Below are 57671 nucleotides of genomic sequence, written 5' to 3'. Positions count from 1 at the left end.
AAGGTGCCGGTGGCCTGGATGCTGCCGTTGACGAAGGTGTACGGCGCCGAGGCCAGGGCCTTGGGCAAGGCGAGGTCGGTGCCTGTCCATCCGCCTACCAGTTGCAATAGCTCGCTGAAGTAGCCGGACCAGCCGACCGATACCGTCGAGGCCGCGAACAGGTACTCCAGGACCAGGTTCCAGCCGATGAACCAGGCCACGAACTCGCCCAGGGTGGCGTAGGAATAAGAGTAGGCGCTGCCCGAGACCGGCAGCATCGCCGCGAACTCGGCGTAGCACAGGCCGGCCAGGGCGCAGGCGAAGCCGGCGAGGATGAAGCTGATCACCACCGCCGGGCCGGCGTGTTGCGCCGCGGCCTGGCCGGTGAGGACGAAGATACCGGCACCGATCACACCGCCGATGCCCAGCATCACCAAGTGCTTGGAAGTCAGTGCGCGTTTCAGCGAGGCTTCGCCCTGAAGACTGCCGTGGGTTTCCCCGGCGTCTACGTGCGGCGCGGCTTGCACCGGCTTGGTGATGAATAGGCCCTTAGACATCAGTATCCCCAGATGGTGAGAGGTCGGCCGCCCGTACAAACGGCACGACCGGCGTATGGCGCAACGGCGGGCCACCATAACCCAGCGGGGAAAGGAGCGGCAAGCGGGACAAAGTCATGGTCTTTCCCGGCATAATCCGCCTCCGAATCAAGCCGCAGTGCAGCATTTGGGATGCTTGTGAGACATTCAGACCCCGACGCCGAGCTGCGTTCCAATCTCGTCGACTATGCGCGGCTCTGGCCCGACGAGGCCGAACGCGTCCAGCCCTTCCTCGACCTGCTCGACGACGCCCAGGACCCGTTCCGGCGCGAACGCCTGGACGGCCACTTCACCGGCGGTTGCTGGCTGGTCGACCGCGCCGGCGAGCGCGTGCTGTTGACCCATCACCGCAAGCTCGAACGCTGGCTGCAGTTGGGCGGCCACGCAGACGGCGACCGCGACCTGGCGCGGGTGACCCTGCGCGAGGCCGAAGAGGAATCCGGCCTGACCGACTTGAGCGTGGAGCCGCAGCCGTTCGACCTGGACCGGCACTGGATCCCCGAGCGCCGCGACGTGCCGGGGCATTGGCACTACGACGTGCGCTACGTGGTCCGCGCCAACGGCAGCGAGGACTATGTGGTCAGCGAGGAGTCGCTGGACCTGGCTTGGCGGCGTATCGACGAGCTCCTGAACGACCCGCACAGCGACGAGTCGATGCGGCGCATGGCGAGGAAGTGGTTGGCTCGGAAGGGGTAAGACGCGGCATGCGCGAACTGCGGTTCGCGTGCCGGTCTCGATGCAGATCGGCTCTGCTTTCTGCTTTTTGCCTTCTGTGGGAGCGGCGTAAGCCGCGATTTCGAATTCCGTTTGCTGCGTTGGTTTCGTTCTTAAGCAACAGCTTCCGCCCGCTGCGCATGCAGGTCACTTTCTCTTGCCGCTCGCCTTGGGGTAGGAGCGGCGTGAGCCGCGACCGCGAACTTCGCTTGCCGGCGATGGTTTCGCTTCCGATTTCCTTCTGCTTTCTGTGGGAGCGGCGTAAGCCGCGATCGCGAATTCAGTTTGCTGCGTTGGTTTCGTTCTTAAGCAACAGCTTCCGCCCGCTGCGCGTGCGGTTCACTTTCTCTTGCCACTCGCCTTGGGGTAGGGGCGGCGTGAGCCGCGACCGCGAACTTCGCTTGCCGGCGATGGTTTCGCTTCCGATTTCCTTCTGCTTTCTGTGGGAGCGGCGTGAGCCGCGATTGCGAATTCCATTTGCTGCGTTGGTTCCACTACTTAAGTCAACGGCTTCCGCCCGCTGCGCGTGCGGGTCACTTTCTCTTGCTGGCCCAAGAGAAAGTAACCAAAGAGAAGGGCCTGCCTAGACAACCCTCCCTTGCGAGATCGGTAGTTGCGCCGGGATTTTTCGAAGGAACATCCTGTTCCTCGAAAAACGGCGCGCGTCCTGCGCGCCGCCCTTCGGGTCTGAGTGGGATTGAGCGAGTGCGGTGTATTGGATTTCAATGCAACAGCAACAGCAACGGCAATTGCTTGAGCTAAGGGCGCTTGGAGCGTTGTTGCCGTCGCCGGCCTGAACCCCTCTCCAGCTTGCAGCACCCGAAGGATATGCAAGTCTGAGAGAGGGTGAGGGCTGCCCTTAAACCCCGATCGCCGGATCGCTGACGCTAGGCCGTCCGGTTTCCATATGACCCGCGAAGCGACGCAGGTAGGTGCTGTCGTGGTCCGAACTCAGGCTCAGGTCGTACCAATGCGCGCTGGCAGCCAACGGCCAGCTGTCGTCGACGCTGGCGCCGGGGGCGAGCGGGTAGCTGCGCGGGGCGGCGCTGCTGTAGTGGTTGGGACGCAGTGTGAGCCGGCAGGCGCCGGTGCCCGAGTTGGTGAAGCGCAGCAGCAAACGGTCGTTGGCCAGGTCGTACTCGACGTGCAGTTCGGGATTGGCGCCGCCGTTGGCGCTGGCCTTGAGCAGGTCGCCCTGGAAGCTGCGCAGGAAACCGTTCGGGCCGTGCGCGCTGAGGTCGTACTTGCCCTGGGTGTAGGCCTTGGCGCTCCAGTAATCCGACAACTGAGTGCCTGGGGTAAGCGTGTAGTACCACGGGCCATCGCTGCGATTGCGCGCGTAGACGTTGAAACCGGCGCCGGCGATGCCGCTGTTGGCGAAATCCAGCCAGTAGCGTCCGCTCGATGCCTCGACGCGGCCGTGTACATGCAGTTGATACGGCAAGGCCCGGGCCGGGCGCTGGCCCGGTTCCTGGCGCGGCATCTTCGGTTGCTTGGGCGCGCTGGGCACCGGCAGCTTGCAGGACTGGTCGGCGCGCCTCATATGCTCGCGGGTGTCCGGCAGCGCCGGCCATACCGGATCGGCGCCGGCGAAATCCAGGGTGGTGCTGAGATCGCCGGCGACCGCGCGGCGCCAGGCGCTGATGTTGGGCTCGGCGACGCCGAAGCGCGCCTCCAGGAAACGCAGCACGGAGGTGTGGTCGAACACCTGCGAATTGACCCAGCCGCCCTTGCTCCACGGCGAGATCACGAACATCGGCACGCGCACGCCCAGACCCACCGGGGTGCCGTTGTAGTTTTCGGTCGCGGTGTCGACGGTGCTCTTGCCCAGTTCCGGTTTGATCGGCGGCAGCGGCGGCGGTACGTGGTCGAAGAAGCCGCCGTTCTCGTCGTAGTTGATGATGAACACGGTCTTGGACCAGACCTCGGGATTGGCGACCAGCGCCTCCAGCAGGCGCGCGCTCAGCGATTCGCCGTAGGCCGGGGTCGCGGCCGGGTGTTCGCTCATGATGTAGGGCGGCACGATCCACGACACCGCCGGCAGCGTGCCTTCGCGCACGTCCTTGGCGAAGGCGGCGACCAGGTGCTCGCCGCGCGAGCTCGCGGCGTTGGCGGCGGTCGAGCCGTTCACCCAGGCGCGTCCGCGCTTGTACAGTTCCGAGTCGCGGTCCAGGTTACGGAAGTTGGCGAACGACTGCAGCGAGTTGTCGCCGTAGTTGTCGTACTCCTGGTACACGCGCCAGCCGATGCCGGCGTTCTGCAGGCGCTCGGCGTAAGTGCTCCAGCGGTGGCCGACGAAGCTGGCCTTGTCCTTGGCCATGTCCGACGTCCAGTTGCCGTCGTCGGCGTTGTTCACCGCCTGCGCGCCCAGGTCGCCGACGGTCATGCCGCTGGTGCCGGTGAACAGGTGCATGCGGTTGGGATTGGTCGGGCCGTGGTGCGAGCAGTAATAGGCGTCGCAGACGGTGAAGGCGTCGGCGAGCGCGTAGTAATAGGGCAGGTCGGCGCGGGTGAAGTGACCCATGCACATCGGGCCCTTGGTCGCGATCCAGGCGTTGTAGTCCTTCCAGCGCGCGTGCGAACCCTTCCAGCTGTGGTCGATGTCGGCCAGGCATTGCGAGGCGGTGCTGTCGGTGCTGAGCCGGAACGGCAGCACCGCCTGGCCGCCGCTCTTGGGCTGGCGCCAGACCGGATCGCCGTTGGGCAGCGAGATAGGGCGCGGGTCGTCGAAGCCGCGCACGCCGCGCAGGCCGCCGAGGTAATGGTCGAAGGAGCGGTTCTCCTGCATCAGGATCACCACGTGCTGCACGTCCTGGATCGTGCCGGTGACGCGCGCGGCGGGCGTGGCCAGCGCGGCGCGAATGCCCGGCGGCAGCATCGCCAGCGTGGCGGCGGCGCCGGCGAACTTGAGGAAATCGCGACGGGTGTCGGAGACCATGGACGTTCCTTGCGAGCGGTGATGCGGGGGAACGCGCGATGCTGGGCGAGGATGGTTGCAGCGGTGTGGCAGCGCGCGCTCAGGGCCCGTAATTGGGTTCCAGTTCCGACAGTAGCGCCGCGACCGCAGGCACGTTCCGGTAACGGCGTCGCAGTTCGGCCAGGCGGCGGTCGTTGCCGGTGCAGGCGCTGCGCACGCCGTCTCCGATCTCCTTGCGGCGCTCGCGGTCGTCGGCATCGTTGCCTTCCGGCGAGGGTTCGCCGGCCCAATGCTCGCAAAGGTCGTAGCGTTCCAGAAAGGCGCGCACTTCGTGCGGCTGCTGGCACCAGTCGGGGTGCTGTTCCGGCGGCTCGCACGACGAGCGCTCGCGCAGGCTGAGGTAACCGTTCGGGCGCGGGTCGTCGAGTTTGGGTTCGCGTGCGTGCGCGGCCAGGGCGACAAAGGTCAGGCTCAGGATCAACGCGCTGCGGCGATGCATGGATCGTTGATGCATGGGTCGTTCCTCTGGTCGGGCCTATGGGCGTGGCTCAGGGTAAACCCGCGGCGCGCCCCTGCGACAGGCATATGGGCGATGTCGCCGCCTGAGTGTTGGGCATGTCCTGCATGCCTAAGCGTGAATCGAAAGCATCGTCAGACCGATCTTTCGTACTGTCGGCGAATGCGGGGCGAGGGTTTCAGGCCGCCGCATCCAGCCAGAGCGTCATCAAACGCCGCGGATGCGCGCGGTAGCCCGCGCGTTCGTAGATGCCGCGCGCGCTCGTTGTCGTCGTTGACCTCAAGCCGCAGCGCCAGCAGACCTTCGGCGCGGCACAGCGCCTCGGCTTGCGCAAACGAAAACTCACCGGTAGAGGTGTTGCGGGCCAAGTTGTTGGACGTACGGTGCGAGGACGGCGGCAGGATGTCCAGCAACCAACCACGAACGAACAGGCGGTCGGCGTGGGCTTCAGGCAGGGTGCCATAGGTGCTTGTGACGGTGTCCAGTGGATAGCAACCAGGCGACAAAATCGTGATGGCCGGAAGCAACGGCCCAGTTTTCATTCGACTGACATCCTAACCGTCGCGGCCCGCGAAACGGCGTTCGGTGAACAATTGAAGATTGCTGCGCTACAGTCTTTCAATGAGGTGCTGGCACCATTTGTCGGCTCTGGTCGCGTTGTAAACCCATCTGACCTTTGTCGGCTTGTCGTCGTCAAAGCGATAGGTGAATCCTTCCGGTTTTCGGTCCAGATAGAGGGCGCAGATTCTCGTGCCGACTGGCATGACGCGCGGATCAGAGGTCTTCGCCACGGTCTCGCATTTCGCGTTTCCAGCAATTTCATAGCTGAGCTTCATTGCGAACTCGGGCCCTCCGTTCGGAACGCGCCCGCACGCGTCTGATGTTCCGTCCTCATACGTTTCGCTGTATCCGTAACAAGTCTTGCCGCCGTCCTCTGAGCTACATAAGACTCCGATGAGCTCCGAACGAGGAATCGATTCCGTGCTGGATGCACAAGACGTCAGCGCAAGGGCGATGAGCAAGTGGCGAAGGTCTTTCATAGATTGGCTGTGGCTTCAGCTAAGGCGAGCTTCGAAGCGACCTCAGACTGGCTTATGCGGGTGCCGCACAGACGACAGACGCCGGAGGCATCTGTCGCCGATAATAGGGGCCGCTCGACCATTGATCGCTGCGCTTAGATCAGTCCGCGCGGCCGGCGAACTCGCCGGTCACGGTGTTCACCAGCACGCGTTCGCCGTTGACGATGTACTCCGGCACCATGATCTCGATGCCGGTCGAGAGCTTGGCCGGCTTCGGGCGCTTGGTGGCGGTGCCGCCCTTGAGTTCCGGCGGGGTTTCGATGACTTCCAGGGTCACGCTGGCTGGCAGCTGGATGGCGACCGGCTGGTCGTCGATGATCTGCACATAGCAGCCCGACAGGTCGTCGACGATATAGCCGGCGGCGTCGCCGATCACGTCGGCGTCGAGCGTGTACGGGGTGTAGTCCTCGTCGTCGAGGAAGACGAAGGCGTCGCCGTCCTTGTACGAGTAGGTCACCTGGCGGCGGCTGAGTTCGACTTCCTTGAGCTCGTCGTCGCCGCCGACGCTGAGGTCGAGCTTGGTGCCGCCGGGGACCGAGTACATGGTGAATCGGAACTTCACGTTACCGCCACGACCCTGCGGCGAGCTGCGCTCGATATCGCGGATCTGGTAGACGGTGTTGTTGTGTTCGATCACGTTACCTTTCTTGACGTCGTAGGCTTTCATTGCGTGCATTCCGGTAGAGGGTTTGCTGCGGCGGGAGCGGCGCCATTCGCGGCTGCAAGCATCGCGACTTGCGTCGCTCCCACGGGGAGCAGGAAGAGAGGCTTACTTCGGCGCCAGACGGGTGGCGCCGTCGAGACGGATGGTCTCGCCGTTGAGATAGCGGTTGCCGAGGATGTAGGCGACCAGGTCGGCGAATTCTTCCGGACGGCCCAGGCGCGAGGGGAACGGGATCGAAGCGCTCAGCGACTGCTGCACCGACTCGGGCATGCCGTCGACCATCGGGGTCCAGAAGATGCCCGGCGCGATGGTCATCACGCGGATGCCGAAGCGCGACAGTTCGCGCGCCATCGGCAGGGTCATGCCGACCACGCCGCCCTTGGACGCCGAGTACGCGGCCTGGCCGATCTGGCCCTCGTAGGCGGCGACCGAGGCGGTGTTGACGATCACGCCGCGCTCGCCGTCGTCGCCGGCTTCGTTGTGCTGCATCAGGTTGGCGGCGGCCTTGGCGACGTTGAAGCTGCCGACCAGGTTGACCATGACCGTGCTCTGGAACTGGGCCAGCGGCATCGGCGCGTCCTTGCCCAGCACGCGGCCGGCGCCGAGGATGCCGGCGCAGTTGATCGCGACGTTGAGCCCGCCGAGGAAGTCCCGGGCGGCGGCGACGTTGGCGACCACGCCGGCTTCGTCGCTGACGTCGGTGCGGAAGTAGCGCGCCTTGGCGTCGCCGAACTGGGCGACCGCGGCCGCGCCCTTGTCGTCGTTGAGGTCGAACAGGGCGACCTTGCCGCCGTTGGCGACCAGGTGCTGGGCGACGGCCAGGCCGAGGCCGGAGACGCCGCCGGTGACGATGGCGCGCACGGAGTCGAGTTGCATAGGAAGGTCCGGGTCGGGGAAACCGGCGATTTTACCGGACTGGCTGCGCGGTCGCTGCGGCCGGCTCGGGGCCGTCCCGGCCCGGATCCTGCGGTTCTTCGGGGCTGCGGTAGACCACGCCGTCCTTGAGCACCAGCAGCGGCTGCCGCAGGGCGTCGATGCGTTGGCTGGGGTCGCCGGCGAACGCGGCCAGGTCGGCGCGCAGGCCCGGGGCGATGCGGCCGATGCGCTCGGACTGGCGCAGGATCCGCGCGGCGACCGAGGTGCAGGCACGCAGCGCCTGGGCCGGATTCATGCCCAGCCTGACCATCCACGCCGGCTCGCGGTAGTTGTCGCCGTGGCGGAACACGCCGACGTCGCTGCCGCAGCCGATCGTGGTCTTCTGCGCCCGCGCGGTGCGGAACGCCTGCTCGGCTTCGCGCAGTTTCGGCGTCGGCGGCGATTGCCCGGGCAGGTAGCCGTTGTAGTACTGCTCGGTGGACTCGACCGCGGTCAGGGTCGGCAGGTAGGCGACGTTTTTCTCGCGCATCAGGCGGAAGGTCGCGGCGCTGCCGCCATAGCCGTGCTCGATGCTGTCCACCCCGGCCTCGATCGCCATGCGCATGCCGGCGTCGGTGGCGGCGTGGGCGGCGACCGGGCGGCCGCTGAGGTGCGCGGTTTCGACCAGGGCGCGCAGTTCGGCGGCGCTGAAGGTGGGCTGGGCGCTGCCGTCGGCACCGATGCGGTAGTCGGCGTAGACCTTGATCCAGTCGGCGCCGTGGCCGGCCTGTTCGCGCACCGCCCGCACGGTCTCGTCGACGCCGCTGACTTCCTGGGCGCCGCCGGGCAGTTCCAGGTTGGGACGGAAGCCGCGCGGGCCGGGGCCGTAGCTGGCGGTGGCGACGATGGCGAGGGTCGCGACGAACAGGCGCGGGCCCGGGATCAGCCCTTCGTCGATGGCGCGCTTGAGCGAGAGGTCGGCGTAACCGGCGCCTTCGGTACCGAGGTCGCGCAAGCTGGTGAAGCCGGCGCGCAGGGTGTCGCGGGCATGGCGGGCGGCGAGCAGGGTGCGATAGGCCTCGGCTTCCTTCAGCACCTGATCGTTCCAGGGCGCCTCGTTGTAGGGGTGCAGGAACAGGTGCGAATGCAGGTCGATCAGGCCCGGGGTCAGGGTGGCGCCAGGCAGATCGATGCGGCGTGCGTCGGCGGGCGCCTCGATCGTATCGGCGGGACCGACCGCGACGATCGCGCCGTCGCTCACCAGCACCGCCCAGCCGGTGCGGGAGGCGTCGTCGTCGCCGGTCCAGACCCGTTCGGGGCGCAGCAGCAGGGTTTCGCGCGGCGCGGGCTTGGGATCGGCCGCGCGGGCGGCGAAGACCGCAAGAGCGAGCAGCAGGCCCGACAGCGCCGGGCGCAAGCGGTGTTTCATCGGCAGACCTTGGGTGAAAGAGGGCGACCTTCGCGTTTGCGGGCCGCGCGCGGAAGCGACAGGATCGCCGCATTCGCGAGCATGACGGCAAGACGGCGCGGCGCCGCGCATCCTCAACCCGGCAGCGCGAGCGGCGAGCGGTAGTACTGCTGCAGTTCGTCCGGCATCAAGCCGGGCGCGAACAGGAAGCCCTGGCCGACCTCGACCCCGAGCTTGAGCAGGAACGCGCGCTGGCGTTCGGATTCCACGCCCTCGGCGACCAGGCCCAGGCCCAGGCTGCGCGCGATCCCGGTCACCGCCTGGCAGACCGCGACGTCGGACTGGTTGTCCGGCACGCCCTGCACGAACAGCTGGCTGAGCTTGAGGCCGTGGATCGGCAGGCGGCGCAGGTAGTTGAGCGCGCTGTAGCCTTCGCCGAAATCGTCGATGGTCAGCATCACGCCCATCTCGCGCAGGGCGTGGAAGGTGCGCATGGTGTCGGGCACGTCCTCGATCAGCACGCGCTCGGTGAATTCCAGCTCCAGCGCGCTGCCGGGCAGGCCGGATTCGGCCAAGGCCGCGGCCACGCTGCTGGCCAGGTCTTCGCCGAGGAACTGGCGGTAGGACACGTTGACCGCGACCCGTTGCACGTCCAGGCCGCGTTCGTGCCAGCGCCGCAGCTGGCGGCAGGCTTCCTTCAGCACCCAACTGCCGATGCCGACGATGTCGCCGGTGGTTTCGGCATGGTCGATGAAGCGGTCCGGGCGCATCTCGCCCAAGGACTGGTTGCGCCAGCGGATCAGCGCTTCGACCGCGACCACCGAACCGTTGCTGAGATCGACCTGGGGTTGGTAGACCAGGTGGAACTCGTCGTTGTGGACCGCGCGGCGCAGGTGGGTTTCCAGCTGCAGGCGGTGCAGCTGCTGTTCGGCCAGCTCCGGGGTGAAGCTCTGCCAACCGTTGCGGCCGCGGCGCTTGCTGTCGTACATGGCGACGTCGGCGCTCTGGATCAGCTGCTGCGAGCGCACGCCGTCGATCGGCGCCTGGGCGATGCCGATGCTGGCGGTGATGCTGAATTCCTCGCCGTCGAGGCGGAAGCTGTCGCCGAAGATTTCCAGGATCGAGTCGGCCAGGCGTTCCGGGCGGGCCGGGTCGTTGCCGGTTTCGCACACCACCAGGAATTCGTCGCCGCCGAAGCGCGCGATCATGCCTTCGCTGCCGACCGCGCGCTGGATGCGGCGCGCGGCCGAGGCCAGCAGGCGATCGCCGGCGGCGTGTCCGAGCACGTCGTTGACGACCTTGAAGCGGTCCAGGTCGATGTACAGCACCGCCAGCGCGGCGCGCTCGGGGTCGTCGAGCCGGCTTTCCAGCTCCGACAGCACCGCGTCGCGGTTGAGCAGGCCGGTGAGCGGGTCGCTGCGCGCCTGGATGCGCAGGTTCTCTTCGTCGTGCTTGCGTTCGGTGATGTCCTGCAGCGTGCCGATCAGGCGCGCGTTGAGCGCGTCGGCGGCCTCGGCCTGGGCGATGGCGCGGACCCAGAAGCCGCGCCCGTCGGCGCGCATGCCCTGCAGTTCCAGATCGAGATTGCGGCCGAACGCGATCGCGTGATCGAGCGCGTCGCGCAGGCGCAGGCGGTCGCCGGGGCGCAGGCAGTCGAGCATGGCGCCCATGCTCGCCGGCACCGGGTCGTGGCCGAGGATGCGCTGCGCTTCTTCGGTGAGGTAGAGCAGGTCCGGGCCGGCTTCCCATTCCCAGCCGCCGATGTGGGCCAGGCTCTGGGCGCGGTCGAACAGGGCGCTGTCGCGCTTGAGCGCGGTGACGTCGGTGAACAGCGACAGCACCTGGTGCGGGCGGTCGCCGCCGGCCGGGAACTGCGGCAGCGAGGTCACCGACAGCCAGATCAGGTTGCGGCGCACGCGGTGGTACAGGCCGACCACCATGCTCTCGACCCGGCGGCCGCTGTCGAGCGCGCGTTGCGCCGGGAACTCCTTCTGGCTCAGTTCGCGGCCGTGTTCGTCGATCACCATCCAGTGTTCGGCGGCCATGTCGTGATCGGCGCTGTGGCCGTCGACTATGCCCAGGATGCGCATCGCCGCGCCGTTGACGTAGATCACCTTGAAGTCGGGATCGTGGACGACGATGCCGTGGTCGATGGTCTCCATCAGCTCGCGGTAGCGCAGTTCGGCGTCGCGGCGGCCGCTGAGGTCGCGCGCGACCGCGACGATGCAGCGCCGGCCCTCGTGCTCGAACCCGGCCGAATGCACTTCGACCGGGAAGCGGGTGCCGTCGCCGCGCATGTTGGTGACTTCGATGACGTAGGTTTCGCCGCGGTTGAGGGATTCCCATACCGGGTTGAGGTGGTCGCGCGGCAGTTCCGGGTTGAGCACGTGGATCGGCTGGCCGACGATCTGGTCGCGCGGCCGGCGGTAGGCGGCCATGCCGGCCTTGTTGAGATCCAGGACCGTGCCTTCCTCGTCGAGGATGCTGACCGGATCGGGCACCGCGTCGAACACCGCGCGGTAGCGCGAGTGGGCGACGTCGGCGTCTTCGCTGCTGGTGCGGATCGCCTCGGCGGCCTGTTGCAGCAGGGCGCGCGTGGCCTCCGACAGCGCGGGGTCGTTGCCGGCCAGTTCCAGCGCCGCCAGGGTCGCGGCCGCGTCCACCGCAGTGGGCGGCGCGGTCGGTTCGCTGCCGGGCCGGCGCTGGCTCATGACGCGCCCAGTGCCTTGCCGACCTTGCTGCCGGTCTCGCGGCCGAGCAGGCCGGCCAACCAGCGGCCGGTGTCGGCCAGTGCGTTCAAGTCGATGCCGGTCTCGATGCCCAGGCCGTGCAGCATGTAGACCACGTCTTCGCTGGCGACGTTGCCGCTGGCGCCCTTGGCGTAGGGGCAGCCGCCGGTGCCGGACACGGCCGAGTCGACCACCGCCACGCCTTCTTCCAGGCAGGCCAGGATGTTGGACAGGGCCTGGCCGTAGGTGTCGTGGAAATGCACCGCCAGCGCCGGCATCGGCACTTCCGCCGCGACCGCCTTCAGCATCGCGCGCGCCTTGCCGGGCGTGCCGACGCCGATGGTGTCGCCCAGCGAGATTTCGTAGCACCCCATCGCGTGCAGGGCCTTGGCCACGCGCACCACGTCGGCGACCGGCACCGCGCCCTGGTAGGGGCAGCCGAGCACGGTCGATACGTAGCCGCGCACCGCCACGCCGTCGGCCTTGGCGCGCGCCAGCACCGGCGCGAAGCGCGCCAGCGATTCGTCGATGCCGGCGTTGATGTTCTTCTGGTTGAAGGCTTCCGAGGCCGCGGTGAACACCGCGATCTCTTCCACGCCGACCGCGCGTGCGCGTTCGTAACCCTGTTCGTTCGGCACCAGCACCGGGTAATGCACGCCGGGCTTGCGTTGGATGCCGGAGAACACTTCGGCGGCGTCGGCCAGCTGCGGCACCCATTTGGGGCTGACGAAGCTGGTCGCCTCGATGCTGCGCAGGCCGGTCGCGGACAGTCGATCGATCAGGGCGATCTTGTCGGCGGTGGCGATCTGCGCCTTTTCGTTCTGCAGCCCGTCGCGCGGGCCGACTTCGACGATGCGGACCGAGGGGGTCATGGCGCGGCTCCGATGCGCTTGAGTTCCACCGCTTCCGATCCGGGCTCGTCCAGCCGGCCGAACAGCGGCTCGGGGCCGCGCTTGAGCAAGGCCGCAAGCGCTTCAGCATCGCTTTGCATCAGCACCGTCGCGTTGTCGTCGCTGCCGTCCTCGTCGCTCGCGAGCAGGCGCCCCTTGAAGCGGCCCGCCTGGACGCTGGCGCGCACCAGGTCGGCATTGGGCAGCCAGCCGCGCAGTTGCCGGCCGCGGATCCGGTAGGCGGCGATGAACACGCTGTTGGCCGGCACCTGCGCGCTCAGGCCCGCGCCTTCGTCGCCGAGCATGCGCTCGGCGTCCTGCGGCGTCAGCACCAGGTAGCGCAACGGGCCTTCGGCGTAGCTGCGCAGGTTCACTTCGACCGTGCGACCGTGCACCGGCCACTGCGCGCGGCAGCGTGCGTCGATCACGATATCGCGGCCCGGACCGTCGTCGCTGGAGCGCCAGCGTCCGGCCAGGGCCGGGTCGCAGGACAGCGCGGCCGCGGGCGCGTGCTCGAACGCGACGCAGCCCGACAGCGCGAGCAGGAGTGCAGCGGCGAGGGCTGGGCGCGGATTCATGCGTCCAGCACCACCAGCACCACCAGCACCGCGTCGGCCTCGACGAATTCGCCGGCGCCGGCGCGCACTTCGGCGACCGTGCCTGCGCGCGGGGCCTTGAGGCTGAGTTCCATCTTCATCGCTTCGATCACCATGAGCTCCTGCCCGGTTTCGACCTGGTCGCCTGCGCCGGCCTTGACCACCACCACCCGGCCGGGCATCGGGGCGACCACTTGGTTGCCGGTGCCGGCCGCCGCGGCCGATTCGTGACGATACATCGGGACCGGCAGCAAGCGCAGCCGGCGCTCGCCGTCGTGGACCACCACCCGGCGCTCATCTCCTAACAACGCAAAACGGCGCGCGCGGCCGTCGATGCGCAGGCTCAGGCCGTCGCCGCCTTGGCGCGCGCCCTGAACGTGGCGGGTCCGCCCGGCCTGTTCGATGCGGTAGTCGCCGGCGCTGCCCTGGGCGTGCAGCTCCAGGCGCTCGTCGCGGCGCAGGAAGGCCAGGCTGCGGCGGCCGCCGTGGCCCAGGCGCCAGCCGTCGGCGATCGCCCAGGGCGATTCCGGGTCGTTGGAGGCGGCCGCGCGGCGGCGGGTGTCGCGTTCCTGGGCCAGCAGCTCGGCCACGGTTGCGGCGATCAGCAGGTCGTCGGCGTTCTCGTCGCTGGCGCCGTCGGCGGCCGGCATGAACTCGTCGAGATGGCGGTCCAGGTAGCCGGTGTCGATACGGCCTTCGATCACCGCCGGGTGACGCGCCAGGCGTTCCAGGAACTCGATGTTGGATTTGGGCCCGGCGATCTCGCACTCGGCCAGCGCCGCGCGCAGGCGGGCGAGGGCGCTGGGGCGGTCGACGTCGGCGACGATCAGCTTGGCGATCATCGGGTCGTAGAAGATCGTGACCGTGTCGCCCTCGATCACGCCCGAGTCGATGCGCACGTGGTCGTCGGGCGTGGGCAGGCGCAGCCGTTCCAGCCGGCCCGAGCCGGGCAGGAAGCCGGCCTCCGGGTCTTCGGCGTACAGGCGCACTTCGATCGCATGGCCGCGCTGGACGATCGCGTCCTGGGCCAGCGGCAGCGGTTCGCCGGAGGCCACCCGCAGTTGCCACTCGACCAGGTCCAGGCCGGTCACGTACTCGGTGACCGGGTGCTCGACCTGCAGGCGGGTGTTGATCTCCATGAAATAGAAACCCCCGTCCTGGCCGACGATGAACTCGACCGTGCCGGCATTGACGTAATCGATCGCATGTCCGGCCTGGACCGCGGCCGCGCCCATGGCCTGGCGCAGCTCCGCGCTCAGGAACGAGGACGGCGATTCCTCCAGCACCTTCTGGTAGCGGCGCTGCGCCGAGCACTCGCGCTCGTTGAGGTGGATCACCTGGCCGTGACTGTCGCCGAAGATCTGGATCTCGATGTGGCGCGGCTGTTCGACATAGCGTTCCAGCAGCACGCGGTCGCGGCCGAATGCGTTGTGCGCCTCGCGCTGGCAGCTTTCCAGGTTCGCCAGGAATTCCTCACTGGCGCGCACGATGCGCATGCCCTTGCCGCCGCCGCCGTGCGCGGCCTTGATCATCAGCGGGTAACCGATCGCGTCGGCCTCGCGGTGCAGCACCTCGGGCGCCTGCTCGGCGCCGGTGTAGCCCGGCACCACCGGCACGCCGGCGGCCTGCATCAGTTCCTTGGCGCCGGCCTTGCTGCCCATCTTGCGCATCGAGGTACCGGCCGGGCCGATGAAGGCTAGGCCCGCGGCCGCGACCGCGTCGGCGAAGTCGGCGTTCTCACTGAGGAAGCCGTAACCCGGATGCACCGCCTGGGCGCCGCTGCGCAGCGCGACCTCGATGAGGGCGTCGCCGCGCAGGTAGCTGTCGGCCGGGCGCGGGCCGCCGATCGGATAGGCCTCGTCGGCCTGGCGCACGTGCTGGGCATCGGCGTCGGCGTCGGAATAGACCGCGACGGTGCGGATGCCGAGGCGGCGGCAGGTGCGGATCACGCGGCAGGCGATTTCGCCGCGGTTGGCGATCAGGATCTTGCTGAACATGCGGATCAAACCTTCCCGTCTGGGGTTGGGCGGGGCGAGGGCCGAGTGTTTCGGCCGTGCGGGTAAGCCAGTATCACGTCGACGACTCCTCGGTGCGGTCGGTGCTTGGATGGCGCGCGGCGCGCGCGATCGGCCGGGTCGTCATGCCGGCAGGCGGCGGACCGCTTCGATGTCGTGCCCGTCCGGGTCCGATACGTAGGCGGCGTAGTGATCGAGCATGCTGACTCTGGCCTCCCTGCGGGCGGGGCGCGGCCGGCTGGCGCGCGAGGCGCCGGCGCGGCTACGAGGTGGTGGTGGATTCAGTGGCGGACGTGCCGGTGCAAGGGGTAGTGAAGCCGGCGAACGCGCGCCGCGTCAAATGGGCCGCGGCGGCCTGCGCTTTTTTGGTGGCGCGAGTCGGTCATGCCGGTGGCAGATGGCAGACCGCTTCGATGTTGTTGCCGTCCAGGTCGTAGGCGTAGGCGCCGTAGTAGTTCGCGTGGTAATGCGCGCGGATGCCGGGCGCGCCGTTGTCGCGTGCGCCGTGGGCCAGGGCGGTGGCGTGAAAGGCGTCGACCTGGGCGCGCGTAGCGGCGCTGAAGCAGATGTGGACGCCGCCGTGGGCCGGACCGGTACCGATCCAGAACTTGGGCTGCTGCGGCGGACCGAAGCCGCAACCTTCGTAGCCGCCGCTCTGTTCCCTGGTCACGTCCATGACCACGGCGAAGCCCAGGGTCGAGAGCACTTCACTGTAGAAGGCGCGGCTGCGCGGATAGTCGGCGACGTTGATACCCATGTGGTCGATCACGGTACGGCTCCTTGTAGCGGACGGGGGCGGTGCGGGGCCTGCGGACGATCCAGGGGGCCGGCCAGGGGTTTCGGCTTGGGTTCCAGTTAGGAAATCCGGCTAGGGAATCCAGGCCGGCTTGCGCTTGTCGAGGAACGCGCCCAGGCCTTCCTGGCCCTCGGGCGAGACCCGCAGGCGCGCGATCAGGTCGGCGTTGTCGCTGTCGTGGCGGTCGCGGTCGCCGTGCGCGGCGACCCGGCGCACCAGCGCCTTGGCCTGGGCCGCGGCGACCGGGCCGGCCTTGAGCAGCAGATCGATCTGGCGCTGCACCGCCGCGTCGAGTTGGTCGGCCGGCACCAGCGCGTGCAGCAGGCCGATCGCCAGCGCGGTGTCGGCGTCGAAGATTTCCGCGGTCGCGAACCAGCGCCGCGCCTGGCGCGCGCCGATCGCCTCGATCACGTAGGGCGAGATCACCGCCGGCAGCAGGCCGAGCTTGCTCTCGGTCAGGCCGAACTTGGCCTCCGGCGCGCCGATCGCGATATCGCAGCAGGCCACCAGGCCGACCCCGCCGCCGAAGGCCGCGCCGTGCACGCGCGCGATGGTCGGCTTGGGCAGCTCGTCCAGGGTCCGCATCAGCCGCGCCAGGGCCAGGGCGTCGTCGCGGTTGGCGGCCTCGCTGGCGGCGGCCATGCCGCGCATCCAGTTGAGGTCGGCGCCGGCCGAGAACGAGGCGCCGTCGCCCTCCAGCACCACCACCCGCACCGCGTCCTCGCCGGCGACCGCGTCCAGGGCCCCGGTCAGGGCCGCGATCAGGACCGCATCGAAGGCGTTGTGCAGGGCGGGGCGGTTCAGGCGCAGGCGGGCCACGGGGCCCTCGCGCAGACTCAGCAACGGATGCGACATCGGGGGCGGGGGCTGTGTGGAGTCTGGCGAATGATAGCCGGCCGCCGTCGCGATCCGCCCCGGTACGGCCGTCGATGCTAGAATGAGAACAATTCGTATTTGTGATGTCCGACCGGACGCCCCGTGCGCCCACTGGTGAAACCTTGAAATTGTCCGAATTGCCGCGCCGCGTCGCGGCCACGGTCGAGTCCGTAGAGGACCAGGCCCCGAACGACGCGATCGCGCGACGGCTGCGCGAGCTGGGTTTCGTCAAGGGCGAGCGGGTCGAGGTGATGGCCGCCGGGCCGGTCTCGGCCGAGCCGCTGCTGATCCAGATCGGTTTCACCCGTTTCGCCCTGCGTCGCAGCGAGGCGGCGCGGATCCAGGTACAGCCGGAAGCGGGCGGGAGCGAACCATGAGTCATGCCGCGACGATGCAAGCCGCCGCCACGCCCGGGATCCCGCGCGTGGCCCTGGTCGGCAGCCCGAACTGCGGCAAGACCGCGCTGTTCAACCTGCTCACCGGCAGCCGCCAGAAGGTCGCCAACTACGCCGGCGTCACCGTCGAGCGCAAGGAAGGCCGCCTGCACGCGCCCTCCGGTCGCAGCTACGCCGTGCTCGACCTGCCGGGCGCCTACAGCCTGCATGCGGCGAGCCTGGACGAAGCGGTCACCCGCGACCTCTGCCGCGGCTTCTACCCCGGCGAACCCGCGCCCGACGTGATGGTCTGCGTGGTCGACGCCACCAACCTGCGCCTGCACCTGCGCTTCGCCCTGGAGCTGCGCGAACTCGGCCGGCCGATGGTACTGGCGGTCAACATGATGGACGCGGCCAAGCGCCGCGGCATCGAGGTCGACCTGGCCGTGCTGGAGCGCGAGCTGGGCGTGCCGGTGGTGCCGACGGTCGCGGTGCGCCGCGACGGCGCGCGCGAACTGGTGGCGATGCTGGACCGGCTTTCCGAGGCGCCGCACGAACCGCGCGTGCACCTGGCCGAAGGCGCGCAACCGGCCGACCTGCACGCCGAAACCCGGCGCCTGCTGGCGCTGGCGGTGAGCATGCCGCGCCGCACCGCCGAGATCGACGATCGCCTCGACCGCTGGCTGCTGCACCCGGTGCTGGGCCTGCTGTCGCTGGCGGTGGTGATGTTCCTGATCTTCCAGGCGGTCTATGCCTGGGCCACGCCGCTGATGGACCTGATCGAGGCCGGTACTGCCTTATTCGGCGACGCCGTCGGTGGTGCGATGCCCGAGGGGCCGCTCAAGAGTCTGGTCGTCAAGGGCATCATCGCCGGCCTCGGCGGCGTGATCGTGTTCCTGCCGCAGATCCTGATCCTGTTCGCCTTCATCCTGGCCTTGGAGGAATCGGGCTACCTGCCGCGCGCGGCCTTCCTGCTCGACCGCATGATGGCCGGCGCCGGCCTGTCCGGACGCTCGTTCATTCCGCTGCTGTCGAGCTTCGCCTGCGCCATCCCCGGGATCATGGCCACGCGTTCGATCCAGGACCCGCGCGACCGCCTGGCGACGATCCTGGTCGCGCCGCTGATGACCTGCTCGGCGCGCCTGCCCGTGTACGCGCTGCTGATCGGCGCCTTTATCCCGCAACAGAAAGTGCTGGGCGTGCTCAACCTGCAGGGCCTGGTGCTGTTCGCGCTGTACGCGGCCGGCATCCTCAGCGCGCTGATGGTGTCGTGGGTGATGAAGAAGTGGCGCCGCGACAAGGGCGAGCACGCCTTGCTGCTGGAACTGCCTTCGTACCGCGTGCCGCATCCGCGCGATCTGCTGATCGGCTTGTGGGAGCGCGCCTGGATCTTCCTGCGCCGGGTCGGCGGCATCATCCTGGCCCTGACCATCCTGCTGTGGTTCCTGCTGTCGTTCCCGGGCGCGCCCGCCGACGCGACGATGCCGGCGATCGAATACAGCTTCGCCGGCCGCATCGGCCATGCCATGACCGCGGTGTTCGCGCCGATCGGCTTCAACTGGCAGATCTGCATCGCCCTGATCCCGGGCCTGGCCGCGCGCGAAGTCGCGGTGTCCTCGCTGGCCACGGTGTACGCGCTGTCAGCCGCCGACGACGAGGCCGCGGCGCAGGCGCTGGCGCCGATCATCACCGACGGCTGGTCGCTGGCGACCGCTCTGGCGTTGCTGGTGTGGTTCATCTACGCGCCGCAGTGCATCTCGACCCTGGCCACGATCCGGCGCGAGACCAACTCCTGGAAGCAGGTCGCGATCAGCGCCGGCTACCTGTTCGCGCTGGCCTACCTGGCCTCGTTCGTGACCTATCAGGTCGCGGTCGCGCTGGGAGCGGGCTGAGCATGGACGCCGGGCTGCTCGCGCAATACCTGGTGATCGCGCTGGCGGTGATCGTCAGCGCGGCCGTGGTCGCGAAGAAGCAGTTCCCCGGCGGCGTGCGCCGCCTGCGCATCGTCTGCGCGCTGCCGCTGGTGCGCGACGGGCGCCCGGACTGGATGCGCCGCCTCGGGCGCGCGATCGCGCCGGCGCCCAGTGCGTCCGGCCCCAACTGCGCCGGTTGCGACAACTGCGGGCCGACGGACTGATCGTCGCAGTTCCGTAAAAACTGCGCCGAGAATTCGTTCTCCGCTGCGGAAGCGAATCTTCCTCCATCTGCCTTCGCGAAGGCGCAAGCGCGTCCGCGGGAACAGCAACGCGGTTTTCCCGACGCGCAAAAAGAAGCCCCGCGACTGCGAGGCTTCTGATAGACGACCGTCGGCTGCGACGGCTCAGAGCTTGGAACGCGGCCCCTGCGAGGGCGGCTCCTGCCCCGGCGGCGGCATCTGCCCCTGCTGCTGTTGCTGCTGCTGGCCCTGCGCGAGCGCCGGCGCGACCACGTGCGAGGTCGCCGGATGCTTGCCGTCTGCGCCGAAGGCGTAGCCGATCTCGACCTGGGTGCCGCGGTGCTCCGGGCGGGACAGGTTGGCGTAGTCGCCGGTCGGCGCCACGCTGCGGTCGTGCACGACCAGCTTGGCCTGTCCGCTCTCGTGGCCGGGCACGAACTGCATGACGTGGCTGTCGGTGGTCTTGGCGACCAGGCCCTTGTAGGTCAGGCCGCGGCCGATGTCGGCGTCGACCATCATCGACGACGAGCCGGGTTTGACCTGTTCGGCCATGGCGACGAGTTCGGCGCGCGACTTCTCGCGTTGCTCCAGCGGCTTCTGCAGGCGCTCCACCACCCAGGCCGGCGTCTGTTCGCCGAGCGGATAGCTCATGTGGCCGTCGGGATGCTTCTCCGCCACCAGCATGGGCTTCTTGCCGGTGTTGTCGTAGATATGCGCGGTGTCGGCCTTTTCGACCGCCGCCGGCAGCAGGCCCATGGCGCGCTCGTAACGTTCGACGATCTTGGCGCCGTCGACCGAGTGCCCGCCCAGTGCGGCGCGGTTCTCGACGCGCACCTTGTTGATCTGCGCGCTCTCGGTGGTCACGAACACCAGGTCGACACCGAAGCCTTTGGTGTGCGCCTCGTCGAACAAGGCCAGTTTGCCGGGCGTCGACATCACCGTCTCGAAAGCGAACGGCTTGTCGCCGTTGACCGCGGCCTTGCGCTGGTCCTCGGCCATGTTGGCCGCGTGCAGGTTGCGCAGGTTCTCGTCCGGGTAACGCTCCTTCAGCGTGACCGCGATGTCGTCGGCGTTGATGTAGTTCTTGGGGAAGTGCTCGCTCTCGCGGAGCTCACGGGTGATGGTGCTCTTGCCGGATCCGTTCGGACCGGCCAGGACCACCATCGTCGGCGCGTCGTCATTGGGCGGCATGGGAAGCCCCCCCATCGATCGGTTCGATCCGACCGTCCGGGTATCGCTTGACCCACACACCATCGATCTTCACGGCCTCGGGCAGGCCGTTCGCCTGTGCTTCGGCGACCGCGTCGGTCACCGCCTTCTCTATCATCTGGTCGGCGCGTTCGCGCCCGATCTTGTCGATCAGCGACTTGGTCATGGCTACGTCTCCTTGTAGGGACTATTCCTTGTAGGGACTATCCGTTCTCACGCGATCCGGCGCCGCGCGCAGGTCTGCGCGGGGGTGGGTAAAGCGTGGCATCGGCATGCTAGCGCGGCATGGCCGGCGCAACAAACGCCGGCCATGCCGAAGCGTGATCGGGATAGCGGATCAGCGCTTGCGCTTGACCGCTTTGTAGCCGGTCGCGGCCACCGCCTCGACGGCCAAGGTGAAGGTGCGCTGCTCCCCCGGAAACAAGGCACCTACGCCGACCACCTGGCGGGTGATCTCGTTGCCGTCCTCGTCGCGGATCGCCAGCAGCATGGTGTACTCCCACGCGCCCTCGGCGGGCGCGTGGATCGTGCCTTCGACATGCAGCGGCGAAAACTTCGCCGCCGCCTGTTGCAGCGCGTCCGGGTCGAACTTGAGGTGGTGCTTGCAGGCGGGGCAGACGCTGGCGCTGTCGAGGATCGTGGTCTTGCAATGCGGACAGGTGCGCGTCGAACCGGGCAAGCCCTGGCGCACGGCGCTCATGCGCTGGCGCCGTTCTCCGACTTGCCGTTGCCTACCTTGTCGCCGCCTTTGCCGTCCTTGTCCTCGAAGCCGAACTCGACTTGGCCGCGCATGCGCGAACCCGGGGCGACGGTGACCACGCCGGCCTTGACGTCGCCGAGCATGGCGCCGCCTTCGAGCAGTTCGACGCGCTGCGCCGCATCGATGTTGCCTTCGAGCTCGCCCGCGATCACGACCTTGCGTGCTTTCACGCCGCCGTTCAACTTGGCGCCGACTTCAATGGTGAGATCGCCGTCGACCTGCACATCGCCCTTGAAGCGGCCGGCGATGCGGATATGGCCGGAGCCCTGGATCTTGCCTTCGATCGACAGATCCGAAGCGATCAGCGATTCCTTGCCGCCTTCGCGCTCGACCGGCTTGGCCGCGTACGACGGTGCCGGCGCGGTGCTGGCGAACGGCGCGGGTGCGGGCGCAGCGGCCTGACCGAAGCTGATTTCGTTGGCCGTGTCGGGTTCGCGCTTGAGGGCGGTCTCGGGTTGCGGCGGCGGTACCGTCTCGCGCTTGGGCGAGTTGGGCTGATTGAAAATGGCCATAGCGCGGCTTCCTCTGTTCGGGGGAACGTTCGGGTGAAGAACGGGTGACAGCGTGCGTGAGCTTTGGAGGCTAACACGCTGATACCACGCGATCGGTGTGATGCGGCTCACCAATTCGTGCAGCGAAAATCTGCATCGCCGATTCAGTTTCGGTGCGGTCTGCGCGTCGCCAACAACAACGCGGATTTGCGCGGTTTGTTACCGTGCAGTTGCATCCTGCGCGAGCGCAGAATGGTTCAGATATTTTTCAGGACGATGAACAGGGCTAGGGCCGTCTCGATCCTGTGTCGAGTTCGCGCATTCAGTCGCGCAGCAGCGGAATCCAGGCCGGAAACGTCGTCGACGCCAGCACGTGTGCGGCGACCAGCCACCAGAATCCGCCCAGCCGGCGGCGCGCTTCGTACAGGCTGATGCGCTTGCGCCATGCGTGGAACACGTCGTGCAGGATCGGTACCGCGCCGGCGTAGAGCCCGGTGGCGATCAGGACCGGTGTGCTCGCCGATTCGCCGTTGTGCAAGGCCAGCCCGTTCACGAATACGGCGATCGCGCCGGTGGCCATCGCAAGGACCGCAGGCAGCCCTTGCTTCAGCATGGGACGCGGCGCGGTCCAGGCCAGCCCGACCACGACGAACAGCGCGATCGCGGCGACCGGCCACCACGGGCTCGCCGCGAGACCGCAGGCAATCAGCACCGCGCTGTGCAGCAGCGCCGGATCCCAGCCGTGTTTGCGTTCGAAATAGCGCGCGATCCGCGGTATGGCGGTGCTCGACAGCGTCCAGCCCAGCACAGCGACGGCCAGCAACAGGCTGTGATAGCCCAGCTTCTCGAACGGCGCGGCGCTCATAGTCAGCGCGGCGAGGAAGGCCATCGTCGCTGCGTAGTACAGCGGTATGCGCAGCGGCGCGATCAGCAGCCGGCGCCAGTCGAAACCGTTGCGGTCGGTGGCGCGCTGCCAGAATGCGACGCTTTCGGGATCCAGCCGCGCTTGGATGGCGTTGGGATAATCGCCTTCCAGCGCCAGCCGCAGCTCGTTCAAGCGCGAAGGCAGCAGCGGGATCAGCAGCACGAACAGCCGCCGCAACCAGTGTCGCGGCCCCAGCAGCTCGCGCATCAGCAGGAAATCGATCGGCTTGGTCCGCGGTGAGCGCAGCTCCGCGATCTCGCGCTCCAGCTCCACCACCTCGTCGACCTTGGCCAGGATTTGCTGCAGGTCGTACTGCAGCGAATCGCCGTCCGCCGACACGCCATCGAGGTCGAAGAACCGCATCGCCACGCGCAGTTGCGGCGGCGGGGGCGGCGGCATGGATTCGATCAGCGCGCGCGCGACGGGCGTACGCAAGGCCTGCTTGAGCTGCAGCGAGTACAGCGGTACCAGGCCGCGCAGCCAGCGTTCCAGCGTCTGCGGCGTGTCGCGCTGGGCGTGATCGAGCAGGTCGTCGATGAAGGCGCCGATATCGAAGTTCCAGTACGCGGACTCGGGTGTTTCGTCGCCGGCGGCGAAAGCGGCGTCGGTGGCGACGGCAACGGCGATGGCATCCGCGCTCGCCTCGGCGACGGCGTCGCTGCGCGCGCTGGCGAGCACGGCGAGTTCGCCTGCGCCGGCATCGGCCGCTTCGTCGTCTTCTTCGTGGTCGTCCTCGTCGTGCCGCCAGGCCTGAGGGTTCGCCGCCAGCGCCAGGCAACGCTGGTAGATCTCGTTGAGGCGCTGGAATCCGGCCGGGTCGTCGTCGGGCCGGGTCGTGCGCAGGCGCTGCGCATAGGCGCGCTTGATCGCGCGCTCGTCGGCGTCGCGCGGCAGGCCGAGCAGGGCGAAGGGGTCGTGCATCGCGCGTGTCAGGTCGTGTGCATGCAGCGAGCGACCGCGATCGCGGTCATCACCAGCACCCAGATCATGCCCGGCGGCAAGCCTTCGCGACGGTGCGGCTCGCCGTCGCGCCGGCCGAACAGCAGGCGTATGGCGGCGCTGTCCTCCGGCGTGACCAGGGCGCGCCGCTGCAGGGCCTCGATCTTGGGTTCCAGCCAGGCGCGCGGTTCGCCGACCTCGTCCAGGCCGAAGAAATGCAGCAAGGCGGCGAGGTGGCGCGGCGGCAGGTTGGGTTCGTCCTGCAGCTGCGCGATCACGCTGGGCGCATACATTTCGCGTGCGCCGATCGCGTAGAAGGCAGGGTGCGACTGCAGCCAGTCGTGGATGTCCTGGGCGCTGCCCAGGCTGGAGACTTCGAACAGCTCGGCGACGAACTGCTTCGGATCCGGGAACGCCGAGTGTTCGTCTTGTTCGGCGTACGGATCGTGCTCATCGGCATCGGCATCGGCTGCGATGGCGGCGGGCGAGGGCGCCGGGTCCGCGGCTTCGCTCGTCTCCGCCTCGTGGTTCTCGTCGCTGTCGTCGTCCTGAGCGTCGTAGTGGCGCCGCCAGGCCAGCCAGTCCAGGCAGGCCCGGTAGGCTTCGTTTACGCGCTGAAACCGCTCGGGATCCTGATCGGGGCGCGCCTGGCGCAGCGCGGCCGCGTAGGCGCGCTTGACCTCGCGCTCGTCGGCGTCCTGCTCCAGTCCGAGCTCCGCAAACGGATTCATGCGTGGCCCTGGCCCTCGATCTGGTCCAGGAACTGGCTGAACTCGCCGCGATGCTCGGAGATCACCCGCACGTCCTGGCCGTCGAGCACGCTGCGGAACTGCAGCAAGGCCGATTGCAGTTGATCGCGCGCCCACAGCAGTTCTTCGTACAGGCGTTCGCCGCGCGCGATCAGGGCGATGTTTTCCTGCTGGTCGCGCGGATGCACCTTGAGCGCGGCCAGCACCGCCAGGCGCGCGCGGATCTCGTCGGCGCCGAGCACGCCGGGGTTTTTTTCCAGCACCACCTCGCGGGTCAGGCCGGTCGACAGCGCCGTGGCCTCGACCTGGAGCAGGCCGTTGATGTCGTAGGTGAAGCGGATATCGACCGGGTTCTCGTTGCGGCGCATGGGCGGCAGGTCGACCGAGACGCTGCCCAGACGCACGTTGTTCTCCACCCGCGGGCTCTCGCCCTGGTAGATCTCGAACTCGACCTGGCGCTGGCCGTCGCGCAGCGGGTAGTAGCGCTCGACCCGGCTCACCGGCACGGTGCTGTTGCGGTGGATGATCGGCGAGAAGATGCCGCTGGCGTGCTGGCCGTTGCCGGTCTCCTCGGCGGTGTTGACGCCCAGGGTGTGCGGGCAGACGTCGGTGAGGATGATCTCCTCCAGCGATTCGTCGCGCGCCTTCATGCCGGCGGCGACGCAGGCGCCCAGCCCGATCGCTTCGTCCGGGTTGACGTGGCGCAGCGGCAGGCGCCCGAACATGCGCGAGACCAGGCGCGCGGCCAGCGGCATGCGCGAGGCGCCGCCGACCAGCACGATCTCGTCGAGCTGGTCCGGGCGCAGCTTGGCGTCGCGCATGGCGCGTTCCAGCGGCGCGCGCAGGCGCTGCACCAGCGGGTCGCACAGCTGCGCGAACGTGTGCTCGTCCATGCGCCAGCGCCGCGGCTGGCCTTGCAGGACGATCTCGACCTCGGCTTCGTGGCCGTGCGCGAGCTCGCGCTTGGCCAGTTCCAGGCGCCGTTCCAGCTGCGCCAGTTCGGCCAGCGACAGCCGCTCCAGGCCGAGGTCGTTGTCGCGCAGGAAGGCGTCGCGCATGCAGCGCGAGAAGTCTTCGCCGCCGAGGAAGTTGTCGCCGGCGCTGGCGTGGACTTCCATGATCCCGTCGTACATTTCCAGGATCGAGACATCGAAGGTGCCGCCGCCGAGGTCGAACACCAGGTAGCGGCCCTCGCTGCGCTGCTGCAGACCGTAAGCCAGGGCAGCCGCGGTGGGTTCGTTGATCAGGCGCTCGACCCGGATCCCGGCCAGCTCGCCGGCGATGCGCGTGGCCTTGCGCTGGCTGTCGGAAAAATAGGCCGGCACGCTGATCACCGCCTCTTCGACCTTGCCGCCCAACTGGGCCTCGGCGTCGGCGAGCAGCGACTTGAGGATCAGCGCCGACAGTTCCTCGGGCCGGAACGCGTGCTTGCCCAGGCTGGTGCGGCGGTCGGTGCCCATCCAGCGCTTGAACGCGCCGACGCTGCGCTGCGGGTGCGAGACCATGCGCTCCTGGGCGGCGCGGCCGACGATGATCGCGCCGGCGTCGTCGACGCTGACCACCGAGGGCGTCAGCAGCTCGCCCAGCGCGTTCGGGATCAGGCGGGGGCCGTCCGGGCCGTAACTGCCGATTAGGGAGTGGGTGGTGCCGAGGTCGATGCCGACGATCATGGGTGCGAGGTATGAGGCTGCGTGGTCGGGGTCATGCAGGTCGTGAGCGTCGCGTCCGCCGATCGGTGGCGGTCTGGGCGTCGCGCGTCCTGCGCGTAGATCGAGAAGATACCGTGCCGCGGGCTCGCCCGGCACGTTGCGCGGGCGCGGTCATGGGCGTCGCCGGCTGTAACAGCAGCCGATCCCAAGCCGTAGGCGGGTGATCCAGCCCTGGCTCGCCGGCTGGCTGGGGGCGGGCGGCGAGGCCTGGCCGTGGGCGGGGAAGCGGAACCTGAGATCGGGCGCGGGGTGGGCCACCGCGGCAAAGCGGCGCTTGGCTCCGTTCCCGGGCCCCACGGACTACATCCGGAATACGCCGAAGCGGGTGCGGTCCTCGATCGGCGCATTGAGGCTGGCCGACAGGCCCAGGCCGAGCACGCGGCGGGTGTCGGCCGGGTCGATGATGCCGTCGTCCCACAGTCGCGCGCTGGCGTAGTAGGGATTGCCCTGCGATTCGTACTGCTCGCGGATCGGCGCCTTGAAGCTCTCTTCCTCTTCCGGCGTCCACACCTTGCCGGCGGCCTCGATGCCGTCGCGGCGCACGGTGGCCAGCACCGAAGCGGCCTGTTCGCCGCCCATCACGCTGATGCGCGCGTTCGGCCACATCCACAGGAAGCGCGCGCCGTAAGCGCGGCCGCACATGGCGTAATTGCCCGCGCCGAAGCTGCCGCCGATCACCACGGTGAACTTGGGCACGTGCGAGCAGGCCACGGCGGTGACCATCTTGGCCCCGTCCTTGGCGATGCCGGCGTTCTCGTACTTCTTGCCGACCATGAAGCCGGTGATGTTCTGCAGGAACACCAGCGGGATGCCGCGCTGGTTGCACAGCTCGATGAAGTGCGCGCCCTTGAGCGCGCTCTCGGCGAACAGGATGCCGTTGTTGGCGACGATGCCGACGGGGTAGCCGTGTACATGGGCGAAGCCGGTCACCAGGGTCTTGGCGTAGCGCGCCTTGAACTCCTGCAGGTCGCTGCCGTCGACGATGCGCGCGATCACCTCGCGGATGTCGAACGGGCGGCGGGTGTCCTTGGGCACGATGCCGTACAGCTCATCGGCCGGGTACAGCGGCTCGCGCGCGGGCTGCACGGCGACCGGCAGGACCTTGCGGCGGTTGAGGTTGCCGACGATCTCGCGCGCGATCTGCAGCGCGTGGCGGTCGTCTTCGGCGAAGTGGTCGGCTACGCCGGACACGGTGGTGTGGACTTCGGCGCCGCCCAGGGCTTCGGCGTCCACGACTTCGCCGGTCGCGGCCTTCACCAGCGGCGGGCCGCCGAGGAAGATCGTGCCTTGTTCTTTCACGATGATCGATTCGTCGCACATCGCCGGCACGTAGGCGCCGCCGGCGGTGCAACTGCCCATGACCACGGCGATCTGCGGAATGTTTTCCGCGCTCAGCCGGGCCTGGTTGTAGAAGATGCGGCCGAAGTGTTCGCGGTCGGGGAAGACCTCGTCTTGCAGCGGCAGGAAGGCGCCGCCGGAGTCGACCAGGTAGATGCAGGGCAGGCGGTTCTCGCGCGCGACTTCCTGCGCGCGCAGGTGCTTCTTCACCGTCATCGGGAAGTAGGTGCCGCCCTTGACCGTGGCGTCGTTGGCGACGATCACCACTTCCTGGTCCTGGACCCGGCCGATGCCGGCGACCATGCCCGCGGCCGGCGCGGCGCCGTCGTACATGCCTTCGGCGGCGAGCGGGGCGATCTCCAGGAACGGCGAGCCCGGGTCCAGCAGCGCGGCGATGCGGTCGCGCGCCAGCAGCTTGCCGCGCTCGGTGTGCTTGTCTCGGGCCTTGTCGCCGCCGCCGTGGGCGGCGCGGGCGAGACGGGCGTCGAGCTCCTCGACCAAGGCCTGGTGATAGGCGGCGTTGTCGCGGAAATCCTGCGAGCGCGGGTCGAGCTGGGAGGTGATCGCGGGCATCGATGCGGGCTGTTCGAAAGACGCGGCATCAAACCACAAAGCGTCGGCGCGGGCCAATCACGCTTTCGCACACTCGCCGGCGGGCGCCGGGCGTGGGCCCATGCGCGGCGCACGCAGGGCGCAAAAAGAAAGGCCCGCTTGCGCGGGCCTCTCCGTGTTTCCAGGTACGAAGCGAATTACTTCTTCGCTTCTTCCTTCTTGGCTTCGGTCGCAGCAGCGTCGGCCTTGTCGGCGACCTTCTGAGCGGCGTCGGCGGTCGCCTGGGCGGCGTCGGCGGTCGCGGCAGCGGCGCCGGCAGTGGCGTCGTTGGCGGCGGCGGCGGTCGCGTCGGCGGCCTTCGAGGCAGCGGCGCCGGCTTCGGCAGCGGCTTCGCCGGTGGCGGCAGCGGCGGCGTCGGCGCCTTCGGCGACGGCGGTGCCGGCGGCGTCAGCGGCCTGAGCGGCGGCGTCGCCAGCCTGCTCGGCGGCGGTCGCGGCCTGAGCGGCCTCGTCCTTCGCGGTGTCGGTGTTGTTGGTGCAAGCCGACAGAGCCAGGACGGCGGCGGCGAGGAGGACGGGGAGCTTGGTGTTCATGGTTGTCTCCGGAGGAGTTGTCTGAAGAGTTATCTGGTTGGAGCGGACGTACATCAGGCAACGCCAGTGCGCGCAGCGACCCGGGCGATGCCGGTTCTATCGTTCACTGACCACTACATCAACTACGGAAAAGCCGCCGGTAAACCGGCGGCTCTTCCAGTCTTGCATACCCGTAAAGGGTATTACTTCTTCGGCTCTTCCTTGGCAGCATCGGTCGCCTGGGTGGCGGCCGAAGCGGCGTCGGCGGCAGCGTCAGCAGCCTTGCCAGCAGCGTCGGCAGCGGCGTCGGCAGCGGCCGGGGTAGCGGCAGCGGCAGCGGCGTCGGCCGAGGTGGCAGCGGCGTCAGCAGCGGTAGCGGCCGTGTCGGCAGCAGCCTGAGCAGCGTCGGTAGCAGCGGCGTCGCCGGTAGCAGCGGCGGCGTCAGCGGTGGCCTGGGCTTCGGTCGAAGCAGCGGCGGCATCAGCCGCAGCGTCGTCAGCCTGCTTCTGGTTCGAGCAAGCGGCCAGGGCCAGGCCCAGAGCCAGGGCGAGCAGCGCCTTGTTGAAAGTCATGATTCGGTTTCCTCGTCGATTAGTTAGGCAACGCGCAGTTGCGCGCCGATAACATGATGACAAGCCAGTGACGCGTGTCAAGCGGCTGGCCGGTTTTTTTTGCACAACGCGTTTTTAACCTTTCACAGGATCTCGACCGCGATCGCGGTGGCTTCGCCGCCGCCGATGCACAGCGAGGCGACCCCGCGCTTGCCGCCACGGGCGCGCAAGGCGTTCAGCAGGGTGACCACCAGACGCGCCCCGCTGGCGCCGATCGGGTGGCCCAGGGCGACCGCGCCGCCGTTGACGTTGAGCTTCTCGTGGGGGATGCCCAGGTCCTTCATCGGCGCCATGGCGACCACCGAAAACGCCTCGTTGATCTCGAAAAGATCGACGTCGGCGACCGTCCAGCCGGCCTTTTCGAGCACGTTTGAAATCGCTTTCACCGGCGCGGTGGTGAACCACTCCGGGGCCTGGGCGTGGCCGGCATGGGCGACGATCCGGGCCAGCGGCTTGAGCCCGCGGGCGGCGGCGTCGTCGGCCGACATCAGTACCGCGGCGGCGGCGCCGTCGGAAATCTTCGAGGACGCGGCGGCGGTGAGCACGCCGTCCTTACCGAACGCCGGGCGCAGGCCCGGGATCTTGCTGACGTCGATCTTGCCGGGCTCTTCGTCGCTGTCCACCACGACATCGCCCTTACGGCCCTTGACCGTGACCGCGACGATCTCGTCCTTGAACGCACCGTTGGCGATCGCGGCCTGGGCGCGCTTGACGCTCTCCTCGGAGTAGGCATCGATCGCGGCGCGGTCGTAGCCGTACTGGGCGCAGGTGGCGTCGCCGAACACGCCCATGGCCTTGCCGTCGTAGGGATTGGTCAGGCCGTCCCAGGCCATGTGGTCGAGCATCTCGGCGCTGCCGTAGCGGATGCCGGTGCGCGAATTGTTGAGCAGGTGCGGGGCATTGGTCATCGACTCCATGCCGCCGGCGACCACGACCTTGGCCGAGCCGGCCTTGATCAGGTCGTGGCCCAGCATGATCGCCTTCATGCCCGAGCCGCACACCTTGTTGATGGTGGTGCAGCCGGCCGAGGTCGGCAGCCCCGCGCCCAGCGCGGCCTGGCGCGCCGGCGCCTGGCCGAGGCCGGCGGGCAGCACGCAGCCCATGATGACTTCGTCGACCTGGTCGGCCTGGAGGCCGGCATGATCGAGCGCGGCGGCGATCGCGGCCGTGCCCAGGGTCGGGGTGGGGACGCCGGTGAATTGGCCGAGGAAGGAACCGATGGCGGTGCGCTTGGCACCGACGATGACGACATCGCTCATGGGCGGACTCCGAATAGTGCGGCCGGCGCCAGGGCCGGAACCGTTCGATTATGCGACCCGATGCTGCACTGCCGCAAATGCCGGTCGGGGCGGTTCTGCAGCGGTGGCGTGCGGCCCTGTCGGACCCCATGCGGGAGGCGGCGCGGCCGCTGCCGCCGCGACCCGAAAGCGCGAACGGCGTCGCTTTCCCCTTTGCGACGGGAGAACGAAAACTTCACCTGAACCGCTCATCTTGGTGTACCGCGCCGCAATGACCGGTCGCTAAAAGTGCCGCCGCAGCGGCGTCGGAGGGGTACAGCGAGAGGCGTCGGAGGGTGTGCGAGAGGCGTTGGAGGGCGCAGCGAGAGGCGCCGGAGGGTCTGCGAGAGGCGTCGAAGGATGCGCCGGCGCCCCTGTAGGAGCGGCGTAAGCCGCGACCGTATAGCCGCGGATCGCCGCACGGCCAGCTCCGAGCAATCCAGCCCGGCTTCCTGTGGGAGCGGCGTAAGCCGCGATGAGGCCACGAACGGCCGCGCCGCTCGCACGCAGCCAACGACCGAACCGGCGACGAACGACGCTGCGAATCGCATCCTCGGCCCGGCGCAGAAACGCAAAAGCCGGCGAGTTCGCCGGCTTTTGCGGTAACGCGATCGCGGCTCACGCCGCTCCCACAGGAAGCTAAAGACAGAGCGGGGCAGCATCGCGGCTTTGCTTTGGGGTAGGAGCGGCGTAAGCCGCGACCGTGTAGCCGCGGATCGCCGCACGGCCAGCTCCAATCAATCCAGCCCAGGCTCCTGTGGGAGCGGCGTAAGCCGCGATGAGGCCACGAGCGGCCGCGCCGCTCGCACGCGGCCAACGACTGAACCGGCGTCGAACGACGCTGTGAATCGCATCCTCGGCCCGGCGCAGGAACGCAAAAGCCGGCGAGTTCGCCGGCTTTTGCGGTGACGCGATCGCGGCTCACGCCGCTCCCACAGAGAGCAGGGGCCCACCAGCACAGGTGCCCACCAGCACAGCGCAGGCGCCGCACCAGTGCGCAGGCAGCGGCGGCTTGCGCTGCTCTACCAACCAGAACCCACCGTCCGCCGGCTCAGCTATTGCCCTCGAACAACTCCCGTCCGATCAGCATGCGCCGGATTTCATTGGTGCCGGCGCCGATCGCGTAGAGCTTGGCGTCGCGCAGGATGCGTCCGGTCGGGTACTCGTTGATATAGCCGTTGCCGCCCAGCGACTGGATCGCTTCCAGCGCCACCTGCACCGCGCTGTCGGACGCGTGCAGCAGGCAGGACGCGGCGTCGACGCGGCTCTTGTGGCCGGCGTCGTAGTCGCGCGCGACCTGATAGGCGAAGGCGCGGCTGGACTGCAGCGCGGTGTACATGTCGGCGATCTTGCCCTGCATCAGGCCGAAGGTGCCGATCGCGACGTCGAACTGCTTGCGCTCGCGCACGTAGGGCAGGGCGCTGTCCAGCGCGGCCTGCATCAGGCCCAGCGGGCCGCCGCTGAGCACCAGGCGCTCGGTGTTCAAACCGCTCATCAGCACCTTGACGCCCTGGTTGACCTCGCCGAGTACGTTCTCGGCCGGGATCCGGCAGTTCTCGAACACCAACTCGCAGGTGTTGGAGCCGCGCATGCCCAGCTTGTCCAGCTTCTGCGCAGTGCTGAAGCCCGGCATGCCCTTCTCGACGATGAAGGCGGTCATGCAGCGGCTGCCGGATTCCTTGCCGGCGGTGCGCATGTAGACGATCAGCACGTCGGCCTCGGGGCCGTTGGTGATCCACATCTTGTTGCCGTTGGCGACCCAGGCCCCGTCCTTGAGCTCGGCCCGGCAGCTCATCGAACCGACCACGTCGGAGCCGGCGCCGGGTTCGCTCATCGCCAGCGCGCCCTTCCACTCGCCGCTGCACAGCTTGGGCAGGTACTTCTGGCGCTGGGCGTCGTTGGCGTTGGCGTACAGGTTGGACACGCACAAGTTGGAGTGGGCGCCGTAGGACAGGCCGACCGAACCGGAGGCGCGCGAAATCTCTTCCATCGCCACCAGGTGGGCCAGGTAACCCATCTCGCTGCCGCCGTACTCGCCCGGCACGGTCATGCCGAGCAGGCCCAGCTCGCCCAGCTTGGGCCACAGGTCCTGCGGGAACGCGTTGTCGTGGTCGATCTGCGCGGCGCGCGGTGCGATTTCGGCTTCGGCGAAGCGGCGCACGGCTTCGCGCAGCGCATCGATCTCTTCACCCAGGGGGAACGGACGCATCGGAACTCCTGTCGATCTGATCTGGTTACACAAAAATGGTGAGTGACGCCCAAACAGCGACGGGGCCTTGCGGCCCCGTCGTCGTCGAATCGCTTAGTGGCCGCCGCGGATTCGACCCCGGAAGCTCGGGGCCGTGCGGCCCATCGGCAACTTGAGCTTGCCGATCGCGTCGATGCGCTCTTCGGCGAGGCGGTCGGCGGCCTTGTAGGTCGGGATCGCGTCGCGCTCGGCGATTTCGAAGATGCGGCCGAGGTTGTGGTAGATCGTGCGCATCATGCGCATGGCGCGCTCGCGGTTGTAGCCGTCGAGTTCCAGCGCCACGTTCATCACGCCGCCGGCGTTCACCGCGTAGTCGGGCGCGTACAGGATGCCGCGCTTGGACACCTCGTCGCCGATCGCGTTGTTGGCCAGCTGGTTGTTGGCCGCGCCGCAGATGATCTTGGCCTTCAGGCGCGGCAGGGTCTGCTCGTTGATCGTGCCGCCCAGGGCGCAGGGCGAATAGACGTCGGCGTTGACGTCGTAGATCTCGTCCAGGCTCACCGCTTCGGCGCCGTACTCGCTCACGGCCTTGTCGACCAGGCCCTTGTTGATGTCGGTGACGAAGATCTTGGCGCCGCGTTCCTTCAGCAGCTTCACGAACTCCATGCCGACATGGCCCAGGCCCTGCACGGCGTAGCTGTACTTGCCGACTTCCTCGTCGCCGAAGCGCTTGTTCAGCGCCGCCATCAGGCCCTGCAGGGTGCCGTAGGCGGTGAACGGCGACGGGTCGCCCGAACCGCCGTGGACCTGGTGCACGCCGGTGACGTACTCGGTCTCGCGGTAGACGTATTCCATATCGTTGACGTCGATGCCGACGTCCTCGGCGGTGATGTAGCGGCCGCCCAGCGAATCGACAAACTTGCCGAAGGCGCGGAACAGCGCTTCGGACTTGTCCGCGGCCGGGTCGCCGATGATCACGGCCTTGCCGCCGCCGATGTTCAGGCCCGCGACCGCGTTCTTGTAGGTCATGCCGCGGCTCAGACGCAGCACGTCGTTGAGCGCGTCCTGCTCGGTCTTGTATGGCCACATGCGCAGGCCGCCCAGGGCCGGGCCGAGCACCGTGTTATGGATCGCGATGATGGCCTTCAGGCCGGCGTCCTTGTTATGGCAGAACACGACCTGCTCATGGCCGAAGGTGTCGAGGGTTTCGAAAATCATCGGGTGCTCCGAAACGGCGTGGATCGCGCATTGCGCTTAACGCCAGAAAGGTCTGGTAAGTCGGTGAAATTAAAGGATTTCGCTTGCGCGGAGCCTTCACTGCGGACGCCGCAGGGGCGACAGTCTAAAGCAATCGGGGGATACGGCTATGTATGGGTTCGGGCGGCTGGCGGCGAGGGCGAATATGAACAGGCGAGGGGCCTGGTGGTGTGGGCCGATCCGGCCCGCCTTGGGGTAGGAGCGGCGCAAGCCGCGACCGCGACACCGCACATGCCTACGTCACGATCTTTCCAGCGGTACAGCCCGCCTCGGGGTAGGAGCGGCGTGAGCCGCGACCGAGATACCGCACATGCCTACGCCACGATCTTTCCAGCGGTACAGCCCGCCTCGGGGTAGGAGCGGCGTGAGCCGCGACCGAGATACCGCACATGCCTACGCCACGATCCTTTGCGGCAGCGGGTCGCGGCTTACGCCGCTCCTACCCCAAAGCCAAGCTAAAGCCGAGCGGCCGGCGCCGTGCTTTCTGTGGGAGCGGCGTAAGCCGCGATGCGCGCCAACGCAGGCTGCGCCGCAGGCCCGCGAGTATCGATCGCGGCTCACGCCGCTCCCACAGAAAGCGGGGTGGGGCGGCCTGCCGGCGTGCGTCCGCGGCAACGCTCCCCGGAACGAAGCGCGCCTCAGAACAACCGGTACGTCCGCTCCCGCAGCCACAGCGTCGCCAGCCATTTCTCGCCGCGCAGCACCGGCAGCCCCGCATGCAGGGAATCCGGATCCGGGCGCCCGTCCGGATGCAGGTTGTCGAAGATCACCGCGCGCCCCGGCAGCGGCGCGATCCTGGCGCCGGCGACGGGGAACTCGGTCTCGCCCCCGGCCTCGACCGTATTGAGATACACGCAGATCGTGCGCAGCCGGTTGCCGGCCTGCGGACGGTCGCGTTCCAAGGATTCCGGCGGCCGGTAGTCGCGGTGCGGGCGGTATTCCTCGCCTGGCGCGTAGCGCAGCACGGTCAGATGCTCGGCCTGGGGCAGCGCCACGCCCGCCGCATGCGCCATGCGCAACTGCACCAGGCGCAGCGCCAAGTCCTCGACGATCGGGTCGAACGCCGAATCGCTGCTGGTGCGCAGCGCATGCGGCACCGGCGCGCCGGTGTCCGGGTCGATGGTCTGCGAGCGCTGCAGCGATGGCTGCGCGCTGGCGATCAGCAGCCGGCACTCGTCGGCCGACAACAAGCCGTCGACCTGCGCCAGCCGCGGCGCCGAGGACAGCGGCGTCACCGCCACCGGCCGCAGGACTTCCTCCAGCGCCAGCGTGCCGGGCGGGATCGGCGGCAGCGTGGTCGGCAGCGGCGCAGCGCTGGCGGGCAGGCGCGCGATGCCGTGCGCGGCCAGCTGGCGCAGGATGTCCTCGGCCGCGCCCGGCTGCGCCGGGCAACCTTCGCCGCGCGCCAGGCGTTCGGCCAGCAGGCGCGCGGCGACGATGTCGCCGCGGCCCGCGCCGCGTTCCAGCAGTTGCAGGCACAGGGTCTGGTCACGCTCGCTGGCGCGGCGGCCGAAATGGATCGCCGCCGCGCGCAGCGCCGGCGGGTAATCGGCCTGGATCGCGCTCAGCAGGCGCTCGTTGCTGCGCCCGTCGTGCGGCAGCGCGATCTCGCCCAGCGCGATCAGGGCCAGGAAGTAGCCGGCGATCGGGCTGCCCGCCGCTTCCGCGCGCAGCAGCCATTCCACCGCGAGCTCGGGGTCGGGCTCGGTGCCCACGCCGTACATCAGCATGCGCGCGTACTCGATCTGCGCGTTCGCCAGCCCGGCCTCGGCCGCGCGCCGGTGCAGCATGCAGGCCTCGTCCACGCGCTGGCGCGACACCAGCGCGGTCGCCAACTGGTAGAGCGCCTGCGGCGAGCCGTGCTCGGCTTCCAGGCGCAGGCGGGTCAGGGCAGGGTCGTCGATCATCCACCGGAGCGTAACCGAGGCCCGCGCCCCTGGGCAGACGCCGCGGGCGTTAGCTTTTCGCGACGCCCGCGGCGGCCGGTTCAGCGCCGCGCCCAATGGCCGTCGTTGAAGCGCCAGCCCGGCCCGTAGCGGTGCCAGCGCGGCGCCACATAGACATAGCCCGGCCGCAGCCGCACGTACTGCCCGCCGACCCAGACGTGACGGTGCCCGTTCCAGCGCCAGTAGCCCGGCGCCCACACGTAACCCGGGCGCACCCGCACCCGCTCGTAGCGCGGCGGCGGCGGTGTCACCCGCACGCTCACATCGATGTAGCCGCGCGCCTGCGCCGGCGGCGCATGTACCGCCGTGCCCAACGCCGCCACCGCGATCGCCGCGCTCAATACCCAAGGACGCATCGTCATGTTCCTGCTCCACTACCGGCGCCATCCGCCGTCAGCCAGGACAACGCCCGTATCCGCGTGCCTGTTGACGACTGCTCTCGCAGCGATTCAGTGCCACGCCAGCAAGCTGAGCCGTCCCCCAATGGCCGCTTCGGGGCAGGCGCGGCGCAAGCCGCGACCGCGTCGCTCATAGGCCATCGCACCTATCTATCGACCAACCCCTGAGGGCGATGTCATCCCAAGGCCGACCATCGCGCCCCTGACCTGCGCCGCTCGCGCCTGTGGGAGCGGCGCCTTTAGGAGCAGCGTAAGCCGCGATTCGACGCCGCACATGCCGGCGAACCGCCTCAATCGGAGATTCGCCGCGACACGATCGCGGCTTACGCCGCTCCCACAGACGGCCGCCATACCGTTGCCATCCGGCCCCGCCAGCGCCGCGCCATACCCGCCCGCACGTCGCCCGGCTCCAGCCTCCCACAGCCCGCGCGCTACAATGCGCCCTATTCGTTTTTCGTATTGAGCGCGCCATGAGCACTCCCGTTGCCGTAGTCCCCGCCGCCCAGGCCGACGCCACCCCGTTGCGCTTCGTCACCGCCGCCAGCCTGTTCGACGGCCACGACGCCGCGATCAACATCATGCGGCGCCTGATCCAGGGGCAGGGCGCGGAAGTCGTCCACCTCGGCCACAACCGCTCGGTCGAGGACGTGGTCCGCGCCGCGCTGCAGGAAGACGCCGACGGCATCGCCCTGTCCAGCTACCAGGGCGGCCACGTCGAATACTTCAAGTACATGGTCGACATGCTGCGCGAGCGCGGCGCCGGCCACATCCGCGTGTTCGGCGGCGGCGGCGGCACCATCACCCCCGAGGAAATCCGCGAACTCCAGGCCTACGGCGTCGAGCGCATCTACCACCCCAACGACGGCATGCACATGGGCCTGGTGGCGATGATCGAAGACGTCGTCCGCCGCGCCAGCGAAGGCCGCATCGCCGACACCGCGCCCGACAAGCCCGCTGCGATCGACGACGAAATCACCATCGGCAAGACCCTCTCGGCGATCGAGGAAGGCCTGCTCGACGAAACCCAGCTCGCCCACCACCTGCGCAAGCAGTGGCAGCTGTCCGGCGGCAAGACCCCGGTGGTCGGCATCACCGGCACCGGCGGCGCCGGCAAATCCTCGGTCACCGACGAACTGCTCAACCGCTTCCTGGCCAACTTCCCCGACATGCGCATCGCGGTGATCTCGGTCGACCCGACCCGTCGCCGCACCGGCGGCGCCCTGCTCGGCGACCGCATCCGCATGAACTCGCTGCGCAGCCACCGCGTCTACATGCGCTCCATGGCCACGCGTCGCCAGCACGTGGCGACCAACGCCGTGCTCAAGGACTGCATCGGCTTCCTCAAGGGCCTGGGCTACGACCTGGTCATCGTCGAAACCGCCGGCATCGGCCAGTCCGACTCGGAAATCGTCGACCTGGTCGACTTCCCCATGTACGTCATGACCAGCGATTTCGGCGCGCCCAGCCAGCTGGAAAAGATCGACATGCTCGACTACGCCGAGCTGGTCGTGCTCAACAAGTTCGACAAGCGCGGCGCCGAAGACGCCCTGCGCGACGTGCGCAAGCAGTGGAAGCGCAACCGCGTCGCCTTCGCCACCAAGGACGAAGACATCCCGGTCTACCCGACCATCGCCAGCCAGTTCAACGACCCCGGCATCAGCTGGATGTTCGCCAACCTGTGCCGCCTGCTGCGCGAGAAGCTCTCGCTGCCGGCGCAGCGCTGGACCCCGGACGTCAACACCGACCTCAAGGAACCGCGCGCCACCGTGCTGATCCCCGGCGCCCGCGTGCGCTACCTGGCCGAGATCGCCGAACAGGGCCGCGGCATCAACCGCCAGATCGAAACCCAGGCCGAGATCGCCGATCGCGCGCAGTCGTATTGGCAGTCGCTGCACGACCTGGGCGACGAGGCCCTGCCCAAGCAGCTCGATCTCTACGCCGCCGACGCCCTGCTCCCGCCTGCGGGAGAAGGTGCCCGCAGGGCGGATGAGGGCGCTGTTGTCGCCGACCGCACCCTCCTGACCCTGCGCCAGCGCTACAACGACGCCGTCCAGAGCCTCACCTCCGAAGCCCTCAAGCTGCTGCGCGACTGGCCCGCGCGCCTGAAGTCGATCACCGACGAAGTCACCGAATACGAAGTGCGCGGCAAGGCCATCAAGGTCGAGAACTACCGCGAGTCGCTCAGCCACCAGAAAATCCCGAAGATCGCCGCGCCCACCTACAAGAGCTGGGGCGAGCTGCTGGTGTTCCTGCAGAAGGAAAACCTGCCGGGCTACTACCCCTACACCGGCGGCGTGTATCCCTACCGCCGCACCGGCGAAGACCCGATCCGCATGTTCGCCGGCGAAGGCACGCCCGAGCGCACCAATCGCCGCTTCCATTACCTCTCCGTCGGCCAGCCCGCCGCGCGCCTGTCCACCGCCTTCGACAGCGTCACCCTGTACGGCGAAGACCCGGCCGTGCGCCCGGACATCTACGGCAAGATCGGCAACTCCGGCGTCAACATCGCGTCCCTGGACGACATGAAGAAGCTGTACTCCGGCTTCGACCTGTGCGCGCCCAGCACCTCGGTGTCGATGACCATCAACGGCCCGGCGCCGATCATCCTGGCGATGTTCATGAACACCGCCATCGACCAGCAGGTCGAGAAATACCTGCGCGAAGACGGCGCCCGCTGGGACGCCGCCCACGACACCATCGAGCGGCTGTACGAAGGCAAGCCGCGCCCGCAGTACGGCGGCCTGCTGCCCGAGACCAACGACGGCCTCGGCCTGGGCCTGCTCGGCGTCACCGGCGACCAGGTCGTCGACCCCGAGACCTACCAGCGCATCAAGGACAAGACCCTCGCCACCGTGCGCGGCACCGTCCAGGCCGACATCCTCAAAGAGGACCAGGCCCAGAACACCTGCATCTTCAGCACCGAGTTCGCCCTGCGCATGATGGGCGACATCCAGCAGTACTTCGTCGACAAGAACGTCCGCAACTTCTACTCGGTGTCGATCTCGGGTTACCACATCGCCGAAGCCGGCGCCAATCCGATCAGCCAGCTCGCCTTCACCCTGTCCAACGGCTTCACCATCGTCGAGTACTACCTCGCGCGCGGGATGAAGATCGACGACTTCGCGCCCAACCTGTCGTTCTTCTTCAGCAACGGCATGGACCCGGAATACACCGTCATCGGCCGCGTCGCCCGCCGCATCTGGGCCCGCGCCATGCGCGAGCGCTACGGCGCCGACCCGCGCAGCCAGATGATGAAGTACCACATCCAGACCTCGGGCCGCTCCCTGCACGCCCAGGAAATCCAGTTCAACGACATCCGCACCACGCTGCAGGCCCTGTACGCCCTGTTCGACAACTGCAACAGCCTGCACACCAACGCCTACGACGAAGCCATCACCACCCCGACCGAAGAGTCGGTGCGCCGCGCCGTCGCGATCCAGATGATCATCAACAAAGAGCTGGGCCTGAACTTCAACGAAAACCCCTGGCAGGGCAGCTTCATCGTCGACAAGCTCACCGATATCGTCGAAGAGGCCGTCTACAAGGAATTCGAGGCCATCAGCGAGCGCGGCGGCGTGCTGGGCGCCATGGACACCATGTACCAGCGCGGCAAGATCCAGGAAGAATCGCTGTACTACGAACACAAGAAGCACGACGGCAGCCTGCCCCTGGTCGGCGTCAACACCTTCCTGCCCAAGGACCACGGCGGCGACATCGTCACCGAGATCGAACTGATCCGCTCGACCGAAAGCGAGAAGGGCCAGCAGATCGACAACGTGCTGGCCTACCAGACCGGCCGCAACGGCTACGCCGCCGAAGGCCTCAAGGGCCTGCAGGCCGCCGCGCGCGAACGCCGCAACGTGTTCGCCAGCCTGATGGAAGCGGTCAAGACCCACAGCCTGGGCCAGATCAGCCACGCCCTGTACGACGTGGGCGGCGAGTACCGCCGCAACATGTAGGCGTATCGCGCCCTTCGACCAGATCGGCGGGGCCGTCGCCGCCTTCGCTGATCTGCGTTCGGCCACCCGGTCGGCGGCCTGACCCTCGTGACACACAACCACGTACGCGCGATGCCGAGCTGCTGACCGGTCTGACCCAGCGTGGCGGCCGGGGGACACTGCAGGCCGCAGGGCCAGTCGACCCGCAGGCCGTCATGAAGCTTCCTGTGGGAGCGGCATAAGCCGCGATCGCGTCCGCCAAGCCAACGCGTCTGGTACGGAAACGCGCGCAAATCTACCGCGGGCGGCGCTAGCGCCGCCTTAACAACCGCAGGTATCCAATAGACAGGACGTAGAGGCAACCGAGGGGTTTGCCATGCGATCGCTTGGCTATGCCTTGCTGTTGGCCTTCGGGCTGGGCTTGGCGCCGGCGCTTCCAGCGTCGGAGGGCGGGGTGTACCTGCTCGATATCAAGGGCGGTATCGGCCCGGCCACCAGCGACTATGTGCAACGCGGCCTCAAGCGCGCGGCGGACAACCACGCGCAGGCGGTGGTGTTGCGGATCGACACGCCGGGCGGCCTCGATGCCGCGACCCGCGACATCAACCACGCGATTCTTTCGTCGAAAGTGCCGGTGATCGGATGGGTGGCACCGGAAGGGTCGCGCGCGGCCAGTGCCGGCACCTACATCCTCTACGCATGTCATGTTGCGGTGATGGCGCCGGCCACGTCGGTGGGGGCGGCGACGCCCGTCTCGATGGGTGGGCCGGGCATGCCATCGACGCCGGCCACGCCGGACGATGAGAAGCGCGCCGCGAACCAGGCGCACGGCCAGCAACCGGATGCGGGGGACGCAGCGGACGCCGGAAAAGCCGCCGATCGGGACAGGCATCCCGACGCGCGGCGCGATGGCGCAACGGCGATGGAGCGCAAGGTCGTCAACGACGCGGTCGCTTACCTGCGCAGCCTCGCGGAACTGCGCGGGCGCAATAGCGAATTCGCCGAAGCCGCAGTGCGCGACGCTGCCACCCTGACGGCAAGCCAGGCACTGCAGCAGCATGTCATCGAGATCGTCGCAGCCGACCTGCCATCGCTGCTGCGCCAGGCGAACGGCCGCGAAGTGCAACTGGGCCAACGGAGATTTCAGCTGAAGCTGGATGCGGGCGCCGTCACGACCTTGCAACCCGACTGGCGCGCGCGACTGCTGGGCGTATTGACCGAACCGACCGTGGCCTATCTGCTGTTGCTGGTCGGCCTGTACGCACTGATGATCGAAGCCTATACGCCCGGCGCGCTGTTCCCCGGCGTGACCGGCGCGATCTGCCTGCTGCTGGCGTTGTATGCATTGCAGGTGCTGCCGGTGAACTACGCCGGCGTGGCGCTGATCGTGCTGGGCGTGGGCCTGATGGCGGCGGAATTCGCGCTCCCCAGCTTCGGCTCGCTCGGCATCGGCGGCCTGGTGGCCCTGGTTGCCGGCTCGCTCATCCTGTTCGATACCGACGTGCCCGGGTTCGGGTTGCCGGGGCGATTGATCCTCGGCATCGCCGTTGCCAGCGCGCTCGCCTTCATGAGCGTGATCTGGCTGGCGGCGAAGGCGCGCAAGTTGCCGGTAGTGACCGGCGCGCAGGAACTGGTGGGCCATCTCGCCATCGCGACCGGCGATTTCCATGGGCGCGGCCATGTGCGGATCCGTGGCGAGGTCTGGCAGGCGACATCGCGAACGCCGGTGCGCCGCGGGCAGTCGGTGCGCGTGCAGGCGATGGACGGCCTGGTGCTGGAAGTCGTTCCGCTCGATCAATGACGCATGACGGAGTCGCCATGAACATCATCATCTACTTTCCGGCGATCGTACTCATCGCAGCAGTCCTGATGAGTGCGGTCAAGATCCTGCGCGAGTACGAGCGTGGCGTGGTCTTCCAACTGGGCCGCTTCTTCAAGGTGAAAGGGCCGGGCCTGATCCTGCTGATACCCTTTGTGCAGCAGATGGTGCGGGTCGAACTGCGCACCGTCGTCATGGACGTGCCGCCGCAGGATGTGATCTCGCGCGACAACGTTTCGGTGCAGGTGAACGCGGTGGTGTACTTCCGCGTGATCGATCCGCAGAAGGCGATCATCAACGTCGAGCATTTCTACGAAGCCACCAGCCAGCTCGCACAGACCACGCTGCGCTCGGTGCTGGGGCAGCACGATCTCGACGAGATGCTTGCCGAGCGCGACAAGCTCAACGCCGACATCCGCAATATCCTCGATTCGCAGACCGATGCCTGGGGCATCAAGGTGGCCAATGTCGAGATCAAGCGTATCGATCTCAACGAGACCATGGTCCGTGCGATCGCGCGCCAGGCCGAGGCCGAGCGCCTGCGCCGCGCCAAGGTGATCCACGCCGAAGGCGAGAAACAAGCCGCGGCAACGCTGGTCGAAGCGGCCAGGCTGCTCGGCGGCGATCCGCGCGCGATCCAGTTGCGTTATCTGCAGACGCTCACCGAGATCGCCGGCGAGAAGAGTTCCACCATCGTGTTCCCGCTGCCGGTCGACGTGATCGACAGGCTGCTGTCGAAGCGTGGCGATTCGTAGCGAAAACCGGCAAAAAACATGGGTCGGAGTGCGTTTTCAACGGTCGCCGATGTCGCGGCGACGTTGTAGGGTGCGGTGACAACCGCGCCGGCGCGGCGATCGGGATCGCGCGATGGTGCGGTTCGCCTGCGGCTCACCGCACCCTACGGTCCTCGCCTTTCTCAGTGGCCGCTGCCGCGCCTGCGCAGGCCGCTCGATGCGGATCGCGCGAAACTCACCAGTCCGTCGGCGCGTAGTCCTTCAGGAACTGTCCCCACACGTGCTCGCCGGTGTTGAAGCCGTGGATGATCGGGTCGACGATCCGGGCGGCGCCGTCGACGATATCCAGCGGCGGATGGAAGCGTTCCTCGACGGTCTTGCGCGCGGCGATCTCGACCGGATCCTCGTCGGTCACCCAGCCGGTGTCGACGCTGTTCATGTGGATGCCGTCGCCCTGGTAATCGGCGGCCGCGGTGCGCGTCATCATGTTGAGCGCGGCCTTGGCCATGTTGGTGTGCGGGTGCTTGGTGGTCTTGAAATTGCGGTAGAACTGGCCTTCGACCGCCGAGACATTGACGATATGCTTGTCGCGCGCGGCCTGCGCGCCATCGGGCGTGCGCAACATCAGCGGTTTCAGGCGCGCGTTGATGATGAAGGGCGCGACCGCGTTGACCAGCTGCGTCTCCAACAGCTCCACCGACGGCACTTCGTCCATCTGCAGGCGCCAGGAATTCCGCCCGCGCAGGTCGATCTGCTGCAAGTCCTGGTCGAGCCGGCCTTCGGGGAACAGGTGCGCCTGGCCGAGCAGTTCGTCGGGCAGCAGCGGTACCTGCGAAAGCTCGGCGGCGTGGGTGAGGCCGGTGGCGCCGGGATCGGGGCGACCCGCTTGCAGCGCGGTCGCATGGGCGCCCGGCAGCAAGTCGGTGCTGCGCAGGCCCTGGTACTGGCCGATCAGCTTGCGCACGTGCTCGGGCAGGGTCTGCAGCGCAGCGGTCTCGCCGGCCATCATGTGCGCATAGAACGCCGGCGGACGGCGCACGGTCTGGCAAGCGTTGTTGATGATGAAGTCCAGGCGCTCGCGCGTGGCCAGCAGCTGGGTGCAGAACGCTTCCACGCTGGGCGTATGGCGCAGGTCCAGCCCGAACACTTCCAAGCGATGGCCCCATTCGCCGAAATCCGGCTCGGCGGCGTAGCGCGCAGCCGAATCGCGCGGAAAGCGCGTGGTCACGATCAGCGTCGCGCCCGCGCGCAGCAGTTTCAAGCCGGCCTGATAGCCGATCTTGACGCGTCCGCCGGTCAGCAGCGCCACGCGTCCGCGCAGATCGGCGGTCTCGGTGCGCTTGTGGAAATTCAATTCCGCGCAGGGCGGGCACAGCTGATCGTAGAAGTGATGGATGCGCGTGTATTTCTGCTTGCAGACATAGCAATGCAGCAGTTCCGGCGACTCGTTGTGGGCCACCGGATCGGACGCGCGGTTGCTGGGGTCGTGCAGGCCCGGCGCCTGCGGCGGGAAGTAGTTCGGCGTGGTGAATACCGGCTTGCGACGCAGGGTGCGGATGCCGGTCTGGTCGAGCAGCGCCTCGGTCGCACGCGCTTTTTCCTGCGCTCGTTCGCGTGCCTGGATCTTGGATTTTTGCCGCCGCGCGCGCGGCTCGGGGTGGTGGACCAGCGCGACCGCCTGCAGCAGGCGCTCGCGTTCGTCCGCGGGCAGCGCATCGAGCACGCTGCGGTCGGCGATGATCGCATCCAGCAGCGCCAGGGTGGCATGCAGACGATCGCCGGAAATGGCGACATCGGCATCGGATGCCGGCGAGAGGGCCAGGGCGGGTGCAGCGTTGGTGTTCAAGGACAGGTCCGTATTGCGCGCCGAAACGGTCGGAAAGGGTACGGGAAAAACGGGCCGGGGGGATTTATCGGCCGAAATAGGGCGGCAAAGAGGGGCGCAAGCGCTTCAGTGGGGCCTTGAGCGCGGTTGCCTGCCCGGCGCTAGCGCGGCCGGGCGCCGTACCTGCGCTAACCGTGGCGAAGTACGGCAGCCGATCGCTGCCGCGTTCTGGGGGCGCCCCTGGCTGCAACTGCCCGATAATGCCGCCATGACCATCGTCCTCACCGATTTCGCCCGCGCCCGCCTGTTCCCGCGCGAGCCGCGCCGCAACACCATCCAGGACTGCACGCCCGAACAGTTCGAGCGCCACCTCAACGAGGTCGCGCCGCTGCAGGTGCTCGACGGCTACGCCCCGTTCTGCAAGCTGCACGTGCACCACAACTGGACCTCGACCCGCTGCCTCGCGGTACCGATCACCGACGCCAACCGCCACCTGCTGCGCAGCGACTACGACGCGCGCAGCAAAGACGAGCTGCCGGTGTTGGTGCGCTGGTTCGAAAACATCGACCCGCCGGTGGCCGACTACCTGATCGTCATCCTCTACAGCCGCGAGCAACTGGCGAAGGAAGGCACCGACACGACCGCTGACTGGGGCGTGGTCGGCTGCATGTACACCGCCGAGCCGATGGAAACGCCGATGGCGCCGATCACCATGATGCGCAACGCCCTGGGCGTGGAGGAGGGCGGCTCCGGCGTCCCACTGGACCGCGACGCCTACCAGCGCAGCGTCGAGTTCTGGCGCAGCCACGCCAACTGGCGCGGCTGACCCGGCGACGCAATCGCGGCTCACGCCGCTCCCACAGCGCCACCGGCCCAGCGCACCGAACCGCCCTGGGCTCCCTGTAGGAGCGGCGTAAGCCGCGACGCGCCATCCCACACACCGCGCCACCGCCAACCAACCCCAACCACACCCGCTTTGGGGTAGGAGCGGCGTAAGCCGCGATCCGACACCGCACCTACAGCGCAGCCCCACACCGACACCGCCGCTCCTACTCCGACCTACGACAAGAACGAGCAGAGCCCCGACAACCTCACCCCACCCGCACCGGCTGCCGCAAAATCGTCTTCAACTTCGCCGCCGCCGTCTTGCGCGGATCGCTCAAATAGATCTCATGATGATGCCCCGTCGGCACCAACGACTGCGCCGGCAAGAACTCCTCGTGCAGCCGCTTCAAGACCGGCCCTTCGTCGTCGTAAGGCCCCACATGCAGCGTCTGCACGACCGTGCCTTCCTCCAACCGCTCGTAGCGCAACCGCGACAACGCCGCCAGCCCCTTCTTCTCCTGCGCCTTCGCGATCGCCGCCTCCGCCATCGCCCGCCCGACGAACTCCGGGACCACGATCATCATCGTCCAGCGCCACCGATCCTTGCGCCGGGCCACGAAATCCGACAGATCGTCCGCCCACCACAAACCTTCCAGCGGCGGCACCACATAGTCCCGCCGCAAATCCGCCTTGCTCATGAACTTGAGCGTGTACGACGCCGTATACAGCGCCTCCACCGCGGCCGCGTACTCGGCCGCCGTGTTCGGATCGCCCGCGCCGTCGATCATGTAGTAATCCATCGCCGGCATATCCAGCCGCACGAACGCCCCGGCCGGCGCGCCGTACCAGGCCTTGCAGGCCTTCTTGATGTCGTACTTGTCCATGCTCACTCCCAAGCCCTCCGTCGGCGCCGCACCGCAGCCGCGCGCGTTACCAGGTCATCGACGTCGTCACGCGCCAGCGGTGGTAATAGTCGTTGGGGACGGAACCCTGCTTGATCTCCAGCATGTAGCCGCACCCGGACTCCACCGCGCCCGTGTAACGGAACGCCTCGGGCTCGTAGGGGTCGTCCGGCGAACCCAACTGCTCCCACTTGCCGCTGTCCTTGAGCAGCTTGATGTACCGGCGCTTGAGCACCATCGCCTCATCCAGGGTCATCAGCCCGAACCACAGCGTGCAGTACCGGTTCGCGCAGCGGTGGCCGTCGATCTCCGCGCCCTCCGGCAACGGCACCGCGTCCGGCCAACCGGCCGGCTGCCCGACGAAGCCCGCACCGACGATCGGACGATCCTCCATCGGAGTACCCACCGCCGCCTCCCGTCCCACCGACGCGCATCCCGTCAGCGCACCCAAGCCGGCTGCGGCCATCAAGCCCAGCCAGCGCTTCGTCCCGTATCGGTTCATCCTGTTCCCCCTGAGTGATCCATCCGATGCAGGCGTCATCCGACCGTGCCTGCCTTCCCCGTTGCCCGCCGCGCCGTAATCCACCGGCGCACCGATCCGCAGCTTAAGTGAGAAACCCAGGGCAGGTGAGGGCACCTCCCAACCCCATCGCGGCTCACGCCGCTCCTACCCCAAAGCGGCAGGTGTGGGCGATGTTCGGCTGCCCGTGGAAGCGGCGGAGTAAGCGATATGTAGCTCCCTGTGGGAGCAGCGGAGGTAAGCGATGCGCCGCTCCCTGTGGGAGCGGCGTAAGCCGCGATGCGCCACCCCACCCACCGCGCCACAGCCACCCAACCCCACCCCCACCCCCACCACCGCTTTGGGGTAGGAGCGACGTAAGTCGCGACCGGCCTTGCGACAAACCCGCACCTAGCGCCGCCACCCGCAATCGCGGCTCACGCCGCTCCCACAGAAAGCCAAACAGCGTCGAGACCGGCCGCTCCCTGTGGGAGCGGCGTAAGCCGCGACGCGCCACCCCACCCACCGCGCCACAGCCACCCAACCCCACCCCCACCACCGCTTTGGGGTAGGAGCGACGTAAGTCGCGACCGGCCTCGCGACAAACCCGCACCTAGCGCCGACCCTCACAATCGCGGCTCACGCCGCTCCCACAGAAAGCCAAACACCCGCGACCAACCCATATCCCCGCACCCCATCATCCACAACGCCCACCCAGGACTTCTGGCCCAAGCCGCCCCCCAGCCCCTGACTGATAGTGGCCCCACCTACCCAGCAAGGACGTTGCCGTGATCAGGTCCAGTCTCCCCCTCGTCGTATTGCTCGCCGCATCCACTACCGCCTCCGCCGGCGCCGTGCACGGCATCCAGCCCGCCGACGTCAACCGCGCCGGCGACCCCTGCACCGACTTCTTCGACTACGCCAACGGCACCTGGCGCAAACAAAACCCCATCCCCGACTACATGGACCGCTGGAGCCGCCGCTGGCAATCCGGCGAGGTCAACAAAGAACACGTCCGCGACATCCTCAACGAACTCTCCGCCCGCACCGACTGGCCCCAGGGCAGCGCCGGCCAGCTCGCCGGCGACTTCTACGCCGCCTGCATGGACGAATCCCGCATCGACGCCCTGGGCAGCAAACCCGTGCAACCCTGGCTGGCCGAAGCCGGCGCCATGCAGAACAACGCCGACCTGCAACGCATGATCGGCAAGCTCCACGACGTCGGCGTCTTCGTGCCCTTCATCGTCTACGCCGGCGAAGACCTGCACGAACCGACCCAGACCGTCGCCCACTTCTACGCCGGCGGCCTGGGCATGCCCGACCGCGACTACTACCTCAAACCCGAACCGCGCTTCGTCGAAGCGCGCGCCAAGTACCTCATTCACGTCGCCAAGATGTTCGAACTGACCGGCGTCGCCCCGGCCCAGGCCCAGCAAGACGCCCAAACCGTCTTCGCCTTCGAAAAGCGCCTGGCCGAAGCCTCGTTCGACAACGTGCAGATGCGCGACCCGAAACTGCTCGACAACCCCACCGCCTTCGCCGACCTGCCCAAGCTGGTGCCCAGCTTCGACTGGGCGAAATACTTCGACGCCGCCGGCATGCCGCGCAACGCCGTCAACGTCACCCAGCCCAAGTTCATGCGCCAGGTCGAAAAAGAACTGGCCACCACCCCCATCGCCCAGTGGCAGACCTACCTGCAATGGCAGGTGCTCAACAACGCTGCCGACTCCCTATCCACGCCCTTCGTCGAAGAAAACTTCGCCTTCAACGGCAAGTTCCTGGCCGGCACCACCCAGATCAAACCGCGCTGGAAGCGTTGCGCCGAACTCACCGACAGCCAGCTGGGCGAAGCCCTGGGCCAGAAGTACGTCGAAAAATACTTCCCGCCCGAAGCCAAGGCCCGCATGCAGGACATGGTCAAGAACATCCTGCTGGCCATGGACGACACCATCCGCGAAATCGACTGGATGGACGACGCCACCAAGCAAAAAGCCCTGGAAAAGCGCGCCACCTTCTTCCCCAAACTCGGCTACCCCGACAAGTTCAAGGACTACAAAGGCGTCGTCGTCAGCCGCGCCTCCGCCTGGGACAACGTCATGGCCGCCTCGCGCTGGAACGTCGCCGACGTGCGTAGCCAGATCGGCAAACCCACCGACCGCACGCGCTGGGGCATGACCCCGCCCACGTCGAACGCCTACTACAACCCCTCACAGAACGAGATCGTCTTCCCGGCCGGCATCCTGCAACCGCCCGCGTTCGACGTGAACGCCACCGACGCCGTCAACTACGGCGCCATCGGCGTGGTCATCGGTCATGAGATCAGCCACGGCTTCGACGACCAGGGCGCCCAGTTCGACGCCCAAGGCCGCCTCGCCAACTGGTGGACGCCGAAGGATCAGACCCAGTTCGCCGCCAAGGGCCAATGCGTCGTCGACCAGTTCGAGGGCTACTTCATCGAACCCGGCGTCCACCACAACGGCAAACTCGTCCTGGGCGAATCCATCGGCGACCTCGCCGGCGCCAAGCTCGCCTACCGCGGTTATCTCAAGTCCCGCGAAGGCAAAGGCCCCGAACCCACCCTGGACGGCTACACCCCCGAGCAACAGTTCTTCATCGCCTGGGGCCAATGGCGCGGCGACGAAACCCGCCTGGAAACCCAGCGCAGCATGATCCAGGGCGACCCACACCCCATCGCCAAGTACCGCGTCAACGGCCCGCTGTCCAACCTGCCGGCGTTCCAGCAGGCCTTCCAGTGCAAGGCCGACGCCCCGATGGTGCGGCCGGCCAAGGACCGCTGCGAAGTCTGGTGAGCTGACCAACGCGCACGGCGGCCCCGCCCGCCTTGCGCCCCCGTCATCCGCAGGGGGCGGCCGCCCGTCGCCGCCCACCTGCTTCCTGTAGGAGCGGCGTAAGCCGCGATTCGCCCCCCACACCGCGCCACCCCAGCCCCGCAAGCAAATAGAGAGGCGGCCTGCCGCCTCCCTCCGGCACACCGTCCCAATGACAGGGGACGGTAGCCACCGCAACCCGCCGGCGCCCGCCGGAATTTGATCGCGCGCACATTTCGTAGCAGCATGCCGCCTAGGGGAATGCCGGTGCCCACCGCCACGGTCCAAGTGCCGCGGGGCCCGGCAACGCGCCGTCATCGAGTCTAGGGAGGGGATCGATGTTTATCGGCTTCATAGGCTTGGCCTGGCTGCGCGCCGTCTTGGCCGCCGTCGGCACCACCGTGGCCGTTACGCCGCCCAGGTCCGCCCAGCCTGACGCCCACGCGCCCCATTCGCCGGATGTCCCCAGCCCACCCGCCCACCATGTCCGGTCGCTGCCCACGCAGCCGGCCCGGCCCACCGTCTGCCTGTAACGCCTTCGACTAACCAAGGACGCCCATGCCGCTCACCCTGCGCAACACCACCGATTACATCGCCCAATTCGTCGTGCTGGCCGGCGAGCGCGTCCTCGCCCGCATCCCGGGCATCGCCCCCAACGAGACCGTGACGGTGCCCACCGAGGGCGCCTACCAAGTCATCGCCGAAACGATGCTCGAAGGCAACACCTACACCTCCGCCCCCATGGACGCCAACGGCCCCGTCGGCTTCCTGGCGCAGGTCAAGCAAGTGCAAGGGCAGGGCACCTACGATTTCGAAGTGATCGAGGTGCCCAGCACCCAAAGCGACCAAATGCAGTTCCAGAAGACCTGCCTGAGCCCGGTCAGCTTCACCCTCCACAAAAGCGGGGCGTGGGTGCAGACCGTGGTGGTCAGCAACAACTTCGAAATGGCGGCCCTGTCCCTAAGCGAAACCTTCTACGTCCACGCCGTCATCAACGGTATTACCACCGATACGGTCACCACTACCAACCCCAATGCGGTAATTACGGCTGTTACGGATACCAGCACGTTGGAGAGTGGGTACTTTGCGCTTGAGGTCGGTTGAGGGGGGCGTGCAGTAAGGTGGGGCGGCGCAGCATGGTACGGAGTATCCACTTCCCCAAGTGCCGCTTAAACAGCGCGTTCTGCCCCATAGGCTGGGCCCTGGCAGCCGCCTTTTGATCCCAAAGCCTCCCGCAATTGCGGTTGGATAGGCAACCCTGTCGCGTCGCCTAAGCCGGAATCGGAAGAAATTTGATCGCGCGCACATTTCGTAGCAGCATGCGGTCATGGACGTCCAAGCGTATGGATGCTGCAGCCTAGTCATTCGGTTGATGGTGGACAGCCATCAACGGTGTTGCTTCCCTTTGTCCAAGAGGCCGGACGGAACGCCACAACCAAGATCGAACTCATCTATCCCCGCTCAGAGAGGAAGGGGGGCGGATCAAGGGTGGGGGGGCGCCGGATCTAGTTAAGCAAAATACGCTTGCAGTCGAAGAAAATGACTTACGAACGGCCCGAGAACGCCGCAGCGCGCGTAGCCTTGGGCTGGCCTGTCGCAAATGTTTGAAGTGCGTGGGAAGTTGGCAAACCGTGCTATGAAAATGGCTCTGTAATGCGGAGCCTTTTTTTCTAAGGGAGTGGCACATGCAACTGCTGAAGTTTGATCTATCGACCGACCAAGCCAGTCAGCTTGTTCGTGGTATCGCTGAGGCTCAGTACAATTTGCTTTTGGGTGCTGGTTTCAGCATGAGCGCGAAAGATAAACACGGTAAGAATCTACCTAGTGGTCCAGGATTGGGGGTGGAGATTAATGACGCCTTTAATTTAGGTTTTAGTGCGCAAGATGCGAGAAATCTTGCTGTTGTTTTTGAGGAGGCTCGCCATATAGCGGACGGTGAAGCGAAGTTGGCGCAGTTCTTGCGATCTAGATTTGTCGGCGCGACGCCAACATGGCATGGGGAAGTGCTGGATTTTCCTTGGTCTCGTATATGGACTTTAAACATAGATGATCTCTTTGAAAGAACTTCAATGAGTGATCATGTTTTCAAGGCGAATCCTCTCAGTTGGACGGCAAACTTGGTGCCGTCGACACTGGGTGATCATAGCGTGCAAGTTGTGCATCTACACGGACGTGCGTCAACGCTCGATGCGACAACAGAATCTTTAGTATTCACACTTCGTGAGTATGCCAAAGCCCTGAGATCTCAAGGGGATTGGCATGCGGAATTCTGGAGCCAATGGCTACAGAGGCCGTTTCTCGTAATCGGGGCGAGGCTCGTAGAAGAGATTGATCTGGTTGAAGCCATTACGCGTGGCAATGCTTCGCTTGCATCAACTGGATTTCCGACTATTGCCGTAATCAAGGGTGTTCAAGATATTGACCGGCGGCGTTTAGTTCGCGGCGGAGTTGTGCCAATAGATGCGGATGCAGAACAGTTCTTCTTGGCATTGCAACATGATGTTGACGAATATCGCGCGCAATTTGACGAGATGACCCGAACGCCGATGTCTGCTGGAGCGGTGGCTCGGTTCAATCAGCAGTTCGAAGTTCTTGCGGACGGTCGCCAGCGCGTACCGAGTGCGCATGATTTTTACGGTGGCGATGAGCCAATGTGGGCTGATATAGCGGATGTTCTAGACTCTCAGCGACAAGTGACATCTTCCGCAATCAGAGCTTTGAAAGCTGCGGCTGCCGGAAATAAGTCTGGAGCCATTCTATTTACGGGTGCGGCAGGAGCCGGAAAGACAACGGCTCTGCTTAGACTTGCTCGTGAGTTTATACCGATCGGGTTCCGGATTTTTAGATTCCGAGAGACCGAACGTCCTGATGTTGAAGCGGTGCTAAATTGGCTTGGCTCGAATCCAAAAACATTGCTGGTGTTCGACAATGCCGCTGACTTCTCTGGAAGTATTCGAGAGCTGTTGGATGCTTCTAGGAAAGTGAATGGTCAATGCCTAATTGTCATTGCTGAGCGAAAGAAAAGGGCTTCAATTCTTAGTGAGGATCTAGGGGCATACTTGATTGGTTCGTATGAGGTTGGTCCAGTAAATAGACCGGATGCGCTATCCATCTCTAGAAAGAGGGACGCAGTGGGGAGGTTAGGAATTGCTACTGGTTGGGACGATATTCATCTCTGGAACTACTTCAAGAAACAGAATTCTGAAGACCTCTTTATGGCCCTTAGCGGATTGGAGCAGGGGCGAGGCTTCTATAGCAGACTAGATAAGGAATGGGCGGCGGCTATAGCACTAGCTAAGCCTGGGCAAGTAAAGGTTCTGCGTGCTATTTCGTTGGTTCATCGGCTTGGCTACTCATTACCGTTCAACGTGGCGCTTGATCTATCGAAACAATCAAATATTGCTGACCTTGGTGCGACGGATGGCCCTCTGGCAGAACTGATTGTTGTTGATGCAAGAGGGCTTAGGTTTCGTCATCGCATGCTTGCGGAGTATGTTTTTCGTCAACATGTTTCTACTGCGGATAGATATGGAATTTCACTTGAAGTAGTTTTAGCGTTGGCCCCTCTTGTTTCACTAAGATCGCTGAGGCAACGTACATATCCGGTTTTAATCTTGCGTCAACTTATGGACAAGGATGCTGTGGTTTCAATGTCTACATCAATTCAGGCTGCCAGAAATTGGTACGAGTCTCTGCAGCAAGATTTCGATTGGAACGGCCGCTATTGGGAGCAGAGGGCTTTGCTGGAAAGTGATGCAGGAGTACATGATAAAGCGTATTCGTATGCGCGAAAGAGTATTAATGTCCACAGGCACGCGTTTTCTCTGAACACACTTGGAAGAGTGAGATTGAAAGCCTCGATTGATAGCAGTATTAATCCTGATTCTGCCTGGGATTTTTTTCTCGAAGGCGTCGCTTCGCTCGACGAAAGTGTTGCCCATGCGCAGGGTTTCGGTGATTTGCACGAGCATCCGTTTATGACTTTTTTTAGCTACTTGTCCGAATTCGCTGAAAGATTGCAGCCCGGTGATGCGAGGCTTAAGGCGCTTGATCAATTGCGTATGGAATGGCAGCGTAATTTTGAGAGGCTTGAAATCAGGTCCCAAGGGGTACTAGGGAAAATGCATGCTGCGCAGGAGAAGCTGCTTCGCTCTCAGATCGCGCGACCAAACTAGCTCAGAAGCTGGCGATGGGTTAGTCGTGCGTGGCAATGGGAAAAGGAGGTAGGTTTATTTACCCAGTGACTTCGGCCATCCACGCAGCGTAGCGCGACCGCACGTTGAGTCAGCGCCTCAACTCCACGAAGCGTTCATTGCCCCAGGCGCGCTGCTGTTGCGTGTGTAGCCGAAGCGCATTGATCTCGTTTTGCTCCATGCCGTCGGCTACGAGTGTTCGGTATGCCTCACGACGGACCGCGTCGCTGGCTGCCAGCTGTGTGTAGGTTGGGTGCTGCTTAAATCCGGGTCGACGGTGCCTAGCGCGTTGTGACGGTAGCTGGACCATGGGCTGCCCTCGGCACTTCGGGTCATACGTGCGCGCACCGGATTCAGCTCTATGTAGCGGTTGCGGGCGAGGACATACGATTCGCTGTCGACTAGGTCGGACTTGAATCGTCCCTCCCAAAGCATGCCGGTGCGGCGATAGCCGGCATTGAAGCAGGCGACGTAACGCTGGCCGATGGCTTGCATCATGTGCGAGCTGGCCCAAAGGTCACGCGAGTGACCAGCAGGTGCACGTGGTTCGTCATCAGCACGTAGACGTGCAAGTCGTAGCTGTGGCGTAGCGCGGCCTCGCCTAGTTCGTTGCGTCCGAAATGTACCTGACCCCTTTGGGGAGTTACGGAGATCATGGCGCTGAGTTCTGTGATATTCGAATTTTGCATATCGACAAGGGCCAGATAGGTTTGGCTCCAACTTACAAGAAGGTTGGATCCCATCATGCAGAACGGACATAGCATTCCGGCGATCAATCCCCTGAGCTATACCCTCCCCGCCACCGCCCACCAAGCCCTAACCCAAACCCGTGACCACCTGCGCCTGCTCGCCCAACTGACCGAGCCGCAGGACCAGGACGCGCCCGATCAGCTGTCGATCTCGGCCGAGGCGCTGGCATGTTGCTTCGACCGCTTGGCCGACGACCTGGAGCGCATCGCGGACGCGGCCCGCCCGTCGGCGGAGTAGGGCAGCGGTCCGCCGCCAGCGCGGACCGCACCTGACGGTGGTGCGGCGGTGCACGCCGCGCCTCGTCGGACGCGCGCAATCGCGGGCGGCGCATCGCCCGCCAATGCGGGGCAGGGCAGCGTTTCCGCGCACGCGCACGCGCACGCTCGCGCGACGCGGTACCTCGCGCGCTTCGGTCGCGTGTGCCTGCGCGCACCACTTTTCACCCAAGAAAAATCTGACACTGCAACGCGGCATTCCCCGACTGCGCCGCGCGGGCGAAATTGCGAGCCCGGCGCCATGCGGGCCATCTGCACCGCGGCCGTGGCATGCCGTAGCCCACTACGCCATGAATGCACAAGCGAGATGCCTTGTACGGCATGCGGCCCGTCCGCGATCATGTCGGCTGATCGCAGGCGTCGGGGACAAGGGATGAAATGGATAGCACGGGCCTTCGCGCTCGCGGTGTTGCTGTGCGCAACGGCCGATGCTTGGGCGCAGGAGCATTCGCTGCCTTCGACCACCATGTATCAGGCTGATCCGGACGGTAGCGGCGGCCTCCGATATTTCAGCAATGGCAACCTGGCCTGCCGGCTGGTGGGCGCGCGCCTCCCGGGGCCTACCCAGTACACCAACGGCCGCTATGGCACCCATCCCACCTTGGGTGTGGGCTGCTACTACGACGAAATACAGTGGAACGGCGAGATCCAGTACAACTCCTTCCGCCAAAACTACGTGACGCCCAAGCAGGTATGCCCCATCGGGTACAACTACCTGAAAAACCAGTTCACCTGCGTGCGCTATTCCACGGTGCTGACGGCCAGCAAGCCTCTGGTGCATTGCGCGGACGTGGGCAACCCGATCTCCTGCGGCAGCGGCGTCAAGATCGAGCGCGCGCGCGACGAACTCACCGCGCAGTTGGGTTTGGCGCGCGCCTTCAACTCGTCGCCCACCTTCGTCGGTTCGGCCAACGCCTTGGGTGGCTCTTGGTTCTCCGATCTCACGCGTGAGTTGATCGTGACCGATGTGCGGCCGTCGCAGTTCCAGGCGGCGCTGGTGATGCGCGAGGACGGGCGGGCCCTGGCGTTCACCCAGGACGCGGGCGGCCAGTGGAAGCCCGAAGACGACCTGCGCCGTTATCGCCTGAACCCGTTTCAGGTGAACGGCCAGACGTTCTGGGAGCTGCGCAAGCCGGGTAACGCGCAGGAAATCTACGATGCTCAAGGCCAGTTCCAGCGCGAGCTGCGCGATGGCCGCGTGGTGGCGACCTATGCGCGCGATGCCGATGGCAGGGTGGCGTCCGTCACCGATGCCAATGGCCGCGTGTCCATGCTGACCTACGGTGCCTTTGGACTGCTGGCCCGCATCGATCTGCCCGACGGGCAGGCCATCGCCTACGCCTACAACGCCAACCAGCAGCTGGCCAGCGTCACTCAGGGCGCGTCGGTCACGTCCTACAGCTACATCAAGATCGTCAACAGCTGGTACCTGACCGAGGTCGCGCACAACGGTGTGCCGTTCGCCACCTTCACTTACGACAGCAACAACGCCCGCGCGCTGTCCACCGAGCACGCCGGCGGCGTCGAACGCTACGCGGTGAACTACGGCGCCGACGGCACCAACGTCAACGTCACGACCCCGCTGGGCGGCAATATCCAGTTCCAGTTCCAGACCCGTTTGGGCTTGCAGGCGCCCAGCCAGCGCGTGGAATCGGGGGCGGGTGGGGTATCCGTCGCGGCCGGCAACGTCTACGACACCAAGTCGAACGTCACCGCCCGCCGTCGCGGCGATCAACTGACGTGCCTTTACTACGATGCCGACTGGCTGCGGGTGATCGCCCGTTACGACTATCCGGCGGCCACCACCGCCCAGTGCCCGGCGACGGACGCGCTGGCCGCGGCCAGCACCCGCCTGCGCAGCGAGACCACGGCATGGGACACGGTTCTGGATCTGCCCACCCAGCGCCAGACCTACACCGCCACCGGCACCGCGCTGGCCCGCCAGGACTACAGCTACAACGCCCGCGGCCAGGCGCTGACCTCGACTGCAATCGACCCGGCGACGCCTACTAGCACGCGCACCAGCACCACCACCTACTGCGAACAGACCGACATCACCGCCGGCACTTGTCCGCTGCTGGGCCTGGTCACTTCGATTAACGGCCCGCGCACCGACGTCGCCGACACCACCACGTTCACCTATTACGCCAGCGACGACGCCAGCTGCGCTAGCGCCCCGACCACTTGCCCGCACCGCAAGGGCGACCTATGGAAGGTCACCAACGCATTGGGTCAGATCGTGGAGACCCTGGCCTTCGACGGCGCCGGCCGCCCGCTGTCGGTCAAGGACGCCAACGGTGTCGTCACCGACCTGGAGTACCACCCGCGTGGTTGGCTGACCGCGCAGAAGATCCGCGGCCCCAACGCCGGTGTCGAAACCGACGATGCGATCACCCGCTACGAATACACGCCCACCGGTCTGGTCAGCAAAATCACCCAGCCCGACGGCAGCACCACCACGTTCGGCTACGACGCCGCACATCGTTTGACCACGGTCACCGACAACGCCGGCAACCAGATCGTCTACACCCTGGACAACGCCGGCCAGCGCACCAAGGAAGACACCAAGGACAGCGGCGGCGTGTTGCTGCGTACCCTGTCGCGCGTCTACAACCAGCTCGGCCAGCTGCAGACCGGCAAGGACGCCTACAACCACGCCACCGGCTACGTCTACGACGCGGCCGGCAACCTCGACACCACCACCGATGCGTTGAGCACGGTCACCGACAACACCTACGACCCGCTGGGCCGTTTGGTGAAGACCCTGCAGGACACCGCCGGCATCAACGCCCAGACCCAGTTCCAGTACGACGCGCTGGACCGCCTGACCCAGGTCACCGACCCCAAGGGCCTGAACACCCAGTACCAGTACAACGGCCTGGGCGACCTGACCCAGCTGACCAGCCCGGACACCGGCGTCACCGGCTACGGCTACGACAGCGCCGGCAACCGCAAGACCCAGACCGACGCCCGCAACGAAACCGCGACCTACAGCTACGACG

General features: G+C 67.0%; 44 protein-coding genes and 1 pseudogene (1 of these 45 cut by a window edge). 13 read left to right on the top strand and 32 right to left on the bottom strand.

Annotated elements, in window-relative coordinates; genetic code table 11:
• Positions 1-536 carry the beginning of an amino acid permease gene (locus ASE10_RS17555; RefSeq protein WP_055910282.1) on the bottom strand. It extends 949 nt beyond the left edge of the window, so only the first 536 of its 1485 coding nucleotides appear in the window; the start codon lies at positions 534-536; the stop codon falls past the left edge of the window.
• A gap of 177 nt (positions 537-713) precedes the next feature.
• On the opposite strand from ASE10_RS17555, the gene ASE10_RS17550 reads away from it, so the two are divergent.
• Positions 714-1271, top strand: coding sequence for an NUDIX hydrolase (locus ASE10_RS17550; RefSeq protein WP_235565926.1), 558 nt, complete (start codon positions 714-716; stop codon positions 1269-1271).
• Positions 1272-2148: 877 nt separating this feature from the next.
• Here the strand turns inward: ASE10_RS17550 and ASE10_RS17545 are convergent.
• The 13 genes from ASE10_RS17545 to ASE10_RS17495 all read right to left on the bottom strand — a co-directional run bounded on the left by ASE10_RS17545 (position 2149) and on the right by ASE10_RS17495 (position 16610).
• Positions 2149-4227, bottom strand: coding sequence for a phospholipase C, phosphocholine-specific (locus ASE10_RS17545; RefSeq protein WP_056306288.1), 2079 nt, complete (start codon positions 4225-4227; stop codon positions 2149-2151).
• Between the two features lie 79 nt (positions 4228-4306).
• Positions 4307-4720 carry a hypothetical protein gene (locus tag ASE10_RS17540; RefSeq protein WP_157481153.1) on the bottom strand — a complete coding sequence of 138 codons (414 nt, stop codon included), beginning with the start codon at positions 4718-4720 and terminating at the stop codon, positions 4307-4309.
• Positions 4721-4857: 137 nt separating this feature from the next.
• On the bottom strand, positions 4858-5265 hold the full coding sequence (locus ASE10_RS20410) for a hypothetical protein (protein WP_157481151.1): 408 nt from the start codon (positions 5263-5265) through the stop codon (positions 4858-4860).
• Positions 5266-5331: 66 nt separating this feature from the next.
• Positions 5332-5559: a hypothetical protein gene (locus ASE10_RS20405; protein WP_156087903.1), complete on the bottom strand. Its 228-nt coding sequence runs from the start codon at positions 5557-5559 to the stop codon at positions 5332-5334.
• A 343-nt stretch (positions 5560-5902) separates the two neighbouring features.
• Complete coding sequence (gene yeiP, locus ASE10_RS17535; protein ID WP_055910262.1) at positions 5903-6469, bottom strand: elongation factor P-like protein YeiP; 567 nt, start codon at positions 6467-6469, stop codon at positions 5903-5905.
• A 102-nt stretch (positions 6470-6571) separates the two neighbouring features.
• Complete coding sequence (locus ASE10_RS17530) at positions 6572-7342, bottom strand: SDR family NAD(P)-dependent oxidoreductase (protein WP_055910259.1); 771 nt, start codon at positions 7340-7342, stop codon at positions 6572-6574.
• 31 nt (positions 7343-7373) lie between these two features.
• On the bottom strand, positions 7374-8750 hold the full coding sequence (locus tag ASE10_RS17525; RefSeq protein WP_055910255.1) for an amidohydrolase family protein: 1377 nt from the start codon (positions 8748-8750) through the stop codon (positions 7374-7376).
• Positions 8751-8863: 113 nt separating this feature from the next.
• Positions 8864-11440, bottom strand: a complete 2577-nt coding sequence (locus tag ASE10_RS17520) for an EAL domain-containing protein (protein ID WP_056306286.1) — start codon at positions 11438-11440, stop codon at positions 8864-8866.
• Positions 11437-12330: a hydroxymethylglutaryl-CoA lyase gene (locus ASE10_RS17515; RefSeq protein WP_056104597.1), complete on the bottom strand. Its 894-nt coding sequence runs from the start codon at positions 12328-12330 to the stop codon at positions 11437-11439. Before ASE10_RS17515 ends, ASE10_RS17520 begins: the two co-directional genes overlap by 4 nt.
• The gene (locus ASE10_RS17510; RefSeq protein ID WP_056306284.1) at positions 12327-12926 is read right to left on the bottom strand and encodes a hypothetical protein; all 600 of its coding nucleotides are present in this window, start codon (positions 12924-12926) and stop codon (positions 12327-12329) included. The genes ASE10_RS17515 and ASE10_RS17510 overlap by 4 nt, the downstream gene beginning before the upstream one ends.
• Positions 12923-14941 (bottom strand): biotin carboxylase N-terminal domain-containing protein, encoded by a 2019-nt coding sequence (locus ASE10_RS17505; protein ID WP_056306282.1) that lies wholly within the window; start codon positions 14939-14941, stop codon positions 12923-12925. The genes ASE10_RS17510 and ASE10_RS17505 overlap by 4 nt, the downstream gene beginning before the upstream one ends.
• Before the next feature lie 400 nt (positions 14942-15341).
• Complete coding sequence (locus ASE10_RS17500; RefSeq protein ID WP_055910236.1) at positions 15342-15728, bottom strand: VOC family protein; 387 nt, start codon at positions 15726-15728, stop codon at positions 15342-15344.
• Between the two features lie 99 nt (positions 15729-15827).
• Positions 15828-16610, bottom strand: coding sequence for an enoyl-CoA hydratase-related protein (locus tag ASE10_RS17495; RefSeq protein ID WP_055910232.1), 783 nt, complete (start codon positions 16608-16610; stop codon positions 15828-15830).
• 143 nt (positions 16611-16753) lie between these two features.
• Between ASE10_RS17495 and ASE10_RS17490 the strand changes: the two genes are divergently transcribed.
• Genes ASE10_RS17490 through ASE10_RS17480 form a run of 3 tightly spaced genes read left to right on the top strand, consistent with a single transcriptional unit; the run spans position 16754 to position 19142 of the window.
• Entirely contained in the window at positions 16754-17008 is a 255-nt protein-coding gene (locus ASE10_RS17490) for a FeoA family protein (RefSeq protein ID WP_055910229.1), read from the top strand.
• A gap of 14 nt (positions 17009-17022) precedes the next feature.
• Positions 17023-18897: a ferrous iron transporter B gene (locus tag ASE10_RS17485; protein ID WP_055910657.1), complete on the top strand. Its 1875-nt coding sequence runs from the start codon at positions 17023-17025 to the stop codon at positions 18895-18897.
• 2 nt (positions 18898-18899) lie between these two features.
• Positions 18900-19142, top strand: a complete 243-nt coding sequence (locus tag ASE10_RS17480; RefSeq protein WP_055910226.1) for a DUF6587 family protein — start codon at positions 18900-18902, stop codon at positions 19140-19142.
• A gap of 183 nt (positions 19143-19325) precedes the next feature.
• Here the strand turns inward: ASE10_RS17480 and ASE10_RS17475 are convergent, their stop codons facing one another.
• The 15 genes from ASE10_RS17475 to ASE10_RS17405 form a co-directional block, all read right to left on the bottom strand.
• Entirely contained in the window at positions 19326-20351 is a 1026-nt protein-coding gene (locus ASE10_RS17475; RefSeq protein ID WP_055910223.1) for a zeta toxin family protein, read from the bottom strand.
• Positions 20338-20535 (bottom strand): hypothetical protein, encoded by a 198-nt coding sequence (locus ASE10_RS20400; RefSeq protein WP_055910221.1) that lies wholly within the window; start codon positions 20533-20535, stop codon positions 20338-20340. The genes ASE10_RS17475 and ASE10_RS20400 overlap by 14 nt, the downstream gene beginning before the upstream one ends.
• A 171-nt stretch (positions 20536-20706) precedes the next feature.
• Positions 20707-21069 carry a hypothetical protein gene (locus tag ASE10_RS17465; RefSeq protein WP_055910218.1) on the bottom strand — a complete coding sequence of 121 codons (363 nt, stop codon included), beginning with the start codon at positions 21067-21069 and terminating at the stop codon, positions 20707-20709.
• Positions 21066-21641 carry a polymer-forming cytoskeletal protein gene (locus ASE10_RS17460; protein WP_055910215.1) on the bottom strand — a complete coding sequence of 192 codons (576 nt, stop codon included), beginning with the start codon at positions 21639-21641 and terminating at the stop codon, positions 21066-21068. Before ASE10_RS17460 ends, ASE10_RS17465 begins: the two co-directional genes overlap by 4 nt.
• Before the next feature lie 301 nt (positions 21642-21942).
• On the bottom strand, positions 21943-23466 hold the full coding sequence (locus ASE10_RS21205; protein WP_055910212.1) for a J domain-containing protein: 1524 nt from the start codon (positions 23464-23466) through the stop codon (positions 21943-21945).
• An 8-nt stretch (positions 23467-23474) separates the two neighbouring features.
• On the bottom strand, positions 23475-24215 hold the full coding sequence (locus ASE10_RS17450) for a DnaJ domain-containing protein (RefSeq protein WP_055910209.1): 741 nt from the start codon (positions 24213-24215) through the stop codon (positions 23475-23477).
• Positions 24212-25903, bottom strand: coding sequence for a molecular chaperone HscC (locus ASE10_RS17445; RefSeq protein WP_055910206.1), 1692 nt, complete (start codon positions 25901-25903; stop codon positions 24212-24214). The genes ASE10_RS17450 and ASE10_RS17445 overlap by 4 nt, the downstream gene beginning before the upstream one ends.
• Before the next feature lie 339 nt (positions 25904-26242).
• Positions 26243-27853 carry a carboxyl transferase domain-containing protein gene (locus ASE10_RS17440; RefSeq protein WP_055910203.1) on the bottom strand — a complete coding sequence of 537 codons (1611 nt, stop codon included), beginning with the start codon at positions 27851-27853 and terminating at the stop codon, positions 26243-26245.
• A 176-nt stretch (positions 27854-28029) separates the two neighbouring features.
• Positions 28030-28479 (bottom strand): hypothetical protein, encoded by a 450-nt coding sequence (locus ASE10_RS17435; protein ID WP_200949808.1) that lies wholly within the window; start codon positions 28477-28479, stop codon positions 28030-28032.
• A gap of 128 nt (positions 28480-28607) precedes the next feature.
• Positions 28608-28976, bottom strand: coding sequence for a hypothetical protein (locus ASE10_RS17430; protein WP_055910197.1), 369 nt, complete (start codon positions 28974-28976; stop codon positions 28608-28610).
• A gap of 122 nt (positions 28977-29098) precedes the next feature.
• Positions 29099-30274: a thiolase family protein gene (locus ASE10_RS17425; RefSeq protein ID WP_055910194.1), complete on the bottom strand. Its 1176-nt coding sequence runs from the start codon at positions 30272-30274 to the stop codon at positions 29099-29101.
• Positions 30275-31343: 1069 nt separating this feature from the next.
• A complete protein-coding gene (locus ASE10_RS17420) occupies positions 31344-32501 on the bottom strand; it encodes an isovaleryl-CoA dehydrogenase (protein ID WP_055910191.1) in 1158 nt (385 codons plus the stop codon).
• Between the two features lie 93 nt (positions 32502-32594).
• Positions 32595-33698 (bottom strand): Glu/Leu/Phe/Val dehydrogenase dimerization domain-containing protein, encoded by a 1104-nt coding sequence (locus ASE10_RS17415; protein WP_055910189.1) that lies wholly within the window; start codon positions 33696-33698, stop codon positions 32595-32597.
• Positions 33699-34375: 677 nt separating this feature from the next.
• The gene (locus ASE10_RS17410; protein WP_082559942.1) at positions 34376-35644 is read right to left on the bottom strand and encodes a 2OG-Fe(II) oxygenase; all 1269 of its coding nucleotides are present in this window, start codon (positions 35642-35644) and stop codon (positions 34376-34378) included.
• A gap of 80 nt (positions 35645-35724) precedes the next feature.
• Positions 35725-36045 (bottom strand): YXWGXW repeat-containing protein, encoded by a 321-nt coding sequence (locus ASE10_RS17405; RefSeq protein ID WP_055910186.1) that lies wholly within the window; start codon positions 36043-36045, stop codon positions 35725-35727.
• 506 nt (positions 36046-36551) lie between these two features.
• Between ASE10_RS17405 and ASE10_RS17400 the strand changes: the two genes are divergently transcribed.
• The 3 genes from ASE10_RS17400 (at position 36552) to ASE10_RS17390 (ending at position 42593) form a co-directional block, all read left to right on the top strand.
• Positions 36552-40040 (top strand): methylmalonyl-CoA mutase family protein, encoded by a 3489-nt coding sequence (locus tag ASE10_RS17400; protein ID WP_055910183.1) that lies wholly within the window; start codon positions 36552-36554, stop codon positions 40038-40040.
• 433 nt (positions 40041-40473) lie between these two features.
• Complete coding sequence (locus ASE10_RS17395) at positions 40474-41820, top strand: nodulation protein NfeD (RefSeq protein ID WP_200949807.1); 1347 nt, start codon at positions 40474-40476, stop codon at positions 41818-41820.
• 17 nt (positions 41821-41837) lie between these two features.
• Positions 41838-42593, top strand: a complete 756-nt coding sequence (locus ASE10_RS17390) for a slipin family protein (protein ID WP_056104643.1) — start codon at positions 41838-41840, stop codon at positions 42591-42593.
• 214 nt (positions 42594-42807) lie between these two features.
• On the opposite strand, the gene ASE10_RS17385 is transcribed toward ASE10_RS17390, so the two are convergent.
• Entirely contained in the window at positions 42808-44394 is a 1587-nt protein-coding gene (locus ASE10_RS17385) for an SDR family oxidoreductase (protein WP_056306356.1), read from the bottom strand.
• A 271-nt stretch (positions 44395-44665) separates the two neighbouring features.
• Between ASE10_RS17385 and ASE10_RS17380 the strand changes: the two genes are divergently transcribed.
• Positions 44666-45223: a DUF3228 family protein gene (locus ASE10_RS17380; RefSeq protein ID WP_056306273.1), complete on the top strand. Its 558-nt coding sequence runs from the start codon at positions 44666-44668 to the stop codon at positions 45221-45223.
• Positions 45224-45488: 265 nt separating this feature from the next.
• Here the strand turns inward: ASE10_RS17380 and ASE10_RS17375 are convergent, their stop codons facing one another.
• Both ASE10_RS17375 and ASE10_RS17370 read right to left on the bottom strand, forming a co-directional pair.
• Positions 45489-46106: a GyrI-like domain-containing protein gene (locus ASE10_RS17375; RefSeq protein WP_056306272.1), complete on the bottom strand. Its 618-nt coding sequence runs from the start codon at positions 46104-46106 to the stop codon at positions 45489-45491.
• A 46-nt stretch (positions 46107-46152) separates the two neighbouring features.
• The gene (locus tag ASE10_RS17370; RefSeq protein WP_157481148.1) at positions 46153-46626 is read right to left on the bottom strand and encodes a hypothetical protein; all 474 of its coding nucleotides are present in this window, start codon (positions 46624-46626) and stop codon (positions 46153-46155) included.
• Positions 46627-47411: 785 nt separating this feature from the next.
• Here ASE10_RS17370 and ASE10_RS17365 point away from each other — a divergent pair.
• From ASE10_RS17365 to ASE10_RS21200, 5 genes and pseudogenes are all read left to right on the top strand, one after another.
• The gene (locus ASE10_RS17365) at positions 47412-49433 is read left to right on the top strand and encodes a M13 family metallopeptidase (RefSeq protein WP_082586136.1); all 2022 of its coding nucleotides are present in this window, start codon (positions 47412-47414) and stop codon (positions 49431-49433) included.
• 576 nt (positions 49434-50009) lie between these two features.
• Positions 50010-50555: a hypothetical protein gene (locus ASE10_RS17355; RefSeq protein WP_055910158.1), complete on the top strand. Its 546-nt coding sequence runs from the start codon at positions 50010-50012 to the stop codon at positions 50553-50555.
• 581 nt (positions 50556-51136) lie between these two features.
• A complete protein-coding gene (locus ASE10_RS19790) occupies positions 51137-53626 on the top strand; it encodes an SIR2 family protein (protein WP_082586144.1) in 2490 nt (829 codons plus the stop codon).
• Between the two features lie 762 nt (positions 53627-54388).
• A complete protein-coding gene (locus ASE10_RS17340; RefSeq protein ID WP_055910143.1) occupies positions 54389-54631 on the top strand; it encodes a hypothetical protein in 243 nt (80 codons plus the stop codon).
• 411 nt (positions 54632-55042) lie between these two features.
• A pseudogene (locus tag ASE10_RS21200) lies at positions 55043-57671 on the top strand (hypothetical protein); the annotation flags it as partial.

Origin of the sequence: Lysobacter sp. Root76 (genome assembly GCF_001428685.1) — a bacterium.
In the GTDB taxonomy this organism is placed as follows: domain Bacteria; phylum Pseudomonadota; class Gammaproteobacteria; order Xanthomonadales; family Xanthomonadaceae; genus Lysobacter.
Note: the sequence above shows the minus strand (reverse complement) of the source record. Positions and strands in the feature narration are given on the sequence as shown.

Coding starts and splice junctions, on each gene's coding strand:
- ASE10_RS20410 (WP_157481151.1), bottom strand. CDS start 5,265: ATGAAAACTGGGCCGTTGCTTCCGGCCATCACGATTTTGTCGCCTGGT.
- ASE10_RS17545 (WP_056306288.1), bottom strand. CDS start 4,227: ATGGTCTCCGACACCCGTCGCGATTTCCTCAAGTTCGCCGGCGCCGCC.
- ASE10_RS17520 (WP_056306286.1), bottom strand. CDS start 11,440: ATGAGCCAGCGCCGGCCCGGCAGCGAACCGACCGCGCCGCCCACTGCG.
- ASE10_RS17435 (WP_200949808.1), bottom strand. CDS start 28,479: ATGTACGTCCGCTCCAACCAGATAACTCTTCAGACAACTCCTCCGGAG.
- ASE10_RS19790 (WP_082586144.1), top strand. CDS start 51,137: ATGCAACTGCTGAAGTTTGATCTATCGACCGACCAAGCCAGTCAGCTT.
- ASE10_RS17375 (WP_056306272.1), bottom strand. CDS start 46,106: ATGGACAAGTACGACATCAAGAAGGCCTGCAAGGCCTGGTACGGCGCG.
- ASE10_RS17485 (WP_055910657.1), top strand. CDS start 17,023: ATGCAAGCCGCCGCCACGCCCGGGATCCCGCGCGTGGCCCTGGTCGGC.
- ASE10_RS21205 (WP_055910212.1), bottom strand. CDS start 23,466: ATGCACGACCCCTTCGCCCTGCTCGGCCTGCCGCGCGACGCCGACGAG.
- ASE10_RS17460 (WP_055910215.1), bottom strand. CDS start 21,641: ATGGCCATTTTCAATCAGCCCAACTCGCCCAAGCGCGAGACGGTACCG.
- ASE10_RS17525 (WP_055910255.1), bottom strand. CDS start 8,750: ATGAAACACCGCTTGCGCCCGGCGCTGTCGGGCCTGCTGCTCGCTCTT.
- ASE10_RS17340 (WP_055910143.1), top strand. CDS start 54,389: ATGCAGAACGGACATAGCATTCCGGCGATCAATCCCCTGAGCTATACC.
- ASE10_RS17515 (WP_056104597.1), bottom strand. CDS start 12,330: ATGACCCCCTCGGTCCGCATCGTCGAAGTCGGCCCGCGCGACGGGCTG.
- ASE10_RS17430 (WP_055910197.1), bottom strand. CDS start 28,976: ATGACTTTCAACAAGGCGCTGCTCGCCCTGGCTCTGGGCCTGGCCCTG.
- ASE10_RS17410 (WP_082559942.1), bottom strand. CDS start 35,644: ATGATCGACGACCCTGCCCTGACCCGCCTGCGCCTGGAAGCCGAGCAC.
- ASE10_RS17370 (WP_157481148.1), bottom strand. CDS start 46,626: ATGAACCGATACGGGACGAAGCGCTGGCTGGGCTTGATGGCCGCAGCC.
- ASE10_RS17445 (WP_055910206.1), bottom strand. CDS start 25,903: ATGATCGTCGGCATCGACCTCGGCACCACCCACTCCCTAATCGGCAGT.
- yeiP (WP_055910262.1), bottom strand. CDS start 6,469: ATGAAAGCCTACGACGTCAAGAAAGGTAACGTGATCGAACACAACAAC.
- ASE10_RS17505 (WP_056306282.1), bottom strand. CDS start 14,941: ATGTTCAGCAAGATCCTGATCGCCAACCGCGGCGAAATCGCCTGCCGC.
- ASE10_RS17380 (WP_056306273.1), top strand. CDS start 44,666: ATGACCATCGTCCTCACCGATTTCGCCCGCGCCCGCCTGTTCCCGCGC.
- ASE10_RS20400 (WP_055910221.1), bottom strand. CDS start 20,535: ATGACCAAGTCGCTGATCGACAAGATCGGGCGCGAACGCGCCGACCAG.
- ASE10_RS17425 (WP_055910194.1), bottom strand. CDS start 30,274: ATGAGCGATGTCGTCATCGTCGGTGCCAAGCGCACCGCCATCGGTTCC.
- ASE10_RS17420 (WP_055910191.1), bottom strand. CDS start 32,501: ATGCGTCCGTTCCCCCTGGGTGAAGAGATCGATGCGCTGCGCGAAGCC.
- ASE10_RS17405 (WP_055910186.1), bottom strand. CDS start 36,045: ATGACGATGCGTCCTTGGGTATTGAGCGCGGCGATCGCGGTGGCGGCG.
- ASE10_RS17495 (WP_055910232.1), bottom strand. CDS start 16,610: ATGTCGCATCCGTTGCTGAGTCTGCGCGAGGGCCCCGTGGCCCGCCTG.
- ASE10_RS20405 (WP_156087903.1), bottom strand. CDS start 5,559: ATGAAGCTCAGCTATGAAATTGCTGGAAACGCGAAATGCGAGACCGTG.
- ASE10_RS17390 (WP_056104643.1), top strand. CDS start 41,838: ATGAACATCATCATCTACTTTCCGGCGATCGTACTCATCGCAGCAGTC.
- ASE10_RS17480 (WP_055910226.1), top strand. CDS start 18,900: ATGGACGCCGGGCTGCTCGCGCAATACCTGGTGATCGCGCTGGCGGTG.
- ASE10_RS17510 (WP_056306284.1), bottom strand. CDS start 12,926: ATGAATCCGCGCCCAGCCCTCGCCGCTGCACTCCTGCTCGCGCTGTCG.
- ASE10_RS17440 (WP_055910203.1), bottom strand. CDS start 27,853: ATGCCCGCGATCACCTCCCAGCTCGACCCGCGCTCGCAGGATTTCCGC.
- ASE10_RS17450 (WP_055910209.1), bottom strand. CDS start 24,215: ATGAATCCGTTTGCGGAGCTCGGACTGGAGCAGGACGCCGACGAGCGC.
- ASE10_RS17415 (WP_055910189.1), bottom strand. CDS start 33,698: ATGATTTTCGAAACCCTCGACACCTTCGGCCATGAGCAGGTCGTGTTC.
- ASE10_RS17355 (WP_055910158.1), top strand. CDS start 50,010: ATGCCGCTCACCCTGCGCAACACCACCGATTACATCGCCCAATTCGTC.
- ASE10_RS17465 (WP_055910218.1), bottom strand. CDS start 21,069: ATGAGCGCCGTGCGCCAGGGCTTGCCCGGTTCGACGCGCACCTGTCCG.
- ASE10_RS17400 (WP_055910183.1), top strand. CDS start 36,552: ATGAGCACTCCCGTTGCCGTAGTCCCCGCCGCCCAGGCCGACGCCACC.
- ASE10_RS17475 (WP_055910223.1), bottom strand. CDS start 20,351: ATGCCGCCCAATGACGACGCGCCGACGATGGTGGTCCTGGCCGGTCCG.
- ASE10_RS17530 (WP_055910259.1), bottom strand. CDS start 7,342: ATGCAACTCGACTCCGTGCGCGCCATCGTCACCGGCGGCGTCTCCGGC.
- ASE10_RS17540 (WP_157481153.1), bottom strand. CDS start 4,720: ATGCATCAACGATCCATGCATCGCCGCAGCGCGTTGATCCTGAGCCTG.